This window comes from Pseudoalteromonas sp. G4, assembly GCF_028875915.1.
In the GTDB taxonomy this organism is placed as follows: Bacteria; Pseudomonadota; Gammaproteobacteria; order Enterobacterales; family Alteromonadaceae; genus Pseudoalteromonas.
The window spans coordinates 1-45,940 of sequence record NZ_JAPEHW010000025.1 but is presented as its reverse complement, the minus strand read 5'-3'; the positions used below and the strand labels follow the sequence as shown (position 1 = coordinate 45,940).

The window sequence follows — 45,940 nt, the reverse complement described above, 5'->3', positions numbered from 1 at the left end:
ATAAACAAGGCTTATAATTCGACATGTAGTTGTTCTACTTTAGAATTTTAAAACGTAGTTTATGGGTCATTTAACTCGCTAGAATGATTAATAAAATTGGTATTAGAACTGCCAATCTTCCATTGAGCCTAAACTAAATTCCACGCCTTCAAACTGCATTAATGTTTGCTCTGCGGCAATTTCAATGATGTAAACACCATTGATATTGTCGCCTACTTTAAGCTCTCGGTCGTTGATTTTAATCCAGCTACGGCTTGGTTCTGAGGCAAATACATGCGCTTGGTATCGCATTTCAGGAATACGTACACGAAATGCTTCAGGTAAGTTTTCAATGGGTGGCACTCTTGCTGAGGTTGTTGACGAAGTGATCACCTCTTGCTCTAACGGCTCGTTTTGCGCTTGCTCAAATGCCTCGCTAAATGCATCTATTAACGCATTGGTTTCTTCCCTTTGTTTATTTTGATATCCAACAACTTTATATTCAGATAAATCAATTTCTTGATTGTCGTTATTCTGCTGCTCTTCTAGCTGTGTTTGGCTATTTGCAGGCGTTGTCTGTTGAGTTTGAGCTGCCTGTTGAGCCTGAAGTGGTAAAGGCTGTGAATACACAGGTACTGGCACGAGCTGATATTGTATTTGTGGTTGATTTGCTATTGGCAACTGATTAACAGATTCTACTGTTGGCTTATTTTCGATGGTTTTATCTGGTTCAGATTGTGTTTGAACGGTTTTTTCAGTTTGTAGGCCTTTACCAAGAAAAAAACCTAGTGTTAAGGTTAGTAAAAACCCTAAAAACAGCGCTAAATTTCGGTAGAAGCGTAACTTCTGACTTAACACATATTCTTGCTGATAATCACCTTGCATCGGCATTGTTCCTTTGCTACTTGATTCATTCTGTTTTAACGCATCGAGAATATAAGACATACACACTTCTATTTAAAAAATAAATGACAAACCAATGCCAACTAATAAGGCAACAATAGCAAAGCAAACATACATCCATACCACGTAATTGGCATTATTTGATGCTGCTGCATTAGCTTCTAACGGTAAAATTTCGGTTGCAGCTGTTGCAATCATGGCTTTATTAACCAAATGACGACTATTTGCAAATGCCCCCATTAAAGAACGCTCACATAGTAAATTGATAAGCCGAGGGATACCACCAGTAAGTTGGTGAATTCGTTTGATTGCGGCGTTTTCAAATAGCATTTTGTCACAACCTGCAACATGCAATCGATGTTTAATGTATGCAAACACCTCAGCTTCGTTAAGCGGCATTAAATGGTAACGCGCTGTAATCCTTTGTGCTAATTGCCTTAAATCGTTACGTTTTAATAGTGTTTGTAATTCAGGCTGCCCAACTAAAATAATTTGCAGTAACTTGCGTTGATTGGTTTCTAAGTTAGTTAATAGGCGTAACTGTTCAAGCACTGCGCCACTTAAATGTTGTGCTTCATCGATCACCAACATGGTGCGTTTATTTTGACTGTGGTTTTTAAGCAGGCGATTTTTAATTTTATCGGTTAAATTTTTAAGCGTGGCTTCTGATTTTTTATAGCGAATACGCAGTTCATCACAAATGCTGGCTAATAATTCAAGTTCCGACAGCGATGGGTTAAGCACAAATGCCACTTGCGTATCATCACCTACATTTTCCAGCATACAACGTGTGACCGTTGTTTTACCGGTTCCAACTTCACCTGTTAATAATACAAAGCCGCCAGCATCCCCTAAACCATAGGTTAGATGTGCAAGTGCTTCTTTGTGGCGCTCACTAAGGAATAAGTAATCTGGATTGGGGGCTATGGAAAATGGCTGATCCGTTAAACCAAAATAGTCTAAATACACGTGCTTACATTAACTGAATAAAAACTGAGCCTATCATACCAATTCACCACCGAATTCCAAATTATGATAATCTTTACACATTATTCGTTTCGATTTAGTCCAATGAAAGTATATTTAGTCGGTGGCGCTGTTCGCGATAAACTTCTTAAGCGCCCCATCAAAGAATGTGATTATGTTGTGGTTGGCAGTACACCTGCTGAGCTAATTTCTCTTGGTTACCAGCAAGTGGGCAATGACTTTCCTGTTTTTTTACATCCAAAAACAAAAGATGAATATGCCCTTGCTCGCACCGAACGTAAATCTGGTCAAGGCTACACAGGCTTTATTTGCGACTTTGCGCCAGAGGTCACTCTTGAAGAAGACTTAGTGCGCCGCGACTTAACAGTTAACGCAATGGCTGAAGATGAAAATGGCAATATTATTGACCCTTTTAATGGCCAAACAGATTTAGCAAACAAGCTTCTGCGCCATGTTAGTGATGCTTTTTGTGAAGACCCATTGCGTATTTTACGTGTTGCACGCTTTGCCGCACGTTACCATTATTTAGGCTTTACTATCGCGCCTGAAACCCAACAATTAATGCAACAAATGGTAGCTAGAGGCGAGATTAATACATTAACCAAAGAACGTATTTGGCTCGAAATTGAAAAATCCTTAGAAGATGGTGCGATTAATGTATTTACCGATGTACTTGCTGAGATTAACGCATTACCAATAATCCTGCCTGCACTAATAGATTTTTGGTCACAAGAATACAGTTGTAAACTCGCAGAGTTATTATCTAAAACATCGGGTGAACAGCAAAAAATCGTGCGTTTTTGCTTGTGGCTAAAAGATATTTTGCCTGAACAAATCAATTCACTTTCAGCGCATTTACGGATCCCTAATACTTATAGTAATGCACTTTATTTATTTAACCGCTTTGCGCCTATATTTTCGAAAAGCGCCCCATGCACACAGCAAGTATTAGATCTGTTAAACACAGCAGATGTATGGCGACGCCCTGAACGACTGACCTTATTTTTAGCAACATTTAAGCTATTAGGCGACTCGCAGTCATCACTTGCAAACAACATTGAACTTGCGTCAGAACACGCTTTAGCAATTAATGTGCAAGCAATTATTCAACAAGGCTATAAAGGGGCTGAAATAAAACAGCAATTAGATATTGAACGCGAAAAAGCTATAAATGACGTTTTTAGTAATTAGCGCTATTTGCTTTAAATGTAAAATGGCTATTGACGTTGTTTGTATATAAATAATGCACAAAAAAGGCTAAGCATCTCGCTTAGCCTTTTCATTTTAAATCTCACAAAGCACGATTAAGCGCTAATATAACCGAGTCCAATAAGTGCAAACAAACCAACACCTAACAGCAAGCGGTAAATCACAAATGGCAACATACCCATGCGCTCAATAAACTTTAAGAATAAAAAGATACAAGTATAGGCAGAGGCAAACGAAAGCACTGTACCTAGTATCAAAGCATTCCAATCAACCGCCGTGTTATCCAAAATAAGTTTAATGATCATCACTAAACCTAACCCACCGATTACCGGAATAGACATTAAGAATGAAAAACGCGCTGCGCTTTTTTTATCAAGGCCTAACAATAAACCAGCTGTAATGGTTATGCCTGAACGAGATGTGCCCGGAATTAACGCAACCGCCTGAGCAAGGCCCATTAATAGCGCAGCTTTCCATTTAATATCGAAAATATTCTTGTTTTCTTTCGCTTTGATATCGGCATACCAAAGGGCTAAACCAAATACAATGGTGGTAGTGGCTATCACCGCTGCACCACGTGTGTTAGCTTCTATGAAATCTTTTGCAAGACCTGCAACTAAACCTGCTGGAATAGTCGCCAAAATAATGTACCAGCCCAATTTACTTTCTGCAGTATGACCTTTACCAGCACAAGACTTAAACCACGCTGTTAAAATTTCCACCACATCTTTACGAAAATAAATAAGCACCGCAAATAAGGTGCCCACATGCACTGCAATATCGAACGCTTGCCCCTGATCTTCCCAACCTAATAACTGGCTTGGTAAAATAAGGTGACCCGAACTCGATATAGGCAAAAACTCTGTAAATCCCTGAATTAATGCCAGTACGATAATTTCAATCAGTCCCATCTAGTTTATATCTCCACTTTCCATAATTTTTGTTTGGTTTTATCGTATTCTTGCCATAGTTGAGCAACACTTTTGTTTTCAACTGGGTGAGAAAACTCTCCTGCAACTTCGGCTAACGGCCAAAGAACAAAGGCATTTTTGGTGATTTCATCACGTGGCAATTGCGCAGGGCTATCGCAAATCACGTCGTCAAAAAACAGTAAATCGAGGTCTAGTGTGCGCGGGCTAAACTTTTTATCAGCAGGCGTTCTTCCATGCTCTCGCTCAATTTGCTTGAGTAACGCACACACTTCTTCCAAGGTTAAGTCAGTTGTTGCAGCGGCTACAAGATTATAAAAGTTATTACCTTCAAACCCGACAGATTCACTTTCAAAAATACTTGAGTAAGTCACATTTTCAAAATGTGTTGGCAATATTGCTAATGCTGCTTTTATATAACGCTCTTTGTTGATATTAGAGCCAATACTGATAAATATCTGTGCCATTAGCTTTGCTTTTTACGTGTGATTTCAATGCCCACTGTCTGTGCTTCAAGCACCGCTTGGGGCTTAGAAATACGCAATGTTACTTGCGATACAGCAAATTCTGTTAAGATAATTGACGTTAGTTGTTCTGCAAGCGTTTCCAACAATTCAACTTGAGTTGAACCACAATGAGCGATTATACGTGCTGAGACTTTCGCGTAATCAACCACATCATCAACATTATCGCTTTGTGCAGCCTTGGCAAAATCTGTCAGCATTTCCACGTCAAAAAACAGCGGTTGCTTTGCTTGTTTTTCAAAATCAAACACGCCAATAATGGTATTAACCTGTAATTGACTAATAAAAACCTTGTCTTGCACCCGTATTCACCCCAATTATACTGTGGTCGGATACCAATTAGAGAAAAAAATAGGTACTCTTATGGGTAAATCCGCTGAAAAGAATTAGCGGCAGATAATAGCCTATATTTGCTAAAGAAAAAATAAGGAACACTGTGTTAGCAAGCTTAATGATTGTCTTTGCCTATCTGTTTGGCTCCATTTCTTCAGCAGTGCTCATTTGTAAGCTGTTTCGCTTACCTGATCCCAGAACAACGGGTTCAAATAACCCTGGTGCAACTAATGTTTATCGTATTGGCGGTAAACTGCCTGCCAGCCTAGTGTTAGTGTTTGACGTATTGAAAGGCACCATTCCGGTTTACGGCGCTTATTTCTTAAAAATAGAACCACTTTATCTTGGTTTTATTGCAATCGCAGCCTGTCTTGGCCATATTTACCCAATTTTTTTCGGTTTTAAAGGTGGAAAAGCTGTAGCGACTGCCTTTGGTAGTTTATTACCTCTTGGTTTTACGCTAGCAGGTTTATTAATCGTTACTTGGGTTGGGTTAATCTGGTTAACGGGTTACTCTTCACTGGCAGCCATTATTACGGTCAGCCTTGCACCATTATTTACTTGGTTTATAAAACCTTTATATGTGTTGCCCGTAACCATGCTTGCGGCACTTATTGTATTTCGCCACCGCGCAAATATTATTCGTTTATTACAAGGTAAAGAGCCAAAAGTAACACAAAAAAAAGCCGAATAATTTCGGCTTTTCTATTTTAATTAATCGCTTAAATCGCTTCTAACTCATCAAGTGGCCAACGCGGTTTGGCTCGCATATCAAGTGGAGCGTATTGCTTTGCTTTCAAGCGCTGCATTCCCGCATAGGCGATCATCGCGCCATTATCTGTACAAAACTCTGTGCGAGGGTAATAAACACGCCCTTGCATGCCCGTCATCACTTTTTCCAAGGTCTCACGTAAATACACATTTGCACTCACACCACCTGCAATAACCAAACGCTTAATGCCATACTCTTTTAGCGCGCGCTTACATTTAATAACTAAGGTATCAATTACCGCTGTTTGAAACGCGTGGGCTATATTCGCTTTAACCTGTTCAGATATTTCACCATTTTCGTCTTTTTCACTGTTAATAGTGTTGGCTGCAAATGTTTTTAAACCACTAAAGCTCATATCAAGGCCTGGTCTATCGGTCATTGGGCGCGGAAAACGATATACTTCTGGCTCACCTTTTTCTGCAAGCTTGGCAAGTAGTGGGCCCCCAGGGTAATCAAGGCCTAATAATTTAGCCGTTTTATCAAACGCTTCACCTGCTGCATCATCAATGGATTCACCTAAGATAGTGTATTGTCCAATACCTTCTACCTTAACAATCATGCTGTGACCACCCGATACAAGTAGCGCTATAAATGGAAATTCAGGCACGTCTTCATCAAGCATAGGTGCAAGTAAATGCCCTTCCATATGATGAACAGCAACAGCAGGCACATTCCAACCATAAGCAAGCGAGCGACCAATTGACGAACCCACTAATAACGCACCCACTAAACCAGGACCAGCCGTATAAGCAACACCATCTAAATCTTCTGGTCCACAACCTGCCTGTTTAAATGCAGCTTCTATTAAAGGAATCGTTTTGCGTACATGGTCACGTGAAGCAAGCTCGGGGACGACACCACCATAATCAGCATGCACTTTTACTTGAGAATACAACTGATGCGCCAATAAACCTTGTTCATCGTCATAAATCGCGATCCCCGTCTCATCACAAGACGATTCAATACCCAAAATACGCAAGTTTCTCTCCTAAAATGATAATTAAAGCTCGTTCAATTAAGCCAAGACGCCGATTTTACAAGCTTTAAGATTTTTTGTCAGCTTTTTACCATCTTTGGTATAATTATTCTTTACATTGCGTGGTGCTTCAGATTACAATGCCGCACCATTTTTGAACTAGTCGGTTAAATCTTAACCGAGATGAGTGGCACTAGCTAAAATTATTAGCTAATAAAACTCATTTAAGTAGAAACATATTACTAAGTAGGTGATTTTTTAATGCCAGTTATTAAAGTTAGAGAAAACGAGCCGTTTGACGTTGCTCTTCGCCGTTTTAAGCGTTCATGTGAAAAAGCAGGTATCCTTTCAGAAGTTCGTCGTCGCGAGCACTATGAAAAGCCAACAGCTGAGCGTAAGCGCAAAAAAGCAGCTGCGGTAAAGCGTCACATGAAGAAGCTTTCTCGCGAAAACGCTCGTCGCGTAAAACTTTACTAATCTAGATTAGGTCTTGTAAATGAGCCTTTTAGCACAACTTAAAGATGCACAAAAAGATGCAATGCGCGCTAAAGACAAACTACGTCTTGGTGCAATTCGTATGGTTTTGGCAGCGATTAAGCAAAAAGAAATCGACGAACAAGTAACTTTAGGCGACGCGGAAATCACGTCAATTTTAGTAAAGCTTGTAAAGCAACGTAAGGATTCTGAATCTCAGTATCGCGATGCTGGCCGCGAGGACTTAGCTGAAGTTGAAGCTAACGAAATTAAAGAATTGGAAGCGTTTTTACCTAAACCGCTTACAGAAGAAGAGATGCTAACTTTAATTGATGAATGTATCGCTGCAAGTGGTGCATCAGGCATGCAAGATATGGGTAAAGTGATGGGCTTGCTTAAAGCTAAAGCTGAAGGTCGCGCAGATATGGGCAAACTTTCAGGTTTAATTAAGCAAAAACTGAGTGCTTAACTCAAAGTTTTAAAGGCTGACTTTCTCAAGTCAATAACTGCTGGCCTTAACAGCTTTAGAAACCGAGCTTTTGCTCGGTTTCTTCATTTCTAGGCTATGATAACGTCTAGCGTAAGCATGCATTTTTGGGTATGCTACATCACTACCCCACACCACTAGAAACAATTAAAAACTGACCATGGCCGGAAAAATCCCACGCAGCTTTATAGATGATCTATTAGCCAGAACCGATATTGTTGATCTTATCGATGGTAAAGTAGGATTAAAAAAAGCAGGCAAGGACTATCAGGCATGTTGTCCGTTTCATAACGAAAAGTCACCGTCGTTTACTGTCTCTCAAGATAAGCAGTTTTATCACTGTTTTGGTTGCGGTGCTCATGGCAACGCAATTTCCTTTATGATGGAGTTTGAAAAGCTCGAGTTTGTAGATGCCATTGAAGAACTCGCCGGCATGCTAAACCTTGATGTACCAAGAGAAAACGGATCAAATCAAGGGCCGCGAGTCAGTACTGAGCAAAAGCGTTCAGACTATGAACTGATGATGCATGTAGCCAAGTTCTATCAGCATCAATTAAAACACCATGCAAATTCATCCCAAGTTATCGAATACTTAAAGGGTCGCGGTCTTTCTGGCGAAACAGCTAAGCAATTTATGATTGGTTACGCACCGAATGAATGGGATTCGGTTTGTAATACGTTTGCTAAAAATCAAGACAGTAAAAAACAGTTATTAGAACTTAAACTTGCCAGCGAAAAGTCAGCAGGCCGTCAGTTTGATTTCTTCCGCGACCGCTTGATGTTCCCTATTCGTGATAAACGTGGTCGTGTAATTGCCTTTGGTGGCCGCGTGATGAATAGCGACGATAACGGCCCTAAATATTTAAACTCGCCTGAAACGCGTATTTTTCATAAAGGCTTTGAACTCTATGGCTTGTATGAAGCAAAGCAAGCCAACAAAAAACTAGAACAAATCCTAGTTGTTGAAGGTTATATGGATGTGGTTGCGCTTGCCGAAAAAGGTATTAACTACGCAGTTGCAGCGCTTGGTACAGCAACTACACCAGAACATATACACACTTTATTTAGAACCACCGACCGGATTATTTGTTGTTACGATGGCGATCGTGCAGGACGTGATGCCGCTTGGCGCGCACTGGAAAACGCACTGCCTTATTTAAATCACGGCAAAGCATTAGAATTTGTATTTTTACCTGATGGCGAAGACCCAGATTCATTAGTACAAAAAGAAGGCAGAGAAGCGTTTGAACTGCGTTATGATGATGCAACTGATTTTTCTGCGTATTTATTTGATCGTCTTGCGCAAGAAATTAATTTGACCACAGATGCTGGCAAATCAAAGCTATTACAACAAGCGCTACCTTTAATTGAAAAGGTGCCAAGTGACTTTTATCAAGAAAATTTACTTGAAAAGTTAGCGCGCTTAATTGGCCGAACCCGTGCCCAGCTACAAAAGAAAATAAACACGCCAAAGCAGCAACAAGGCCTTGTCAAAAAATTTAAAATAACGCCAATGCGTCGTGCTATTGGTTTACTACTACAACATCCAGAGCTTGCCAGTGAAGTGCCATTTCAACCCGAGCTTGCTCAAATGGATGTACCAGGAATCAAGCTTTTTATTCAATTACAGCAAAGCGCCCTTGATAAACAAATCACGACAGCACAACTACTCGAACAATTTAGAGAAAGCGCTGAATATGCGCCATTAGCTAAGCTTGCATCTTGGCAACACCAAGTCAATCAAGACTCGTTAGTCAGTGAATTTCAAAGTACCTTCAATTTTATTGAAGATCAGTGTTTAAATTTGCGCCTTGAATCCCTATTAATAAAGGAGAAAACGCAAGGGTTAAGCAAAGCCGAAAAACAGGAATATTCACTGCTTACTCTTGCATTAAAAGGCAGATAACAGCTAGCCAGATTAAAGCTTTGGTGTTATAATCGCCTATTCACTGCGTCTTGTATCAAGTTGTTTAAGGCGCCCGTTGTATCAACTTATCAGAGTGGAAGAGAATACCTCTATGGAGCAAACTCCTCAGTCACAGCTAAAACTCCTCATTCAAAAAGGTAAAGAGCAAGGTTACCTTACATTTGCCGAAGTTAACGACCACCTTCCACAAGACATCATAGATTCGGAACAAGTTGAAGACATTATCGGCATGATCAACGACATGGGTATTCAGGTAGTAGAAAATGCACCTGATGCCGATGAGCTTATGATGCAAGAAACAACTACCGATGAAGATGCTGCAGAAGCAGCTGCGGCAGCACTTGCAACGGTAGAAAAAGAAATCGGTCGCACTACAGACCCTGTTCGCATGTATATGCGTGAAATGGGTACTGTTGAACTACTTACGCGTGAAGGCGAAATCGACATCGCTAAGCGTATTGAAGACGGTATCAATCAAGTACAAGTATCTGTTGCTGAATACCCTGAAGCAATCAACTACTTACTTGAGCAATGGGACAATTACCTTGCCGAAGATGTTCGCCTAAGTGACATTATTAGCGGTTTCTATGATCCAGATGCAGATGAAGCAATGATCTCTGCAACGCACATCGGTTCTGAGCTATCAGAAGATCAACTGGATGATGAAGATTCAGATCTTGAAAGCGATGATGACGATGAGGACGAGGAAGAGGCAGATACAGGTCCTTGCCCAGAAGAAGCAGCAGAAAACTTTGAAAAACTGCGTGATCAATACAATAAAGCACGTGCAATTTTTGAAGAAAAAGGTCGCTCTCACCCAGATGCTGTCGCAATTATTGCTGAAATCGGTGAGCACTTCCGCACATTCAAACTAATGCCAAAGCAGTTTGACCGCATGGTTAAAAATATGCGTGACATGATGGATCGTATCCGTGTTCAGGAACGCATCATCATGAAGCAAGTTGTGCAAATTGCTAAAATGCCAAAGAAAACCTTTGTTAAAAACTTTGCAAATAACGAAACCGATGCTGCTTGGTTAGACAAAGAAATTGCTGCAGGCGAGCTTTACTCGAATAAACTTGCAGAAGTTAAACCTGAAGTTGAACGTTGTATCAACAAGCTTCGTCTTATGGAAGAAAGCACAGGTCTTAACCTTGAGCGCATTAAAGATATCAACCGTCGTATGTCAATCGGTGAAGCAAAAGCTCGCCGCGCGAAAAAAGAAATGGTTGAAGCGAACTTACGTCTTGTAATTTCAATTGCAAAAAAATACACCAACCGTGGTTTACAGTTCTTGGATTTAATCCAAGAAGGTAACATTGGTCTTATGAAAGCAGTTGATAAGTTTGAATATCGCCGTGGTTATAAGTTCTCAACTTATGCTACATGGTGGATCCGTCAGGCAATTACACGTTCAATTGCTGACCAAGCGCGTACAATCCGTATTCCTGTGCACATGATTGAAACGATTAACAAACTAAATCGTATTTCACGTCAAATGTTACAAGAAATGGGTCGTGAGCCTTCGCCTGAAGAACTCGCAGAGCGTATGGTAATGCCGGAAGATAAAATCCGTAAAGTACTGAAAATTGCAAAAGAGCCAATTTCAATGGAAACACCAATTGGTGACGATGAAGATTCGCACTTAGGTGATTTCATTGAGGATAGCACCATTGAATCGCCGGTTGATTCGGCGACAATGGAAAGCCTCAAAAATGCAACACACGATGTACTTGCAGGCCTTACAGCGCGTGAAGCAAAAGTACTTCGTATGCGTTTCGGTATCGACATGAATACTGACCATACACTAGAAGAAGTAGGTAAACAGTTTGACGTAACCCGTGAGCGTATTCGTCAAATCGAAGCAAAAGCACTTCGCAAGCTTCGTCACCCTTCTCGTTCAGACTTACTGAAAAGCTTCTTAGACTTTAAAGGCTAAGTAAACAGTTACACTAAAAGGCCGCACATTGCGGCCTTTTTTCTTACAGGAAAAATACTATGGCGTGGGTACAAATCCGCATAAATAGCACCAAAGAAAATGCTGAACTCATTAGCGATGAGCTGATGGAGCTAGGCTGCCCTTCAGTTACTTTTGTTGATGCAAAAGACACCCCAATTTACGAACCTAAACTGGGTGAAGTGACGCTTTGGGCAGACACTACCGTGATCGGTTTATTTGATGCCAGCGTTGATATGCAAGCAATTACTGATCAGCTTGCAAAATTACCCGCTCTGCAAGAACAATTCGTTTTCAAAGTTGAGCAACTTGAAGACAAAGACTGGGAACGCGAGTGGATGGATAACTTTCACCCTATTCAGTTTGGTGAAAGATTGTGGATTTGCCCAAGCTGGCGTGACATTCCCGACCCTAGTGCAGTAAACGTGTTACTTGACCCTGGCCTTGCTTTTGGTACCGGTACTCACAACACCACAGCATTATGTTTACGTTGGTTAGACAGCTTAGATTTAACAGGTAAAACAGTGGTCGATTTTGGTTGTGGCTCAGGCATTTTAGGTATTGCTGCACTTAAACTTGGAGCTAAACGTGTAATTGGTATCGATATTGACCCACAAGCATTAGAAGCCAGTCGTGATAATGCAGAGCGTAACGGGGTGGCCGATTTACTTGAAGTATACCTACCTGAAGATCAACCTGAATTTGAAGCTGATGTATTAGTTGCCAACATTCTTGCACAACCACTCAGAGAGTTGCACCAAATTATTCTGGGTTTACTTAAATCAGGTGGTCAATTTGCACTGTCAGGAATTCTTGAAGAGCAAGTTGCTTCGGTAGAAGATATCTACAGCCAATACGCTAACCTTGAAACCAGTCTACAAGATGGTGAATGGATGCGTGTTGCAGGTCAAAAACACTAAGAAGTCTTTGACACGTACTCCTTTAAAATCCTTAGCTCAAGCCCTCATGAGTTAAGGATTTGTTATTTTTGCTAACAAAAATCTTCCATTTTTTTCTTTCTATAGCCAGTTACAAAAAGTCAATATCAAAAGTTTAAAAAAAAACCACTTTTGTATAAATAATAGGCTTTGATTTTTGCAAAAAAAACCGTAAACTTAGCGCCCCTTGATTGGTGACCCAGATTTATTGTGCAGATAGGCCCTTATCAGTTAGAATAGCGCCCCTTGATTGGTGACCCAGATTTATTGTGCAGATAGGCCCTTATCAGTTAGAAAATAACTTAATGGTTGCTCCTATGGCTGGAGTAACAGATAGACCGTTTAGACAGCTATGCCGTCGACTCGGTGCAGGTCTTGCTGTATCTGAAATGTTGTCATCCAATCCTAAGGTTTGGAAAACCGAAAAATCAATGTCTCGTATGGATCACTCCGGCGAGTCTGGTATTCGCAGTGTGCAAATTGCAGGTGCTGACCCACAACTGATGGCGGAAGCAGCCCAATTTAATGTCAAAAATGGCGCACAAATTGTGGATATCAATATGGGTTGTCCAGCAAAAAAAGTGAATAAAAAGCTCGCAGGCTCTGCCCTTTTGCAGTACCCCGAACTCGTTACTGACATCGTTAAAGCTGTAGTAAATGCAGTTGATGTGCCAGTGACGTTAAAAATCCGTACAGGGTGGGATACTGATAATCGAAATGGTGTAGAGATTGCGCGCATCGCTGAACAAAATGGGATTCAGTCGCTGGCGGTACATGGCCGTACACGTTCTTGTATGTACAAGGGTGAAGCTGAATACCAAACAATTAAGGACATTAAGAGTTCAGTCTCCATTCCTGTAGTAGCGAACGGTGATATTACATCACCACAAAAAGCAAAACAGGTTTTGGAATATACGGGCGCAGATGCTTTGATGATAGGCCGTGCAGCACAAGGTCGCCCTTGGATTTTTAGGGAGATAAACCATTATCTCACCACTGGAGAATTACTACCGGAGCCAGCTTTGGACGAGGTACAGGGTATTCTTATGGAACACTTGGTAAATCTTCATGCATTTTATGGTGATGTAATGGGTGTGCGAATAGCGCGAAAGCATGTCTCATGGTATTTGCAGGCTCATGACCGTGAAGGTCAATTTAGGCGAGTATTTAATGCTATCGACTCTCAACAAGAGCAAATCGATTCATTAGAAAAGTACTTTGAAACACTAGCAGATAATTAACAAAGAGTAAGAAAGACGATGTTCGAACAAAACGTGACTTCTCCATTTATTACTAACGCACACGTTCAGTCTCAAGAGAAACCACAGCCATTACGCGATGCTTGTAAAAAAGCAGTTCACAACTACTTAAAGCAACTTAATGGTCAAGATGTACAAGATGTTTACGAGCTAGTTCTTTCAGAACTTGAAGCGCCGTTACTTGAAGAAGTAATGACTTACACTCGCGGTAACCAAACTCGCGCAGCAATCTTACTAGGTATCAACCGTGGTACTCTTCGTAAGAAGCTTAAAAAATACGGCATGAACTAATTAGCACCTAACGGTGCAATAAAAAGCACCCTTGGGAATCCTCGGGTGCTTTTTTGTTTTTCTAACCCCGAAAAACACACTAAATTAAATTCACGTTCAAATTTAATTTAAGTAAAGACCAGCGCTACATATCTTGTTTATAAATTCGGCAATTGGTCGTCGAGTTATAAGCAAAAGTAAGTTAAAATATTCGTTTAAATTAAGTGTTTTCTCGCACTATCAATCAAATTTTGAGGTAATCAAAACTACCATGGATACATTACGTCCAATTCGTCGCGCGTTATTAAGCGTTTCAGACAAAACAGGTATTGTAGAATTTGCTCGCGCGCTTTCAGAGAAAGGCGTTGAACTTCTTTCAACTGGCGGTACATGTAAGCTTTTAGCTGACAACGGCATCGCAGTAACAGAAGTATCAGACCACACAGGTCACCCTGAGATCATGGATGGTCGTGTTAAAACATTACATCCAAAAATCCACGGCGGTATTTTAGCGCGCCGCGGTACTGACGAAGGTGTAATGGAAGCAAACAATATTTCTGCAATCGACATGGTGGTAGTTAACCTTTACCCATTTGCACAAACTGTTGCAAAAGAAGGTTGTTCACTGGAAGACGCTATCGAAAACATCGATATTGGTGGCCCTACAATGGTACGCGCTGCTGCTAAAAACAACAAAGACGTTACCATTATTGTAAACGCAGGTGACTACGATCGCGTTATTGCCGAAATGAATGCTAACAATGGCGCAACAACGTATGAAACACGTTTTGACCTAGCAATTGCTGCATTTGAGCATACTGCACAATACGATGGCATGATTGCTAGCTACTTCGGTAAAATGGTTCCTGATTACACTGAAGAAGCAGCTGTTGAAACTAAATTCCCACGCACAATCAATTTCCAATTCACTAAAAAGCAAGATATGCGCTACGGTGAAAATTCACACCAAGACGCAGCATTCTATGTTGAAAACAACATTGAAGAAGCATCTGTTGCCACTGCAAAACAGTTACAAGGTAAAGCCCTTTCATACAATAACATTGCAGATACAGATGCAGCGCTTGAATGTGTTAAAGAGTTTGACGCGCCAGCATGTGTAATCGTTAAACACGCAAACCCGTGTGGCGTATCAATTGGCGACAACATTCTTGAAGCTTACGACCGCGCGTTTAAAACTGACCCAACATCAGCATTTGGCGGCATCATTGCATTTAACCGCGAACTAGATGCAGACACAGCGGAAGCTATTGTTTCGCGTCAGTTTGTTGAAGTTATCATTGCACCAAGCGTTTCTGAGGCAGCAGCACAAATTGTTGCAGCAAAACAAAATGTACGTTTACTTGAGTGTGGTCAGTGGGCAAACAAAACAACAGGTGTTGATATTAAGCGTGTTAACGGTGGTATCTTAGTACAAGATCGCGACCAAGGCATGGTTGATATGGGCGACCTACGCGTAGTATCTAAAAAACAGCCTACTGAGCAAGAATTAAAAGACTTAATGTTCTGCTGGAAAGTGGCTAAGTTTGTTAAATCAAATGCGATTGTATACGCTAAAGACGGTATGACAATCGGTGTGGGTGCAGGTCAAATGAGCCGTGTTTACTCTGCAAAAATTGCAGGTATTAAAGCAGCTGATGAAAATCTAGAAGTAGCAGGTTCAGTAATGGCATCTGACGCTTTCTTCCCGTTCCGCGACGGCATCGATGCAGCAGCAGAAGCGGGTATTACTGCAGTAATTCAGCCAGGTGGCTCAATGCGCGATGAAGAAGTTATCGCTGCAGCAGATGAGCACGGCATGGCGATGGTATTTACTGGTATGCGTCATTTCCGCCATTAATATTTGCTTGCAAACTTGTTAGTGCGAGCACTTTGTTTGCTCGCACTAAGCTGTTAATTTTGCTATATGTTGCTTAATAAAAATAAAAACTAGGAAGAAAATGAAACTCACAGTAAAAGCCTTAGTAACTGCCCTGTCGCTTACTTTAGCTGGATGTGCATCGACTGATATCGATACATTACTTACCAAAACTGCGACTGCTGATAACCGTTCAAGCGAAAACAAAGCGCGAGATCCATACCGTCATCCAAAAGAAACACTAGAATTTTTTGGCCTTCAGCCAAATATGACCGTGGTAGAAATTTGGCCTGGCGGCGGTTGGTATACTGAAATCCTTGCGCCTGTTTTACAAAAAGAGGGGCAATATTTTGCAGCTCATTTTCCTTCCGATTCAGAAGTTAAATACTACCAACGTTCTCTAAACCAATTTCAAGATAAATTGGCAAGCGATAGCTTATATGAAAACGTAACTCTTTCTGAGTTTTACCCAGGCACACACCATAATATCGCGCCAGCAGGCAGCGCTGATATGGTACTGACCTTTCGCAATTTACATAACTGGTATATGCAAAAAGACATTGAAGGCATTAACGAAGCCTTTAAAGCATTTTACAGCGCATTAAAACCAGGCGGAATTCTTGGCGTTGTTGATCATCGCCTACCAGAAAACCGCGATAGCGCAAAAGCCAAGCGTTCTGGTTATGTAAAACAAAGCTGGGTTATTGAATATGCCGAAAAAGCAGGGTTTGTTTTAGAAGCCGTAAGTGAAGTTAACGCCAATCCATTAGACACAGCCGATCACGAAAAAGGTGTTTGGACCTTACCACCACGCTTAGCCTTGGGCGAAAAATATATCGCCAAGTACAAAGCAATTGGTGAAAGTGATCGTATGACATTAAAGTTTAGAAAACCTCAATAGGTAGGATAGTCCAATGAACGTATTAGTAATTGGTAGTGGTGGTCGCGAACACGCTCTTGCGTTTAAAGCGGCGCAGTCAGCGAAAGTAAACACGGTATTTGTAGCTCCAGGTAACGCAGGTACAGCGCTTGAGCCTAAGCTTGAGAACATCGCAATTGGCGTAGAAGACATTGATGCACTTGTGGCATTTGCTAAAGAGAACAATGTTGAACTGACCATTGTTGGCCCAGAAGCACCGCTTGTAATTGGTGTAGTTGATAAATTCCGTGAAGAAGGCCTTGCGATCTTCGGCCCAACGGCAGCAGCAGCTCAGCTTGAGGGTTCAAAATCTTTCACTAAAGATTTCTTAGCACGTCATAAAATCCCAACAGCGGATTATCAAACATTTGAGCAAATCGAACCTGCACTTGCATACCTTAAAGAAAAAGGCGCGCCAATTGTTGTTAAAGCTGATGGCTTAGCAGCAGGTAAAGGTGTAATCGTTGCAATGACAGAGCAAGAAGCTGAAGATGCAATTCGCGATATGCTTGCTGGCAATGCCTTTGGCGACGCTGGTAGCCGCGTTGTAATTGAAGAATTTCTTGAAGGTGAAGAAGCATCATTTATCGTAATGGTTGATGGTGAAAACGTACTTCCGTTTGCTACATCTCAAGATCACAAACGCGCTTATAACGAAGACAAAGGCCCTAACACAGGCGGCATGGGTGCATACTCACCTGCACCAGTTGTTACCGCTGAAATCCACCAGCGTATTATGGATGAAGTAATTTACCCTACAGTGAAAGGTATGAGTGATGAAGGTCATCCTTACACCGGTTTCTTATACGCAGGTTTAATGATTACAGCTGATGGCACACCTAAAGTAATTGAATATAACTGCCGTTTTGGCGATCCTGAAACACAGCCTATTATGCTTCGTTTACAATCAGATCTAGTTGAATTGATTGAAGCTGCTAACCGTGTTGAACTTGATAAAACTGATATTCAGTTTGATTCACGCGCAGCTGTAGGTGTAGTCCTAGCAGCTGCTGGTTACCCAGGCTCTTACCCGAAAGGTGATGCAATCTCAGGGTTACGTGTTGATTATGCTGAAGGCACAAAAGTATTCCATGCAGGCACTAAGCAAGATGGCGACAATGTCGTTACTGCCGGCGGTCGCGTATTGTGTGCAACAGCACTTGGTAACACAGTAACTGAAGCGCAGCAAAATGCTTATAAACTAGTTGATGAAATCAATTGGGATGGTGTTGAGTTCCGCACAGATATCGCTTACCGCGCTATTGCTCGTGAAAATAACAGCTAAGCATTGTTATTTTCCGTTTAAAAAATCAACCTACCTCGCGTAGGTTGATTTTTTTTTGTGCTAATGGAATATAAAACCAACGCTAAATTAGTAATGTAGGCTACCTATTTAAGTTAATTTAATCTAATCTTTATAAGCTGTTAAACTCCAAGGAAGCTCATGAACCAGTTAAAGTCTGTCTATTTATTTGTAGCATGCATGCTATTTGCAGCTTTATCACTGGTCATTGCATCATTGGTTTTTAATATTGGCGACCCTACTACCAACTCTATCGAACGCACCCACGCTATTTATTTGAAGTCTTCTTATTGGGTTGACGAGCAAAGCACTGCCAATTTATCAGAAGCATTAAATCAAACTTTTCAAAATTCTGAGATTAGAAATGTGCCGTGGCAATTTGGTACACAAACCTATTGGCTTAAAGTGAGCGTAACCAATCGTACTGAATATGTAGAACGACTCACTGCCCACTTTGATAATCCTATGCTAGATCAGCTAGAAATCTGGCAATTAGACGACAACAATAATATTGTAAAGCACAAATTATTGGGTGATACGCTACCTAATTTAAACCTACATGAACAAGCTTTCCCGCATTTTAATTTTACCCTCAATGAGAAAGAAAGCAGTGTCATTGTAACGCGAATTAAAACCACCGGTATAACCAAAACACCGCTGACCATTTACCAAGCTGATAACTTTAATAGCGTTAAAAAGTTTAGTTACCTTATTTGGGGTTTATTTATTGGCGTAACCGTAATGATCGCGCTCTACAACTTGATACTGTTTATCAGCATTCGAGAGACCGTTTATTTAGCTTACATCGGTTATATTTTATCGACACTCATGATGATGGGCTCAGTGCTTGGCTTCGGCTATTATATTTGGCCCACTCCAATGCAAAATTGGTTGCAAGTATATGTAGTTTCAACCAATTTTAGTGTTGCAATCTGTGCGCTGATATTTGGTTCTTTGTTTTTACGCTATGCAACAATAAAAACTAAACTAAATGCCTTAATTAAAGGCACTTTAGCCATTTTATTAATCGGTGGTGTTAGCAGCTTTTTCTTACCGGAATACTACGCCGCACCTGTCTTTTTTGTCTGCATGGTACCGCTCTACATCACCATTTTACTCATCGTATTTAACCGCTTACTCACGGATTTTGTTTGGGCTAAATACTACTTCTTCTCTTGGTTACCGCTGATTGTTAGCGGTGCAGTACAACCTTTAGTTTTGGTTGGCGTACTTGAGCACACCTTTTTAACACGACACGCTTTTTTAATCGGCGTTTTATTAGAGGTGCTACTAATGGCAATGGCTTTAGCAGATAAGTTCTCGCACCAACAGCGTGAGAGTTACTTTAAAGCAACCCATGATTCGAGTTCACAGCTGCCTAATGAAACCTTATACAAATACAAAATAACCCAGCTTATTGAGCAACAACAAAACTTTATTACTTGTTTTATTGAGTTAAAAAACTTTGGTCAATTTATTCCCTACATGGCACCAAAAGCAAAAAAGGACTTAGTGAACCAAGTTTATAGCTCACTGCAACCTGTGCTTATAAACCAAGCAAATATTATTATGATTGAGGAGCAAGGGCTTAATAGTGTTAAACTTGCGTACCTGCGCGATGGCGTTTTTGCGTTATTATTGAATCATGGTACTAATCGCGAGTCACTTAATAAGTTATTACATACCCTGCAATCGCATATTCCTACGTCGCTATTAATTGACGGTATTCTACTTAATTTATCGAGCCATATTGCCACTTGTTCCAGTATCTATAGTAATCAACGCAGTGGCTTATTGCTGCGTAAAACATGGCAAACGCTGTTTCAAGCGAAACAAGAAGGTGTTGCATTACTGCATTATAAAAAAGAGCGTGGTAACGATATTGGCCAGCAATTTAATCTTGCCTCTGAATTGCACTGCGCTATTGAAGAAAAAAAACTAACGTTAAACTTTACGCCGGTTTATCACGTTAAAACAAAAAAATTAATTGCAATTACTTGTCAATTTTCATGGCCGCACCCAGAGTTTGGTCAAATCAGTCAACAGGAAATTATTAAATTAGCAATAGATACAGGGCTTAACGTTCAACTTAACCGCTGGTTGTTTAGCGAACTATTTAGCGCCATTAGTACACTTAAAGAAAACGGTGTTAATTGCAAATTTTCTCTGACCTTATCGCTTAATCAATTGAATCATAGTGGCTTTATTGGCTGGTTATCAGAACAAGTAACGCATTTTGATACTGACAACATTATGATTTATACCCAGCACCCTGTATTTGATGAACAAAGTCAGCTGCAAGAAACGCTGCAAAAGCTGCTCGACCTTGGGTTTAAATTTGGCTTAGATAACTTCCATGGCGATCTTGACCGCTTATTTGAAGCCCGTGAATGTGGCTTTAGCGATGTGCGTATTGGCCACTTATTTACTAAAACCAATATTCAAGGCCATAAATTAACCTTATTATTAAGTGCGATGGTTGATGTAGCCAAAGGCCTAGATTTATCAGTCACTGCAATTGGCGTAGATAATCAAGAATTCGCCGATATTGTTAATCAATGTCAGTGTGATTATATGCAAGGTGAACTGCTTGCACCGACCATGAATTTCAGAATTCTCAACTCATTCTTACTTGCGCAACAATCTCGCATTGGTAATCTTTCCGAGCTTTGATACGATAGCCTTTTTGCTTGATTAGGGGCTTTAAATGCAAGCAACACAACTCACTGGTACTTTGCGTAAAATGCAAGCAAGCCACACTTCGCCAATTAGCTATCAGCTACCTGTAGGTGAACATACTGTCGATTTAAATGATCTGATAGGTAAACCACTATCACTTACCTTTAGTGGCAATATTTTCTGTAGTAGCTGTGGGAAAAAAACCAAAAAGAGTTATTCACAAGGTCATTGCTTTGTTTGTATGCGAAAGCTCGCCAGCTGCGACATGTGTATTATGAAACCTGAAACCTGTCACTTTGACCAAGGTACCTGTCGCGAGCCAGAATGGGGCGAAGAAAACTGTATGATCCCCCATTATGTGTACCTAGCGAATACCACCGCAATTAAAGTCGGCATTACGCGCCATACACAAATTCCTACGCGCTGGATTGATCAAGGTGCAACGCAAGCATTACCAATTTTTAAAGTAGCTACGCGCCACCAGTCAGGTCTTTTAGAAGTAGCGCTTGCTGAATTTATCGCTGATAAAACAAATTGGCGTAACATGCTAAAAGGCAATGGCGAATCTATCGATTTAAAACGTCAAGGTGCGGAGCTTATTGAGCAAATTCGTCCAAAATTAACCGAACTCAGTGAGTTATTTGGTGCAACAGCGATTACCGAGTTAAATGAAGAAGTTGTAGAACTTGATTTTCCTATCTCGGAATTTCCTAGCAAAATAAGTTCATTTAACTTTGATAAAGACCCGCAAGTATCAGGTGTTTTGCAAGGTATTAAAGGCCAATACCTTATTTTTGATAACGGCGTGATTAATATTCGTAAGTTTACTTCATATGAAGTTACTGTGAGTTACTAGGCGCTAAGTCTATTTGCAATTTTGCGGGGCGATGCGCCTCGCAAAAAAGTTCGAACTGCTCTGCGCTAAGTGGTTTGCTAAAGAAATACCCTTGAATTGCATGACAATCAAGCTCTTGAAGAAATGCCAATTGATGAGCTTGCTCCACCCCTTCAGCTACTAAATTTAATTCGAGACTATGTGCCATAGCGACAATGGCCTTCACAATCTGACTATTGCCGTATTCGTCAGGCACTTTGGCAACAAAACTGGCATCAATTTTTAAAGTATCAATCGGTAAACGCGCCAAATAACTTAATGCTGAATAGCCTGTGCCAAAATCATCGAGCGATAAACTCACGCCTAACTTTTTAAGCGCTTTAAGTACCTTTTTAGCATCTTCTAACGAGCGAATAAAACTACTTTCGGTAATTTCAATTTCTAAATAACGCCCATCAATTTGCCAAATATTCAATGCATTTTTAACTGTTTGTGCCAAATTCCCCTGGGTAAAATGAAGTGCAGAAACATTGGCTGAAATGCGTTTATCAAAGATGCCTTTTTTCTGCCAAAGTTGAATTTGTTTACATACTGCATTGATTACCCAAATATCAATATCAACTATCAACCCTAACTCTTCTGCTAAGGGAATAAAGTTTGCTGGGGAAATAAAACCAAGCTCACTATCATGCCAACGCAATAATGCTTCTGCACCAACAATTTGATGGGTAAAACTGTCAATTTTTGGCTGGTAATACAAACTAAATTCGTTGTTTTTAAGCGCTTGCTTTAGTTTATTTTCAATCGCCATACGCTCAAGCGAACGTGCATTCATTGCCGGTTTGTAAAGTTGAAAAGAATTACGCCCTATCTCTTTAGAGCGATACATCGCAATGTCAGCGTGCTTTAGCAAGGTTTCAGCATCTTGACCATCATCAGGGTAAATTGCACCACCAATCGAGGTGGTAATGACAATTTCGGTATTACCAATTTGAATTGGTTCTCGCAGAGCGTTAATAAGGCTTGCAGCACAGCGGTGAATATTTTTAACTTCATCAATTTCAGTCAGTAATAAAGTAAACTCATCTCCTCCTAAACGCGCAAGCGTATCCCCTTCATGCATACAATTTTGCAATCGTTTGGCAACCTGCTTTAAGAGTTCGTCTCCAGCGCTGTGACCAAGGGTGTCATTCACTTGTTTAAAATGATCTAAATCAAGAAACATCACCGCAATTTTGCTGTTATCACGATGTGCTGTCGCCAAAGCCATTTCCAAGCGGTCATTGAATAATCGGCGATTAGGTAAATGCGTTAACTCATCAAAATAAGCCAAGGTTTTAATGCGTTTTTCATTGCGTTTGCGCTCAGTAATATCACTGAAAATCGCTGCATAAAGAGCTTCTTCTTCATCGCTTTCACGGATACAAATAATCGTCAGCCATTCGAGATATATTTCACCATTGCGCTTACGATTATAAATCTCACCTTGCCAAACCCCTTTATGACGCAGCTGTGCCCACATTTGATCATAGAAATTTTGATCATGACGACCAGAACTCAGCATCGAAGGTTTTTGGCCGAGCACTTCTTGCTCACCGTACCCTGTAAGTTGTGTAAAAGCTGGGTTTACTTGCAAAATGGTATTGTGCGAATCGGTGATCATAATGCCATCTGGCGAAGCATTAATAATTTGCTCAGCTAAATAGAGGTTTTTTTGAGATTTTTTAAGCGCTCTATCGCGTTGATGTAATACCGTTTCAAGCTCCTGCATATACGCAGACTCAATTTCACTCAGGATATTTCTAAGTGCTAATACGCCGAGGATTTCACCGTTATCCCCTTCAACAATTAAATGGCGGATCTGTTTTAACTTGAGAATTTGATACGCCTTAAACAAGCTCGTTGTATAGTGCACGGTTAAAAGCGGCCAACTGGCATACTGCCATGCAGGTTTATCCACTTTCTGACGACTTAACATTGTCAGCAAGTCACGTTCGGTAATAATACCGGTTTGGCCTACCTCAGGGTTATCGATTAACACAAAGTTTGAATGGCGTTGACGCATAATTTCACTAATGCTGGCAACAGAAATATCCCCTTGTGTTATTGGTACTTCAGCAACATAACTGCTTTCGATCGTTTTAAAGTGTAAGTAATGCTCAAGCCCTTGACTGCGAACCACATCACTTAAACTTATGACGCCAACAGGCTCTGCATCACTGCCTTTAGTAACCAACAAATGACGAAAACCATAGCTATGAAATAACACCGTGACTTCTGATAATTGTGTAGAGCTTTCAACCGTTTTAACGGGAGATGTCATGTAAAACTCAACCGGTTGTTGAAATACTTCAGGATCGGAGAAGTCAACCTTAGCGCAATCACCTTCAGTCCATACACCTAGAATTTTGCCATCTTGTTTAACAAAAATAGAACTAACATTTTCATTACGCATACGACTAGCACAATCAGCTAAGCTTTGTTCTGGCGAACACACTAAAAGCTCCGTTGACATAACATCTGCAACGCGTAGCTTTTTACTGGTTTGAGTCATATGTGTAGCCTATTTAAAACAGTCGGGTAAAAGGATTCTACGCATAACCGCAATAATGAAATTTGATGCAGAACAAGTTATCCGTTGATTAAAATTTAAGTTAACAACTTTACCTAAATTGATAACTTAAAATTTAAAGACCCGTTAATGCCTTTAAATGCGTAGCAACAGAGCGGCCCAATGCTGAATTGTTGTAACCACCCTCCAGCATCGAAATAATGCCTTTGCAGTTAACTTGTTTGCACAAGGAAACAAGTTGCTCTGTAAACCAAAAGTAATCATTCTCAACTAACTGTAAGCCACCCATATCATCTTCATAATGAGCGTCAAACCCAGCGCTGATAAAAATTAATTCAGGCTTAAATTGCTTTAATTTGGGAAACCAGGTGTCGAGCAATGCACGTTCAAAATCATCCCCTGCCATGCCAGCAGTCATTGGGGTATTGATAATATGTTCATTGCTATCAATAGCGGTATTTGGGTAAAAAGGGTGTTGGAATATGGAGCAAAACAACACATCGAGGTCATCAACAAAGATATCTTGAGTGCCATTACCGTGGTGCACATCAATATCTAAAATTGCAATGCGTTTTACACCTTGTTGCTGTGCGTACCGTGCAGCAATAGCAATATTGTTAAAAATACAAAAACCAGATGAGGTGTCTTTATTCGCATGATGACCGGGCGGCCTCACTGCACAAAAAGCTGCATCCAATTCACCCGCTAAAATTTTATCAACAGCAAGTAAACCTGAACCGGCTGCTCTTTTTGCAGCAAGCAAACTATCAGGGCACAGCCAAGTATCCCCATCAAGGTCACTTAAACCTTGTTCTGGGATTTTGTCTTCGACTGTTTTAACTAAATTTTCTGAATGGGCTAACAGTAACTGTTCTCGCTCAGCAAGCGGTGCATCAAGGTGAGTAAGCGCTATATCCAACCCTGCAGCTAAAATACGGTCGTTAATTGCATCAAGTCGTGAAGGGCACTCAGGATGATCAGGGATCATTCTGTGCTTTCGACAGTCTGTATGAGAAATTATCGCTGTACGCATGCCACCCTCCAGGTTAAAACTAACATTAGTCTAACAAAGTCGGAGAATACCGACTTTGCGACTTTGGTCGGTTAAAACGTGTTCTACTTGATTGGGATCAAGTTAAGGTTATGAAAGTCAAAACTAAAATCAGTAACACTTGGTGCTACTGCATGCATTTTTGCGCTCTTAACCTGATTAGTCGGGCTCATTTCAAACTCAATAAACGCATCCGCTTCCAGTAACTTCTCATGCCAACGCACAATAAATGTATTGCCGTTAAAGTGCTCAAGGGTGCCTTTTAAACGTGCCGAATGGGTAAAGTCGATGGTCAGTTTATTGTCTTGCTCAGCAATCACAATATCACCATACCAACTGTCTTTATAATTTGCTGCATACGTAGATAATGGCAAGGCATTTTGCTGTTGTGCTGGTTTTTCAACAACCGCTTTTTCATATGCTTTTGCTTTGCGTTCAAAGTGTTTTTCAGCAAGCGTTTCAACCCAATCTTTATTTGGTAAATCAAGCGCGTCTTCAAGCACTTCGTGAGTAATTGCGCTAAGTGCACTAAATGCTTGTTGGTTTGATAACACAACAATACCAAGTTGTTTTTCTGGTACTAAAGTGACTTGCGAAACCATACCTAAAATTCCACCGCCATGACCTAACTTTTTATAGCCTTGGTAATCTTCAATCGACCAACCTAAGCCGTAGCCGCGAAACTGCTGACGATAGTCATTAAACGCATTTTTAGATGCCATACTCGTAATATGTGGGTGCCACATTTGCGCTTGTTGTTTTTCACTAAATAGCACCTCACCATTTGGCATTTTACCACCAGCAAGTTGAGTTTTTAGCCAGTTAGCCATTTCATCCACGTTTGATGCAATCGCCCCTGCACCTCGAAAATCTTCAAGGTAATTAACAAAGAAAGGATGTAACTTACCATCCATTGGAATATGGCCTGTTGCCCAGTTTTTATTAGACTTTGGAATACGGGAAAACCCCGCTTTTGACAATGTCATACCAAGTGGTTTTAGCATCTCTTGTTCGACAAACTCTTGCCAAGATTTCCCGGATACACGTGCAACAACTTCTCCTGCTGTTACAAACATTAAATTGTTATAAGTGTATTGACTGCGGAAACTTGATGCAGGTTTTAGATAGCGAATACCATGAATTACTTCTTCTACGGATTTATCAGTATCTGGCCAAATCGATAAATCACCGGCCCCTAAGCCAAGACCAGCGCGGTGGCTGAGCAAATCGCGAATTGTCACCTCACGTGTTGCATAGGCATCATACATACGAAATTCGGGTAAGTGATCAATTACTTTATCATTCCAATTGAGCTTGCCTTGATCGACCAGCATTGCAAGGGCTGCTGCTGTAAATGCTTTGGTGTTTGACGCGATACCAAATAAAGTATGCTTATCTACCTTTTCACCTGTAGTTAAGTGCCTAACACCAAACCCTTTAGAAAAAACAACTTCGCCATTTTCAACTACGGCGACTGCCATACCTGGTACTTCAAAGCGTTTCATCGATTGCTCAATGGTTTGTTCAAGCTGTTTATTATCGATTGCGGCATAAAGCTGACTCGACGCAATAACGCCAAGCGCAAGAGTAATTTTACTGACTATTTTTTTCATAATATTCTTATTTGTAGATTGAAAATTCGCGCTCTGCGCGTGCACTATCCAAATCAATTTTCGTTTTTTGTAATCGAATTTGATTTATATACTCACTTGGTAATTTAGCTTCTAAAGCACCAGTAAGCACATGTTTTAAATACCAATCATAAGGAAGTTGTTGCTGGCATAAAGTATTTGCTACATAACAATATGCACTAAATTGACCACCACACTCATTAGTCACCACAATCTCGTGGTTATCGTACCGAGGCCCTTCAATGTCATCCAATATTAACTTTTCATCTTGTGTAATTTTGTAGAGCACACCGTACAAAACGTCATCATCATTGTTCGTTAAAAATGCATTACATTTACCAGAATTATCAAAGCCTTCTTTATCAAATGTCAGCTTAAAGCCACGCACAGTTGCAACACCAATCCGTGTTGCATTCGGTAATCGTGCCAATAAACGATTCAATGACATATTAGAACCATACGCTAAGTTGTAATAAATCATACCCATACCACCCTAATTGCAAGACCAATTAACACCACACCTATGCCACGATCAAACCAGTGACCAGCACGTAAAAAGAACGCGCGCACCTGCTCTTTGCTCAGCACAACAGATAAAAAGCTAAACCAAATAAGGGTCGCAATCGCCATATATAAGCCGTAGCCAGCCTGAATAAGTATTGGTGTTTCAACACTAATGACTAAGGTAAATAAACTTAAAAAGAACAGTGTGGCTTTGGGATTAAGGGCATTCACTAAAAAACCACGGCTAAACGCTTTTACCATCGACTCTGGCTGGGTATGTTCTAATAACTGTTCACTTTTTTGTGTTGTTGGCTTTGCCCTTAGTGCCATTACACCTATGTAAGCAAGATATGCTGCAGCTAAGTATTTTAATACGGCAAATAGTGTAGGAGATTGCGAAATCACAATAGCCACGCCTAATACACAATAACTTACATGCACTAAAATTCCGGTTGCAATACCCGCACTGGTGACCAAGGCATTTTTGCGCCCTTTTTGAATACTTTGTTTTAACACCAATGCAAAATCAGGTCCGGGGCTTGCGACTGCAAAAAAGTGACTAATCACTATTAATAAAAATTCATCGAGATAATTCACTTGTTCTCCGTTAATGCGATAAGCATTGGGTTAGCTGACTGCGTGATTGTGTTTTCAAGCTGCTTATTGGCGCGCTTTAGCATTGAACGTAAATGCGGTTTTAAATGCGTGGAAATATGCGACAGCGGTAAATTTTTCGCTCTTAATAATAACGCTAAAATATACACTAATTCAGGCTCTGCTAATGTCGCGCTACGGTTAGCATACGGGTTATAACACGAACCACACCCACCTCTAAACTGGTAGGCGGTATTTGCCATCATTACACCAAACCCCATAAAACATGAGAGCAAATCAACCGCTTGCGGTAATAAGTCTTTTCCACCTGGCGGCAAACTACCGCTTTGTAACACATTTATGTAAGAGAGTGATTGCGCAAAAGAAGCAATTAAGTCTTGAGGTTGATTTATTTGGTTTGGATTAAATGAAATTTGCAATGAACCTGATGACGCCAAAAGCTTAGCTGACTCACCACGTTTTACACTGGCAAATTCGAGCCGTGGAAACTGCTGCTCAGTAACTTGATTAGGCCCAACTAAAACGAGAGGCCATGCTTGCATGCCAGCGTAATTTCTTACTTGATTAAATACATAAGTGGCCATTTGCTCGATACTACTGACTTGCTCTGGAAAAAATTCACCATTAGGCAAAATAAAGCGCATGTCTTTGAGCAGCACATCACCATCAAATTCTTGATAGGCCCATAAAAATGTATCAAGTATCCATGCTTCCGTCCCCTCATCAATAAGAGGCTGTGTTTTAACTAAATTGAGAAGCGTGTTTTTTAATCCAGAAACCATAATGCACAAACTTATAAAACCGAATGGATCATATTAATCTAGCCCTCGGGTCAAAATAAACCTTTTCAGATAAACGGGCTGAAATTTTATTCAAAAGCGTTTATTCTCATTACGTTAAGCATATTTGAAATAGGAAATTACATGCGCGTTAAACTTACTATGGCCGCTGTTTTAACAGCATTAAGCTTTTCAAGTGCAGCAGATATTGCCGTAACAGGCTATTATGGCCAATCACTCAACCAAGAACTAGTAACAGAGAAAGGCACAAAAATAGACATCAAAGATGATTCAAATTTTGGTGTTAGCCTTGATAAGCATGATGGTATTTCTAAATACGGGCTTTATTACTCAAGTATGTCGAGTGTTCAACGTAACGCGCATGGTTATGAACTTGATCTCGATTATTTATTATTTCAAAGTGCGGTTGTATTACCCGTAACCGAAGGGGTTTCGAGTTATTTAGGCGCACAACTAGGTGTTAACCATATATCGCCAAATTTTTCAGATTCTGACACGTTTTTTGCAACTGGCTTATTTGGTGGCCTAGAATATGAAATCACTAAAGACTTTGTTGCATTAGGAGAAGTACGTTGGCTCGCCACGATTCTCAAAAATGATTCAACAACCGTTTGTGAAGGTGGTGCAAATGGCACCCAATGCGACTGGTACTTTGATGGCGAAGTACTCAATCAATTCCAATTTAATGTTGGTGTGATGTATCGTTTTTAAGAGCAAAATTAAATTAAAAAAGGAGCTGCAAGCTCCTTTTTATTTTTTATCAATTAGTTAAAACCTTTACGCATCCGTTTAATATCCACTTGTGGCGATTCATAGCCAGTAAATAACAACCACTTTCGACTTGGTACAAAACTCATACCACGAGAACGTGAAAAACTGCGTTCAGGCACTCTCAACACATCCGTGTCTTGTTTGGTTTCGAAGTCATAAAAACTCAAGCGATAATCATGGCCGCGCACTTTAAAGTAATAAATCCCCTGCTCTGTGACGTGCCAGCCAGTGCTATTTGCTAAGTCGAGATTTTTAATAAGCGGCTTTTCTTCTACTCGTTCGCCATTTAAGGTGACCTGCCAAAAACCGTTATCTCTTTTGAAAACAATAAGTTTATTTTCACTAACTTCTACAGCATGCCTACCAGAAGTGATACGAGTAGCATCCCCATTTGCAATGGTAATGCGATAAACATCACCTGAATAAACAGAATAAAGAGAGCTACTATCATGAGACCAACGTGGTTTACTGTAATAGTTTAGGTCTGTTTTAATTTGTTTAAGTTCGTAGGTTGTTACGTTTAATACAAAGAGTAAACTTTCTTCTCCATTGTTTGCTGTAAAAGCAATAAACTTACCATCCGGTGACCAAACAGGGTTATGAGCATGATATTTTAACTGAGTTAATTGCTTGCGATCTGCCCCTTCTAAACTGGCAATCCAAATTTCATCAAAGCCTGACTCATTGGAAATAAACGCAATTTTTTCAGCCGCTTCAGAATAATCAGGAAAACGAAAATTAAACTCCGATTGTATTAACGGAAATGGCGATGCAGCCACATCAGTATCTAACTCTAAACGCATTATAGATGTATCGATTTTCCAATCGTGATAATACAAATTTCCAGCGCGATCAAATTCAGGGTAACTAAAGCCTTCAATATTGAGATTCGTTTGCTTTAAAGTAGTAAGATCTAATTCATAACCATGACGATTACCGTGCTCAACCGCAGAAAAAACGATTATTTCAGAATTTGGCTGCCATGCTAAACCACGAATATCAGGTAACCCTGTAACAACGCGCTTTTCCGCTTTGCCTTCTAAGTTATAGATAAAAATATCTTCGTTGCCGTTATCTAAATTACGTGAAATGGCTAAACGTTTACCAAATGGTCCAAAAGCAATGGCTTCAGACTCACCTGGTTCACATTGATTGCATCGAATACGCTTTGCAGGAAGCTCTGTATTAAGCTCTTTAATATATACACCACGTACCGGATTTTCAGGGTCAATACCTACATATGCTAAAAGCTTTCCATCAGGCGATATAGCCACATCACTTGAAGCCGAATTAGAACACTCACCCTGTTTTTCAGTGCTAAAGTCATTCAGATTAATACTCATTACTTCACACCGTGAATTTAAACGGCGGTAGTAATAAAGTTTAGCGTCATCATGTGCCCATACAGAGCGAGATTCACTGCCTGGTGTGTGTGTGATCTTAGTATGCAATAAATCAGGTTGTTGTAAGTCTTTACGATATAAATCGATTTGCCTGTCCATTTGACGCCACGAATAAACAACATAACGCCCATCATTAGAAATACTTGGAAATAGCTCTCGGCCAGGGTATTGCGTTATCAGTTCCGGCTCTTGGTATACCATTTGTTGCGGCTTTGGCCACCAAACCCAAGCTGCTGAAACACAAACAAGCATCGCAATGGCAAAGCAAAACCACTTAATTTGTCGCGAAGAAACCTGATATAAAACTTGTTCTTGCTGTTCGTTATAGACTGGCTGCAAAAGTAATCGATAGCCCGATTTTCGAACCGTTTCTATATACTCTTGTTCAGAGTCCAGCTCTTTAAATGCTTTTCGCAGATGCCAAATCGCATTGGTGAGCGCTTTTTCACCCACATAGCTATTACCATCCCACACATGATCAATGATTTGCTGACGTGTCAAAAGTTCTGGCTGCTGTTGAGCCAAATACCCGAGTAATTCAATAAACTTTGGCTGCAATGAAATAGATACTTCATTACATACCAATGTATGTTCAAGTGGGTTTACCTCAACCCGACCTAAGTAATATGACGCAGCGCTGTTCATCATCAATTATGGTTTCGTTTTTATGGCTAATAGCTTACCTAATTATGCTAATTGGTTGCAAAGATATTGCGTTGAAAACATCTATTTTTGTAATTTACCAAATTTGACCACACACACCAAAAACAACTAACCAACTGATAAATATAAAAAATAACAAGATAGATACTAAATAGATATTAAAAAGTGGAAGAATAGAGAGCCTGAGTGTTGAGCTATACGCAACGCTACTTTAAAACCACGATAGGCCTCCCTGGCTCGCTTTAATCATTTTGTAGCGCACATGATTAGAGCTTGCTAGTAACAGTGAATCAATAACTAAGTTAGCGCTTCCTGTTACTAGTGAATTTTTACAATAACTAGAAACGTTACTTTGGCAAATAAAGTAACAACACCTTTAAAGGGAAATCAACGTGGGAATGAATACTAAAAAATGTTCAATTGCAGCAGCAATTGCATTAGCCATCTCTGGCAATGCTTGGGCTGATGCAGAAGTAGAGCGCCAAGCAGTAGCTGAATCTACTAATGTTTCACAGCAAGCAGCTAAAAAAGAAGCTCCAGAAAAAATCACAGTAACAGGTTCACGCATTAAACGTGATAGCTTTTCAGTTGCAACACCAATTGCAACCATGGACCGCAACGCAATTGATGATACTGGTCTTGGTTCATTATCAGAAATTCTGGTTAATGAATTACCTCAAGTATCTGAAGGCTCAAGTAATACCAATTCACAATCAAGTGTACAAAACACAGGTCTTTCAACTATCGACTTACGTGAGCTTGGAACTAACCGTACGCTTACATTAATTGATGGCCGCCGTGTAGTTTCAAACTCTTACTCAGGCAACTACGTTAGTTTAAACACAATTCCGACCAGCATGGTTGAACGTGTTGAAATTATCACAGGTGGTGCATCTGCAGCATACGGCTCTGACGCCATTGCAGGTGTTGTAAATATCATCACCCAACAAGATAAAGAAGGATTTACTATTAAAGCCCGTGGTGGTGAAAGCACTGAAGGTGGCGCAAAAGAGTTCACTATTGATTCTGACTTTGGTACTACCTATGCCGACGACCGAGGCTATGCATTTTTAAGTTTAACTTATGACGAACAGAAAGGCCTGAGCTACTGGGATCGTGATCGCGCACAACAAATGGATTCGTGGACTTACGACGATGACGAAATGTGTAATGCCATGCTAACTGAGTCTGGTTATCAGTGTATGCGTGATATTTCGCGTGCAGATTGGCGCAGTTTAAGTGACTCGATCCCAGGCGGTGTATTTGACGAGAAAAGCTCAACTCGCCCAGATGCAGGCTTTTGGTATGACGGTCAAACACTTCGTGATGATTGGCATGAAGAACGCTATGGTATCGATTTCAACCAATACACTATGCTTAAAGTGCCTGATAAAGCACTTGCGATTGCGGGTAAAACTGAATTTGAAGTAAATGACGATGTGGAAGTGTATTTCCAGGCTCAATTTAGCCGTAACACTTCTGAAAACTTAAAGTCTCCAGAAAGTGAAGATGAGTGTGATGCAATCATTACACATGATACAGCAACCGGCGTATTTGGTTCAGACTGTATCGGTCGTATTCCTTACGATAACCCATATATGCCAGAAGAAATTCGCGAGCAAGCAAGCTCTCGCGGTGTAAAATGGGATCGTAACTTTATTGAAGTTGGTCAAATCTTAAATAAAAACACTCGTGACACTTTACGTACTTGGGCCGGCGCGCGCGGTACAATTTGGAATGACTGGGATTGGGATTTATCTGTAAGCTACGGTAAATTTAAGCAAGAGCAAGAGCGCTCAAACGAGTTATTCGTTGCCAATGTGCGTAACGCATTAAATGCCGAAGTGCTGGCTGATGGCACTATTCAGTGTAAAGACGCAGACGCTCGCGCTGAAGGTTGTGTGCCATTAAATCTGTTTGGTGAAGGGTCAATCACACCTGAAGCGGCAGACTATATCCGTGCAAACACTGAGATCACATCTAACATCGAACAAACCACAGTAATGGGCTTTATTGCTGGTGATTTATTCGATATGCCAGCAGGCGCAGTATCTTCAGCCTTTGGTTTTGAGTATCGTAAAGATGAGCAAAGCGTTTCAACAAACGTACCTGAAGGTGGCGTAACATTTAACTATGTACCTGACTTCAAAGGTGATGTAAGCGTGTATTAAAAGCTTAGATTTAGAAGTATCAGCACGTTTTGCTGATTACTCTTGGTCTTCAACTGGCTTAATTCAAAGTTATAAAACAGGCTTAATCTATCAACCAATTGATGGTTACATGGTACGTGCCAATTGGGCTCGCGCACAACGTGCACCAACGATCACTGACTTAATGTCACCTCCACGTGGCGATTACGACTCATTTAATGATATTTGTGATGGTGTTACAGCAACATCAACAGATCCAGGTCACGATAACTGTCGTCAAGAACCTGGCATCGCAGCAACAATTGCAGCTGATGGTGAATTTGAAGATGATAACAACGGTTACTCACCAAATGTTGGTAACAGTGAGCTGAAAGAAGAAACAGCTGATACCTTTACGTTTGGTGTATCGCTTGCGCCTTCATTTATCGAAAATTTCCGTTTAGCCGTTGATTACTACGACATTCAAATTGATGATGCGATTACTTCGCTTTCAAATGAAGATATTATCGGTTTCTGTTATGACTCTGCGTTACCTTATGGTAATGACAACGAGTTCTGTAACGATATTACTCGTAATACCGAAGGTCAGATTGAAGAAGTACAACAACGCTTAATCAATACCGACGAAATCCGCACTAAGGGTTACGATGTTGCTGCAGAATACCGCTACGATTTAGGTGAATACGGACGCTTACGTTTCAAGGCCGATTGGACCCATGTTATTGAGTACTCTGTAACTAGCACCGGTCCAGACGGTCAATTTAGTGATACGTATGAGGGGGTACTCGTTAATGATCTATTTGAAGATAAAGCATCAGCCTCACTCACTTGGTATAAAGATGACCTGCGTATTCGCTGGAGCACTCGTTACAAAGGCCCTATTCGCCGTAGCCAATCAACTTATGACTCTTGGTTAGATGATATGGCTGCTAACGATGAGCGTTGTGCAGCTGGTTCAGCTGATTGTATCGCAAATCCTGAAGCACTTTGGGGCAGCGAGTTACCATCAGTAACCACACACAATATCTCAGCATCTTATACCATGGATGTTGGTAGCAATAGCGAGCTACGCGTATTTGGTGGTATCAATAACCTATTTGACGAAAATGGTCCTTATATCTTAGGTGGCCGAGGAAACTATGACAGTGCTTATGGCGGTGGTCGTGGTCGTTTCGTTTACTTAGGTGCACAATACAGCTTCTAATTTAACATTTCCCAAATGTTTGTTGCTTAAAAGCCAGTAAAGTTAAGCTTTGCTGGCTTTTTTTATATCTCTGCGTATACTCCCGCTACTGAGTTTTCACCGTAAAAAAGCATGCATATGACCATTAAATTTCCTTACCGCTTAGATAAGTTTCTGAGCCACTTTGCAGAAGTACCTCGCTCTAAAGCAAAAATTGGCATTAAAAAGAAACACGCAACAATTAATGGCGAAGTGATTATCAAAGCAGATACTCAAGTAAATGAAGGCGATAAAGTTACTTGGTATGGTGAAGATATTTTTGCTGTTGGCAATCGCTACTATATGCTTAATAAGCCAGAAGATTACATTTGCGCTAATAGCGACGAAATGCATCAAACCGTTTTTGATCTACTTGATGAGCCTATGATGAATTCACTCCATGTTGCAGGGCGATTAGACATCGATACCACAGGACTGGTTTTAATAACTTCTGACGGTGAATGGAGCCATAAAATTACTTCGCCACGCCATCAAAAATACAAAGTGTATTTAATCGAGACTGAACACCCTATAACAGATGAAATGTGTGAACAATTGGAGCAAGGTGTGATGCTGCATGGTGAAAAAAATGCAACCAAGCCTGCTATCGTAGAAAAGCTTGCAGACTACTCTCTCAGACTTTCAATCTATGAAGGAAAATATCACCAAGTGAAGCGTATGCTTGCTGCTGTAGAGAACCGCGTTGTTGCGCTTCATCGCGAAAAGATTGGCACTGTTGCACTTGACCCAGATTTAGCGCCTGGTGAGTACCGCCCATTAACACAGCAAGAAATTGAAACAATTTCTAATTAAGTTCCTCTTATCTCAACATGAAATTTAACCATCGCTTAACACTTGATTAAACACTAATGTGCAGTTAGTGTTTAATCAAACGGTATCTAAGAATTGATTAAAAAAATACTAAAATTACAACACAATTAATCAGTTCATCTCTCACTTGAATACCACAACAGGATGGCGTTAATGGCAACGAATCCAAGCGTTGATCAATAGCGTTTTTTATGTCGCACCTATAAAGGTAGTTGTGAGGAAAAGCCTATGCATTCACTGACCTTAAAAAATAAAATAGTCATATTTACGGTTATTTTATTTCTTTCTTTAGTTTCACTTGCCGGACTTGGCCTTAAAGCGCTAAGACAAGCAAGCGAAATGGACAATATCGCGCGTATTAATCAATTAATGAAAAGTACCGTTAATATTGTTAACCAATTTGAACTAGCAAGTAGAGATGGCAGTTTAAATGAAGAACAAGCTAAGCAACTTGCAACACAAATGCTTAGAGAAAACAAATACCACGACTCTGAATACGTTTATGTCGTAGATAACCAACTCAATTTTGTTGCTACTCCCCACGATCCACAGCTTCACGGCACCAGCTTTAACGACTTTAAAGACGCAAGTGGTGCCAGTATTGGCGCCATGGTAGAGCGACTTGTCGGTAGTAAAACAGGTCAAATTATTACCTACCATTGGGATTCTGAGCGTGATGGCGAAGTTGTCGACCTCACTTCGGTAGTGCAAAAAACGCGTGATTGGGGTTGGTATATTGGCACGGGTATTAGCTATAAAGAGGTCGATGAGCGCTATTGGCAAACAGCTAGCTGGCTTTTAACCTTATCAATTGTCATTGCTGTTTTACTTTCAGCCGCACTTGCTAAGTTTGGTTTAGATCTCAATAAATCATTAGGTGGTGAAATTACCCGCGTACAATCCGCGGTAATGAGAACATCACGGGGTAATTTAAAAACCATATCAGATTTTGAAAAAGCCGATGAAAACAGCGTTGCTGGCGCAATTAACTATATGCAATTAGGTTTGCAAGGCGTAGTGGGAGGTATTAAAAACGTTTCGGACTCATTGCAAGATGAAGTGCGCGCATCTGAAACTCGCTCAGCTGAGCTCGATCAATTAACTAATTCACTTAGCAGAGAAACGCAAGTTGTTGCTTCAGCTATCACCCAATTAACAGCATCAGCAGCCACCGTTGCCGATCACGCTGAACAAGCTGCATATTCAGTAAAAGAAGCGGAAGAACAAGGTCAAAGCGCTAATATCCTAACCGAAGAAGCCGCTAAAACCATTGAGCTGCTTGAGCAACAAATTGAAAATGCCGGTACCAATATTCAAACACTTGATGATGAAGTTAATAACATTGAAAGTGTGCTAAGTGTTATTCAAGGTATTGCCGAGCAAACCAACCTACTTGCCCTAAATGCAGCAATTGAAGCTGCACGTGCAGGCGACCAAGGCCGTGGGTTTGCAGTAGTTGCGGATGAAGTGCGACAACTTGCACAGCGTACTCAAGCAAGCACCGAAGAAATTCAGCAAATGATTACCAAGTTGCAATCTGCTACTAAGGATGCAAAAGCATCGGTAACGCAAAGTATTTCAACCAGTGAAGAAACGGTAACCAAGTCGCAAAAGGCTGCAGAAGAACTCGCGCGCATTGCTCAATCACTTTCAGCAATCACAGAAATGAGTCACCAGATTTCTGTGGCTGCTAAAGAGCAGTTGCAAGCAGGTGAAGATACTGCACAGCGAGTGGTTCATATATCAGATACCGCTGAAAATACCGCACGTTTATCACTAGATGCACACAATGCGACTGACCAAATTAAGTCGTTTACCGAGAATCTTGAAAAAGAAATCGCTAAGTTTGAAGTCTAGCTAAGTTAAATTTGAAACCGAAAGAACTAAACACTTTCGGTTTCAAATGATTTAATCAAGTTGTAAAGCCCTGTTAAACAGCCAACTTGATAGGTTGCTCCCACAGTATCTTCAACTTTATCCCCTTCATGGTTTATCCAGCAGGTATCTAGACCGGCATTTTTACCACCCAAAATATCAGAACTCAGTGTGTCACCTACCATCAATACGTTTGATTTGTCTGGATTTCCAAATAACTGCAGTGCATGGTCAAAAATAGCGATATTTGGTTTTGCTACACCAACCTGCTCTGAAATAATCACATGTTCAAAAAAGTGCGTTAAATCAGTTCGAGCTAGTCGCACTTGCTGCAGTGCGGTAAATCCGTTGGTGATAATTGCAAGCTTTGCTTTACCATGTAGCAGCTCAAGTAACTTTCGCGCCCCTGGCAAACATTGACAAATATCTGCCATTGCCTCAATAAATTGCTGATTTAATAGCGCAGGATCAACATCTAATTTGTCGCCCCAAAGCGTAAAGCGTTTTATTTGTAGCTCTTTCGCGCTAATAGTGCCATTTTGGTAATCTACCCAAAGTGGTTTATTAACCGATTGAAACTCATCAAAATCGGATTTTTCAAATACGATATTGTAGTGTGAAAAAAGCTGTTTTAAGCCTGCAAAAGCATCGAAATGAAACAAGGTTTCATCAGCATCAAAGACGATCCATTGGTACTTCATTAATTATCCAATTTCCAGATTAAACAGTTGTTGATTAACAAATGGCGCAAGCGCGGTAGTAATCGCCATGGTATAAACGCTCTCGCGGGTAACTAAATTATTAGTTAATAACGCCATTGCTCCACCCTTTTGCTTTACATTTTCAGTATTAAACAACCTATCCATCACATGCCCTAACTCTTCACCTTCACATAGAGCTTGGTAAACCACTTTTGGCATAGGTAAATTACTACTACGGCCAACTTGCACATGCTGTTTGTTATCAATCACAATATAAGCAAAGGTTGCAGGTCCATACTTAAAATTATCAACGCCACCTTCGATAGCAACATACCAATCCGCCTGAAAATGAGTTTTGGCATAAGAAACTCGGTTTTCTGCACCGAGCAGGGTTTCTTCTGCTGTCATCGGTTGGTCAGCGACCCCTGAGGGTGCTGAAACCCCTTCACAGCTAAATACCACATCAGGAAACATGGCTGAAAATGCATTTTTTACCGCATTGATTTTGACTGGATTTTTTGAACCGATAATAATTTTTTGGCTTTTTCTACTCATTACGTACAATTCTTATTAAATTAAAAGTCGCCTATCACTTTCTTAATGTGGTGCGAGTTTTTATAATACCGCCATTGTGCTAACTGCCCATTCAATTAGCAAGTAGGTGGTTTAGCGAAATTTTAGATTTAGGAAACATTATGAGCCAAGCTCGTGGTAATTTATTTATTTTATCAGCGCCATCTGGTGCGGGTAAATCTAGCTTAATCAATGCGCTACTTGAGCGTCATAGCGATATGAAAGTGTCGGTATCACACACTACTCGCTCACCTCGTCCAGGTGAAGAAAATGGCGTGCACTATCATTTTGTAACACAAGATGAATTTAAACAGGTGATTGCGGATGATGGTTTTTTAGAGTGGGCTCAAGTATTTGATAATTATTACGGTACTTCAAAGCAAAGTATCGAGGCACAATTGGCAAATGGTATCGATGTATTTTTAGATATCGATTGGCAAGGTGCGCGTCAAATTCGTGAGTTGGTTAACGATGTTCGCACTATTTTTATCGTTCCACCATCAAAACAAGAGCTAGAGTCTCGCCTTAATAATCGCGGCCAAGACAGTGATGAAGTAATTAAAGGTCGCATGGCTAAAGCTCAATCAGAAACGTCACATTACAACGAGTATGACTACCTGATTGTAAATGATGATTTTGATACAGCACTTTATCAGTTGGAAAGCATCGTTTTTGCTTCTCGTTTAGCACAATCTAACCAAGCACTTAAGTATCAGCATTTATTGCAAGATTTATTGGCGGATTAAATTAATCCAAGTATTGGCTATTTTCTTCGCATCAAGTAAACTACGCTTTTGCGAATGATAAATTTTTGGAGTGCCTAATGGCTCGAGTAACTGTTGAAGATGCAGTAGATAAGATTGGTAACCGTTTTGACCTTATTTTAGTTGCGGCTCGCCGTGCGCGCCAAATCGCAACTGGTGGCAAAGATCCTATGGTTGATGCTGAAAACGATAAGCCTACTGTTATCGCGCTACGTGAAATTGAAAAAGGTCTCATCACCAATGATTCTTTAGATTCACTAGAGCGTGAAGATCAGCAAAACCAAGAAGCGGCTGAGCTAGCTGCGGTTGCTGCTATCGTTGGTGGCGGTCACCAATAAGCAATAATTATTGCTCCCTACTCACGCTTTCCTTAGCTGAGTAGCTTTTCCAACGACTGTTCGACTTTTTAATAAGAAACAGTCGTTGGCAATCCCTTCCAATTCATCGTATATTGTTATCAATTCCCCTCTATAGCTAGTATTGGAGCATCAATGTATCTTTTTGAAGGTCTTAAAAAGAACATCTCAGAATATTTAACGCCAGAGCAAGTTGAACTTGTGCAAAAGGCCTATGTGGTTGCGCGCGACGCACACGAAGGTCAAACACGTTCAAGTGGAGAACCCTATATCACCCACCCTGTTGAGGTGACACAAATACTTGCTAATATGCGTTTAGATCACGAAACCTTAATGGCTGCATTAATGCATGACGTGATTGAAGATACCGATTTCAGCCAACAAGACCTTGCTGAAATTTTTGGAGATACCGTTGCCGAACTAGTTGAGGGTGTATCTAAGCTTGATAAGCTCAGCTTTAAGGATCAAAAAGAGTTCCAAGCTGAAAACTATCGCAAAATGATAATGGCAATGACGCAAGATATTCGCGTTATTCTTATAAAACTGGCAGACCGCACGCACAATATGCGTACCCTTGGCGCACTTCGCCCAGAAAAGCGTCGCCGTATTGCCCGTGAAACCCTTGAGATTTTTGCACCGATTGCCAACCGCCTTGGTATTCATGATATTAAAAATGAATTAGAAGATTTAGGTTTTCAAGCGCTCTACCCTATGCGTCATCGCGCATTAAAAAACGAAGTAACTAAAGCACGCGGTAACCGTAAAGAAATTATTCAAAATATTCAGAACGAAATTATCTCACGTATTGAAGAGTCAGGTATCGAAGTTGATGTATCGGGTCGCGAAAAGCACCTATACAGCATTTACCGTAAAATGCTTAATAAAGAGTTAATGTTTAACGAGGTAATGGATATTTACGCGTTCCGTATCGTTGTTGACTCAATGGATACTTGCTATCGCGTACTCGGGGTTGTTCACAATTTATTCAAACCCATTGAAACTCGCTTTAAAGATTATATTGCCGTACCAAAAACTAATGGGTATCAATCTTTGCACACCTCATTAGTCGGCCCTCATGGTATTCCTGTGGAAATTCAAATTCGTACCCACGAAATGGATCAAATGGCAGACAAAGGGGTTGCAGCACATTGGCTTTATAAGAAAGCTGGTGATAGTGCAGGCAATACTGCACAACAACGAGCTCGCCAGTGGATGCAAAGCTTGCTTGAGTTACAACAAAGCGCTGGTTCTTCATTCGAATTTGTTGAAAACGTAAAAACCGAGCTTTTCCCTGAAGAAATTTATGTATTTACCCCAGATGGACGTATTATCGAGCTACCAATGGGCGCAACAGCGGTAGATTTTGCCTATGCAGTTCACACCGATGTTGGTAATACATGCGTTGGTGTTCGAGTAAACAGAAAACCTTACCCTTTGAGCTCTGCGCTCGATACAGGTCAAACAGTTGAAGTTATTACCAGCTCAGGTGCGCACCCTAATGCGACATGGCTTAACTTTATTGTTACCGCCAAAGCCCGTATGGGAGTACAAAAATACCTTAAGAAGCAAGAGCATGAGGAAGCACTGCAGCTAGGTCGTCGCTTACTTGAATCTGCGCTTGGTGAACACCATTTGAGCGATATTAGCGAAGAAGCCTTAGTGCGCACTGTTGAAGAATATAATGTAGATTCTCTTGATAAACTACTGACAGAAATAGGCACTGGCAACATTCTCAGCATGCTTGTTGCTAAGCGCATGTTACAAGAAGAAGGGCAAGAAGTAGGCGATATCAATCACAGCAGTAAAGCCGCCATTATTGGTACTGAAGGTATGCTTGTGAACTATTCTAAATGTTGCCGCCCTGTACCTGGAGACGAAATTGTCGCACATATCAGCCAAGGTAAAGGTCTTGCAGTTCACCGCCAAGAATGTAAAAACATTCGCGGCTGGCAACAAGAGCGCTCAAAGTACTTTATCGTAAAATGGGAAGACAACCCAGAGAAAGAATATATTGCAGCACTTCGTGTTGAAATTATAAACCACCAAGGCGCACTCGCTAAACTTACCAGTCTAGTGTCAACGACAGCGGCAAACATTGTCGAAATTAGTACCGAAGAAAAAGAGAGTAACTTATACCTAATTGATCTAGGTATCACAGTGAAAGACCGTGTTCATGTCGCTAACATAATGCGCCGTATTCGAGTAATGCCCGATGTACAAAAAGTATATCGTCGTAAGTAATTAAGAAGATAAATTATGACAAAATCTATTATTAGCACTGATAAAGCACCAGCAGCAATTGGTACTTATAGCCAAGCTGTTAAAGTAGGCACAACTGTTTACCTTTCAGGTCAAATCCCACTAGTTCCAGAAACAATGGAAATGGTGTCAGATGATTTTACTGAGCAAACACATCAAGTATTTAAAAATCTAGTGTCAGTTTGCCAAGCTGCTGGCGGCGAAATTCAAAATATGGTTAAGGTTAATATTTTCCTAACCGATTTATCAAACTTTGCTACGGTTAATGAGGTAATGAGTCAATACTTCCAAGAACCATACCCGGCTCGCGCAGCAATTGGTGTTGCACAACTGCCTAAAGAATCACAAATTGAAATTGACGGTATTTTAGAGCTACCATCAACAAATTAATCATTTTTGCTAAATATGCAAAATAATGACAAAAATTAAATAGAAAGGGCTGTTAAGCCCTTTTTTTTATGCTAAAAAAACGTGTATAGTTTGTTAATCATAATGGCTTAGGAGCTTAGGTGTTTACACTCAACACGCCGATGCCACCTAGTGCTGACTTTGTATTTCAAGCACTTGCTAACTCTGAGTTTGCCGATTGTTATGTCTTAAGCAAAGAGGTAAAAGAAGCCTTTCGCTCTGGTGATTTTGAAGAACTGATAGTTGCAGAAAAACATGATGCAACCTTAAGCATCACCATTGCCGAAGATAAGATGTCTGCAACAGCCATCCTCACCACCGCTTACGGCGGTGAGCTAATGTCTGTTAGCACCGCGCTTGAGCTTGTTAATGACGCTAAAATTACCCGCGGCTTCAAAGAAGCCTTACTCGAATCTCTTCTGGGTAAACAGTTTGAATCTCCTCCAGGTAAAGAAATATCAGCGGTTATAGCCAAAGGTCAACTGCCTTTAGCTGGTAAGAATGGCTACTTAGAAAAAAACGTGCAAACACTTGCAGATCGCGTTCGCCAACCTAAACGACGTGAAGATGGCTCTGTTGATATGCGTGATTTTGGCGCGCTTGCCAGCGTTAAACCAGGTGATACTTTAATTACACATCACTTTGCCACGCTTGGTCGCGATGGTTTTAATGTTATTGGTGAAGTACTTAAAGCAAAGCCTGGTGATGAAGTAAAACTCATTGCAGGGGAAGGCACTGAGCTTAGTGGTGCAGATGATAAATACCTGATAGCTTCGATTTCAGGTGTGCCTGTGGATGATAAGTACGGTATGCGCGTAGATGATGTATTTACCATTCCAAACGTCGATGTAAAATCAGGCCATATTGATTTTGATGGCTCAGTAATTATTACTGAAAGCATTGAACCTGGTATGAAAGTAACTGCGAAAGGTGATATTACCGTTTTCGGCAGCGTCGAATCAGCAGAATTAAACGCCACTGGTAGTATTGAAATTAAAGAAGGTTGTTTAGGTCACACCAAAGATGATGACGAGTTATCTAATAAAATTATCTGCGATGGAAACTTAACCATTAGCTACGCCCAATACACTTACCTTTCAGGCAACCAAGTTAAAATTAAATCACAGGCCAGCCACTGCCATATTAAAGCCAAAAATGAACTCATGATTGGTAACCCAGAAAAAGGCGATGGCAAACTTATTGGTGGTAAGGTGCTTGATGCAAAAACCATGATTTGCGGTGAAGTGGGTACTGAAAAAGGCGCCCACACTCAAATTCATTTAGGCCATGCAGCGGTGCTCTTAAAGCAACGCACTGATGATATTTTTGAGCAGGTACGTTTATGTAACCAGCAATTAGAAGCACTTGAAAGCGAATTCGACAGGGCCCTTACTATTGAAGATGCCGACAAACAGCAGAATTTACTGATCGAAATTTCTGACAAACAAAACCTGAATGAACAACTAATTGAATTGTTACCAAATAAAGCTGCCAAACTTGAGCGTGCAATTCATATGCTGCGTGATTACTGTTATCTCGAAGTGCAAAAGGCGCTTCATTCAAATGTTGAGCTGCGAATTTTCAATAAAGTACTTAAAACTGCGCGCAGCTACCCGCCGCTAACAGCTCGTATTGAAAAGAACAAAGTAGAATTAGAATTTAAAACGACCTAACAACCATGACGCAGTACAAAATGGACAACCTCGACAAATCAATTCTTCACGCCTTGATGGACAATGCACGAGTACCTTACTCGGAGCTTGCTAAAAAGTTTGATGTGAGTGCCGGTACCATTCATGTACGTGTCGAAAAAATGAAACAAGCCAATATCATTGCTGGAACAAAAGTATCAGTTAATGAAAAAAAACTTGGTTACGATGTGTGCTGTTTTATTGGTATTAACCTTAAAAATGCCAAAGACTACCCCGATACAATTAAACGCTTAGATGCCCTTGAGGAAGTGGTGGAAGCATATTACACAACGGGTAATTACAGCATTTTTATCAAAGTGGTAACTCGTTCTATTGATCATTTGCAGGATGTGTTAATTAATAAAATCCAAGCCATTGATGCCATTCAATCAACCGAAACGCTAATCTCATTACAAAACCCAATTAACCGTGATGTCACACCATAGGCACAATCATTGCGAGACCTCTTACAGCTAGGTATAATCGCCGCGAATTTTCCGGAGAATACTCATGGCTGATAACCGATTTAAACGCGTAAAAACTGTACTCGACAAACGTCAACTAGATTTAACCGTATGTTTAGATGAAGTACATAAACACCATAATTTATCAGCTATTGTGCGGACCGCTGATGCAGTGGGTTGTCATCATGTTCATGCTGTTTGGCCAAAGGAACAAAGACGCCTCACAAACAATACATCTGGCGGCAGCAAAAACTGGGTAGAAACCCATATGCATAACGATATTGACGATGCCGTTAAAGCAATTCGTGAACAAATTCCTGGCGTGCAAATATTGGCAACTAACCTGTCTGAAAGCGCGGTTGATTTTCGTGAAATCGATTACACTAAGCCAACAGCAGTTATTGTTGGCCAAGAACGTGATGGTATTTCCGATAAAGCGCTAGCACATGCCGATCAGCATATCATCATTCCGATGGAAGGTATGGTGCAGTCATTAAATGTATCCGTTGCTGCAGCGTTAATTCTTTATGAAGCGCAGCGTCAGCGCGAAAACGCCGATATGTATCAGCCTAATGACAATCTCGATAAAGATACCAAGCACACCTTGCTATTCGAAGGCTGTCACCCAATTATTGCCAAGCAATGCCGCCAAAAAGGTCTACCTTATCCAGCATTAGATGAAGAAGGTGAAATCGTAGCAGATGAGACTTTTTGGAATACGCTGCGCTTTACTAAACAAGCTTAAAACACTGGTTATTTTTACAGTTATCTATTGCAACTTTAAAGTTAACCTGTTAAAAACCAAGGAAGGTAAATATTAAAGGATGGTTATGGCAATTGATCTTGCCTCATACCCAGTCACAGAACTCAAAGGTGCTGGGCCAAAAATTGCAGAACGTTTAGCAAAACTGCAGATTTTTACCGTCCAAGATTTATTGTTTCATTTACCCCTGCGTTATGAAGATCGTACTCGCATCTACCAAATTTGCGATCTGCAAGCGCACTATCATGTAAGTATTGAAGCGACTATTGAAAATACCAATATCAGCTTTGGTAAACGCCGTATGCTAAATTGCCAAGTTAACGACGGTACAGGTCGC

General features: G+C 40.6%; 39 protein-coding genes and 2 pseudogenes. 26 read left to right on the top strand and 15 right to left on the bottom strand.

Features of this window, described 5'->3' with window-relative positions; all coding sequences use genetic code 11:
- Positions 1-102: 102 nt before the first annotated feature.
- Together ON073_RS09590 and ON073_RS09585 are read right to left on the bottom strand one after the other, a co-directional pair.
- Positions 103-924, bottom strand: a complete 822-nt coding sequence (locus ON073_RS09590) for a general secretion pathway protein GspB (protein WP_274761668.1) — start codon at positions 922-924, stop codon at positions 103-105.
- A 12-nt stretch (positions 925-936) separates the two neighbouring features.
- Positions 937-1,851 carry an ExeA family protein gene (locus ON073_RS09585; RefSeq protein ID WP_274761667.1) on the bottom strand — a complete coding sequence of 305 codons (915 nt, stop codon included), beginning with the start codon at positions 1,849-1,851 and terminating at the stop codon, positions 937-939.
- Positions 1,852-1,953: 102 nt separating this feature from the next.
- On the opposite strand from ON073_RS09585, the gene ON073_RS09580 reads away from it, so the two are divergent.
- Positions 1,954-3,060 carry a tRNA nucleotidyltransferase gene (locus ON073_RS09580; protein ID WP_274761666.1) on the top strand — a complete coding sequence of 369 codons (1,107 nt, stop codon included), beginning with the start codon at positions 1,954-1,956 and terminating at the stop codon, positions 3,058-3,060.
- Between the two features lie 113 nt (positions 3,061-3,173).
- On the opposite strand, the gene ON073_RS09575 is transcribed toward ON073_RS09580, so the two are convergent.
- From ON073_RS09575 to folB, 3 genes are read right to left on the bottom strand one after another with little or no spacing between them, the layout of a single operon-like run.
- Entirely contained in the window at positions 3,174-3,989 is an 816-nt protein-coding gene (locus ON073_RS09575) for an undecaprenyl-diphosphate phosphatase (RefSeq protein ID WP_274761665.1), read from the bottom strand.
- 5 nt (positions 3,990-3,994) lie between these two features.
- Entirely contained in the window at positions 3,995-4,474 is a 480-nt protein-coding gene (gene folK, locus ON073_RS09570) for a 2-amino-4-hydroxy-6-hydroxymethyldihydropteridine diphosphokinase (protein ID WP_274761664.1), read from the bottom strand.
- Positions 4,474-4,833 (bottom strand): dihydroneopterin aldolase, encoded by a 360-nt coding sequence (folB, locus tag ON073_RS09565; RefSeq protein WP_274761663.1) that lies wholly within the window; start codon positions 4,831-4,833, stop codon positions 4,474-4,476. Before folB ends, folK begins: the two co-directional genes overlap by 1 nt.
- Positions 4,834-4,967: 134 nt before the next feature.
- On the opposite strand from folB, the gene plsY reads away from it, so the two are divergent.
- Positions 4,968-5,558, top strand: a complete 591-nt coding sequence (gene plsY, locus ON073_RS09560; protein ID WP_274761662.1) for a glycerol-3-phosphate 1-O-acyltransferase PlsY — start codon at positions 4,968-4,970, stop codon at positions 5,556-5,558.
- A 28-nt stretch (positions 5,559-5,586) separates the two neighbouring features.
- Here the strand turns inward: plsY and tsaD are convergent, their stop codons facing one another.
- Positions 5,587-6,615: a tRNA (adenosine(37)-N6)-threonylcarbamoyltransferase complex transferase subunit TsaD gene (gene tsaD / locus ON073_RS09555; protein ID WP_274761661.1), complete on the bottom strand. Its 1,029-nt coding sequence runs from the start codon at positions 6,613-6,615 to the stop codon at positions 5,587-5,589.
- 258 nt (positions 6,616-6,873) lie between these two features.
- Between tsaD and rpsU the strand changes: the two genes are divergently transcribed.
- From rpsU to ON073_RS09495, 12 genes are all read left to right on the top strand, one after another.
- Positions 6,874-7,089, top strand: coding sequence for a 30S ribosomal protein S21 (gene rpsU, locus ON073_RS09550; RefSeq protein ID WP_010362466.1), 216 nt, complete (start codon positions 6,874-6,876; stop codon positions 7,087-7,089).
- A gap of 19 nt (positions 7,090-7,108) precedes the next feature.
- The gene (locus ON073_RS09545) at positions 7,109-7,555 is read left to right on the top strand and encodes a GatB/YqeY domain-containing protein (protein ID WP_274761660.1); all 447 of its coding nucleotides are present in this window, start codon (positions 7,109-7,111) and stop codon (positions 7,553-7,555) included.
- 178 nt (positions 7,556-7,733) lie between these two features.
- Positions 7,734-9,479, top strand: coding sequence for a DNA primase (gene dnaG / locus ON073_RS09540; protein WP_274761659.1), 1,746 nt, complete (start codon positions 7,734-7,736; stop codon positions 9,477-9,479).
- A 112-nt stretch (positions 9,480-9,591) separates the two neighbouring features.
- Entirely contained in the window at positions 9,592-11,439 is a 1,848-nt protein-coding gene (rpoD, locus tag ON073_RS09535; protein WP_274761670.1) for an RNA polymerase sigma factor RpoD, read from the top strand.
- Positions 11,440-11,498: 59 nt separating this feature from the next.
- Positions 11,499-12,377, top strand: a complete 879-nt coding sequence (gene prmA / locus ON073_RS09530; protein ID WP_274761658.1) for a 50S ribosomal protein L11 methyltransferase — start codon at positions 11,499-11,501, stop codon at positions 12,375-12,377.
- A gap of 287 nt (positions 12,378-12,664) precedes the next feature.
- Positions 12,665-13,636, top strand: a complete 972-nt coding sequence (dusB, locus tag ON073_RS09525; RefSeq protein WP_274761657.1) for a tRNA dihydrouridine synthase DusB — start codon at positions 12,665-12,667, stop codon at positions 13,634-13,636.
- 18 nt (positions 13,637-13,654) lie between these two features.
- Positions 13,655-13,945 carry a DNA-binding transcriptional regulator Fis gene (fis, locus tag ON073_RS09520; protein WP_010561030.1) on the top strand — a complete coding sequence of 97 codons (291 nt, stop codon included), beginning with the start codon at positions 13,655-13,657 and terminating at the stop codon, positions 13,943-13,945.
- A gap of 250 nt (positions 13,946-14,195) precedes the next feature.
- Entirely contained in the window at positions 14,196-15,782 is a 1,587-nt protein-coding gene (gene purH, locus ON073_RS09515; protein WP_274761656.1) for a bifunctional phosphoribosylaminoimidazolecarboxamide formyltransferase/IMP cyclohydrolase, read from the top strand.
- Between the two features lie 100 nt (positions 15,783-15,882).
- Positions 15,883-16,701: a class I SAM-dependent methyltransferase gene (locus tag ON073_RS09510; protein WP_274761655.1), complete on the top strand. Its 819-nt coding sequence runs from the start codon at positions 15,883-15,885 to the stop codon at positions 16,699-16,701.
- Positions 16,702-16,714: 13 nt separating this feature from the next.
- Positions 16,715-18,004: a phosphoribosylamine--glycine ligase gene (purD, locus tag ON073_RS09505; protein ID WP_274761654.1), complete on the top strand. Its 1,290-nt coding sequence runs from the start codon at positions 16,715-16,717 to the stop codon at positions 18,002-18,004.
- A gap of 159 nt (positions 18,005-18,163) precedes the next feature.
- Positions 18,164-20,695 (top strand): EAL domain-containing protein, encoded by a 2,532-nt coding sequence (locus ON073_RS09500; protein WP_274761653.1) that lies wholly within the window; start codon positions 18,164-18,166, stop codon positions 20,693-20,695.
- Positions 20,696-20,729: 34 nt separating this feature from the next.
- The gene (locus ON073_RS09495; RefSeq protein ID WP_274761652.1) at positions 20,730-21,557 is read left to right on the top strand and encodes a DUF2797 domain-containing protein; all 828 of its coding nucleotides are present in this window, start codon (positions 20,730-20,732) and stop codon (positions 21,555-21,557) included.
- On the opposite strand, the gene ON073_RS09490 is transcribed toward ON073_RS09495, so the two are convergent.
- The 6 genes from ON073_RS09490 to ON073_RS09465 all read right to left on the bottom strand — a co-directional run bounded on the left by ON073_RS09490 (position 21,541) and on the right by ON073_RS09465 (position 28,691).
- Complete coding sequence (locus ON073_RS09490; protein ID WP_274761651.1) at positions 21,541-24,090, bottom strand: EAL domain-containing protein; 2,550 nt, start codon at positions 24,088-24,090, stop codon at positions 21,541-21,543. The two genes, ON073_RS09495 and ON073_RS09490, sit on opposite strands and share 17 nt — an antisense overlap.
- A 133-nt stretch (positions 24,091-24,223) precedes the next feature.
- Positions 24,224-25,141: a histone deacetylase family protein gene (locus ON073_RS09485; protein ID WP_274761650.1), complete on the bottom strand. Its 918-nt coding sequence runs from the start codon at positions 25,139-25,141 to the stop codon at positions 24,224-24,226.
- An 83-nt stretch (positions 25,142-25,224) separates the two neighbouring features.
- Entirely contained in the window at positions 25,225-26,772 is a 1,548-nt protein-coding gene (locus ON073_RS09480; RefSeq protein ID WP_274761649.1) for a serine hydrolase, read from the bottom strand.
- Positions 26,773-26,779: 7 nt separating this feature from the next.
- On the bottom strand, positions 26,780-27,271 hold the full coding sequence (locus ON073_RS09475) for a gamma-glutamylcyclotransferase family protein (RefSeq protein WP_274761648.1): 492 nt from the start codon (positions 27,269-27,271) through the stop codon (positions 26,780-26,782).
- Entirely contained in the window at positions 27,268-27,891 is a 624-nt protein-coding gene (locus tag ON073_RS09470) for a LysE family translocator (RefSeq protein ID WP_274761647.1), read from the bottom strand. The genes ON073_RS09475 and ON073_RS09470 overlap by 4 nt, the downstream gene beginning before the upstream one ends.
- Positions 27,888-28,691 (bottom strand): hypothetical protein, encoded by an 804-nt coding sequence (locus tag ON073_RS09465; RefSeq protein ID WP_274761646.1) that lies wholly within the window; start codon positions 28,689-28,691, stop codon positions 27,888-27,890. The genes ON073_RS09470 and ON073_RS09465 overlap by 4 nt, the downstream gene beginning before the upstream one ends.
- 141 nt (positions 28,692-28,832) lie before the next feature.
- Here ON073_RS09465 and ON073_RS09460 point away from each other — a divergent pair, with 141 nt between their 5' ends.
- Positions 28,833-29,420 (top strand): hypothetical protein, encoded by a 588-nt coding sequence (locus tag ON073_RS09460; RefSeq protein WP_274761645.1) that lies wholly within the window; start codon positions 28,833-28,835, stop codon positions 29,418-29,420.
- 53 nt (positions 29,421-29,473) lie between these two features.
- Here the strand turns inward: ON073_RS09460 and ON073_RS09455 are convergent, their stop codons facing one another.
- Positions 29,474-31,531: a winged helix-turn-helix domain-containing protein gene (locus ON073_RS09455; protein WP_274761644.1), complete on the bottom strand. Its 2,058-nt coding sequence runs from the start codon at positions 31,529-31,531 to the stop codon at positions 29,474-29,476.
- A gap of 413 nt (positions 31,532-31,944) precedes the next feature.
- Here ON073_RS09455 and ON073_RS09450 point away from each other — a divergent pair.
- From ON073_RS09450 to ON073_RS09440, 3 genes and pseudogenes are all read left to right on the top strand, one after another.
- A pseudogene (locus ON073_RS09450) lies at positions 31,945-34,900 on the top strand (TonB-dependent receptor domain-containing protein).
- A 123-nt stretch (positions 34,901-35,023) separates the two neighbouring features.
- Positions 35,024-35,731: a 16S rRNA pseudouridine(516) synthase RsuA gene (gene rsuA, locus ON073_RS09445; protein WP_274761669.1), complete on the top strand. Its 708-nt coding sequence runs from the start codon at positions 35,024-35,026 to the stop codon at positions 35,729-35,731.
- Positions 35,732-35,977: 246 nt separating this feature from the next.
- Entirely contained in the window at positions 35,978-37,606 is a 1,629-nt protein-coding gene (locus ON073_RS09440) for a methyl-accepting chemotaxis protein (RefSeq protein WP_274761643.1), read from the top strand.
- Positions 37,607-37,632: 26 nt separating this feature from the next.
- Here the strand turns inward: ON073_RS09440 and yjjG are convergent, their stop codons facing one another.
- Together yjjG and yjjX are read right to left on the bottom strand one after the other, a co-directional pair.
- Entirely contained in the window at positions 37,633-38,325 is a 693-nt protein-coding gene (yjjG, locus tag ON073_RS09435; RefSeq protein WP_274761642.1) for a pyrimidine 5'-nucleotidase, read from the bottom strand.
- A 3-nt stretch (positions 38,326-38,328) separates the two neighbouring features.
- Entirely contained in the window at positions 38,329-38,880 is a 552-nt protein-coding gene (gene yjjX / locus ON073_RS09430) for an inosine/xanthosine triphosphatase (protein WP_274761641.1), read from the bottom strand.
- A gap of 140 nt (positions 38,881-39,020) precedes the next feature.
- Between yjjX and gmk the strand changes: the two genes are divergently transcribed.
- From gmk to ON073_RS09390, 8 genes and pseudogenes are all read left to right on the top strand, one after another.
- Positions 39,021-39,644 carry a guanylate kinase gene (gmk, locus tag ON073_RS09425; protein ID WP_274761640.1) on the top strand — a complete coding sequence of 208 codons (624 nt, stop codon included), beginning with the start codon at positions 39,021-39,023 and terminating at the stop codon, positions 39,642-39,644.
- A 77-nt stretch (positions 39,645-39,721) separates the two neighbouring features.
- A complete protein-coding gene (gene rpoZ, locus ON073_RS09420; protein WP_274761639.1) occupies positions 39,722-40,000 on the top strand; it encodes a DNA-directed RNA polymerase subunit omega in 279 nt (92 codons plus the stop codon).
- A 153-nt stretch (positions 40,001-40,153) separates the two neighbouring features.
- On the top strand, positions 40,154-42,259 hold the full coding sequence (spoT, locus tag ON073_RS09415) for a bifunctional GTP diphosphokinase/guanosine-3',5'-bis pyrophosphate 3'-pyrophosphohydrolase (RefSeq protein WP_274761638.1): 2,106 nt from the start codon (positions 40,154-40,156) through the stop codon (positions 42,257-42,259).
- A 15-nt stretch (positions 42,260-42,274) separates the two neighbouring features.
- Complete coding sequence (locus tag ON073_RS09410) at positions 42,275-42,667, top strand: RidA family protein (RefSeq protein ID WP_274761637.1); 393 nt, start codon at positions 42,275-42,277, stop codon at positions 42,665-42,667.
- Between the two features lie 119 nt (positions 42,668-42,786).
- Positions 42,787-44,358 carry a DUF342 domain-containing protein gene (locus tag ON073_RS09405; RefSeq protein ID WP_274761636.1) on the top strand — a complete coding sequence of 524 codons (1,572 nt, stop codon included), beginning with the start codon at positions 42,787-42,789 and terminating at the stop codon, positions 44,356-44,358.
- Between the two features lie 5 nt (positions 44,359-44,363).
- Positions 44,364-44,822, top strand: a complete 459-nt coding sequence (gene asnC, locus ON073_RS09400; RefSeq protein WP_274761635.1) for a transcriptional regulator AsnC — start codon at positions 44,364-44,366, stop codon at positions 44,820-44,822.
- Positions 44,823-44,886: 64 nt separating this feature from the next.
- Positions 44,887-45,585, top strand: a complete 699-nt coding sequence (gene trmH / locus ON073_RS09395) for a tRNA (guanosine(18)-2'-O)-methyltransferase TrmH (protein ID WP_274761634.1) — start codon at positions 44,887-44,889, stop codon at positions 45,583-45,585.
- Positions 45,586-45,670: 85 nt separating this feature from the next.
- Positions 45,671-45,940, top strand: a pseudogene (locus ON073_RS09390) (ATP-dependent DNA helicase RecG); the annotation flags it as partial.

Excerpts from the sequence above, each read along its gene's own strand:
- ON073_RS09590 (WP_274761668.1), bottom strand. The coding sequence starts at position 924 with ATGTCTTATATTCTCGATGCGTTAAAACAGAATGAATCAAGTAGCAAA.
- ON073_RS09580 (WP_274761666.1), top strand. The coding sequence starts at position 1,954 with ATGAAAGTATATTTAGTCGGTGGCGCTGTTCGCGATAAACTTCTTAAG.
- ON073_RS09575 (WP_274761665.1), bottom strand. The coding sequence starts at position 3,989 with ATGGGACTGATTGAAATTATCGTACTGGCATTAATTCAGGGATTTACA.
- folK (WP_274761664.1), bottom strand. The coding sequence starts at position 4,474 with ATGGCACAGATATTTATCAGTATTGGCTCTAATATCAACAAAGAGCGT.
- rpsU (WP_010362466.1), top strand. The coding sequence starts at position 6,874 with ATGCCAGTTATTAAAGTTAGAGAAAACGAGCCGTTTGACGTTGCTCTT.
- ON073_RS09545 (WP_274761660.1), top strand. The coding sequence starts at position 7,109 with ATGAGCCTTTTAGCACAACTTAAAGATGCACAAAAAGATGCAATGCGC.
- dnaG (WP_274761659.1), top strand. The coding sequence starts at position 7,734 with ATGGCCGGAAAAATCCCACGCAGCTTTATAGATGATCTATTAGCCAGA.
- rpoD (WP_274761670.1), top strand. The coding sequence starts at position 9,592 with ATGGAGCAAACTCCTCAGTCACAGCTAAAACTCCTCATTCAAAAAGGT.
- prmA (WP_274761658.1), top strand. The coding sequence starts at position 11,499 with ATGGCGTGGGTACAAATCCGCATAAATAGCACCAAAGAAAATGCTGAA.
- fis (WP_010561030.1), top strand. The coding sequence starts at position 13,655 with ATGTTCGAACAAAACGTGACTTCTCCATTTATTACTAACGCACACGTT.
- purH (WP_274761656.1), top strand. The coding sequence starts at position 14,196 with ATGGATACATTACGTCCAATTCGTCGCGCGTTATTAAGCGTTTCAGAC.
- ON073_RS09510 (WP_274761655.1), top strand. The coding sequence starts at position 15,883 with ATGAAACTCACAGTAAAAGCCTTAGTAACTGCCCTGTCGCTTACTTTA.
- purD (WP_274761654.1), top strand. The coding sequence starts at position 16,715 with ATGAACGTATTAGTAATTGGTAGTGGTGGTCGCGAACACGCTCTTGCG.
- ON073_RS09500 (WP_274761653.1), top strand. The coding sequence starts at position 18,164 with ATGAACCAGTTAAAGTCTGTCTATTTATTTGTAGCATGCATGCTATTT.
- ON073_RS09495 (WP_274761652.1), top strand. The coding sequence starts at position 20,730 with ATGCAAGCAACACAACTCACTGGTACTTTGCGTAAAATGCAAGCAAGC.
- ON073_RS09490 (WP_274761651.1), bottom strand. The coding sequence starts at position 24,090 with ATGACTCAAACCAGTAAAAAGCTACGCGTTGCAGATGTTATGTCAACG.
- ON073_RS09485 (WP_274761650.1), bottom strand. The coding sequence starts at position 25,141 with ATGCGTACAGCGATAATTTCTCATACAGACTGTCGAAAGCACAGAATG.
- ON073_RS09480 (WP_274761649.1), bottom strand. The coding sequence starts at position 26,772 with ATGAAAAAAATAGTCAGTAAAATTACTCTTGCGCTTGGCGTTATTGCG.
- ON073_RS09475 (WP_274761648.1), bottom strand. The coding sequence starts at position 27,271 with ATGATTTATTACAACTTAGCGTATGGTTCTAATATGTCATTGAATCGT.
- ON073_RS09465 (WP_274761646.1), bottom strand. The coding sequence starts at position 28,691 with ATGGTTTCTGGATTAAAAAACACGCTTCTCAATTTAGTTAAAACACAG.
- ON073_RS09460 (WP_274761645.1), top strand. The coding sequence starts at position 28,833 with ATGCGCGTTAAACTTACTATGGCCGCTGTTTTAACAGCATTAAGCTTT.
- ON073_RS09455 (WP_274761644.1), bottom strand. The coding sequence starts at position 31,531 with ATGATGAACAGCGCTGCGTCATATTACTTAGGTCGGGTTGAGGTAAAC.
- ON073_RS09440 (WP_274761643.1), top strand. The coding sequence starts at position 35,978 with ATGCATTCACTGACCTTAAAAAATAAAATAGTCATATTTACGGTTATT.
- yjjG (WP_274761642.1), bottom strand. The coding sequence starts at position 38,325 with ATGAAGTACCAATGGATCGTCTTTGATGCTGATGAAACCTTGTTTCAT.
- yjjX (WP_274761641.1), bottom strand. The coding sequence starts at position 38,880 with ATGAGTAGAAAAAGCCAAAAAATTATTATCGGTTCAAAAAATCCAGTC.
- gmk (WP_274761640.1), top strand. The coding sequence starts at position 39,021 with ATGAGCCAAGCTCGTGGTAATTTATTTATTTTATCAGCGCCATCTGGT.
- rpoZ (WP_274761639.1), top strand. The coding sequence starts at position 39,722 with ATGGCTCGAGTAACTGTTGAAGATGCAGTAGATAAGATTGGTAACCGT.
- spoT (WP_274761638.1), top strand. The coding sequence starts at position 40,154 with ATGTATCTTTTTGAAGGTCTTAAAAAGAACATCTCAGAATATTTAACG.
- ON073_RS09410 (WP_274761637.1), top strand. The coding sequence starts at position 42,275 with ATGACAAAATCTATTATTAGCACTGATAAAGCACCAGCAGCAATTGGT.
- asnC (WP_274761635.1), top strand. The coding sequence starts at position 44,364 with ATGACGCAGTACAAAATGGACAACCTCGACAAATCAATTCTTCACGCC.
- trmH (WP_274761634.1), top strand. The coding sequence starts at position 44,887 with ATGGCTGATAACCGATTTAAACGCGTAAAAACTGTACTCGACAAACGT.